The organism is Streptomyces sp. EDA2-14, assembly GCF_054963755.1.
This window is the reverse complement of sequence record NZ_JBUEGE010000001.1, coordinates 514,732-572,402: the sequence shown is the minus strand read 5'-3', so window position 1 is coordinate 572,402 and position 57,671 is coordinate 514,732. Positions and strand designations below refer to the sequence as shown.

47 protein-coding genes and 1 pseudogene (2 of these 48 only partly in view) are annotated in these 57,671 nt (G+C 71.7%); 17 read left to right on the top strand and 31 right to left on the bottom strand.

The window, feature by feature from the left end; translation table 11 throughout:
• The 4 genes from ACY34M_RS02480 to ACY34M_RS02465 form a co-directional block, all read left to right on the top strand.
• A protein-coding gene (locus ACY34M_RS02480) for a M4 family metallopeptidase (protein ID WP_462717358.1) crosses the window boundary here: on the top strand, positions 1 to 877 show its 3' portion. 209 nt of this gene lie to the left of the window's left edge; 877 of the gene's 1,086 nt are visible here — the last part of the coding sequence; the start codon falls outside the window, past its left edge; its stop codon occupies positions 875 to 877.
• Positions 878 to 909: 32 nt separating this feature from the next.
• A complete protein-coding gene (locus ACY34M_RS02475) occupies positions 910 to 1,176 on the top strand; it encodes a protealysin inhibitor emfourin (protein WP_462717357.1) in 267 nt (88 codons plus the stop codon).
• 83 nt (positions 1,177 to 1,259) lie between these two features.
• Positions 1,260 to 2,591: a GH1 family beta-glucosidase gene (locus ACY34M_RS02470; RefSeq protein WP_462717356.1), complete on the top strand. Its 1,332-nt coding sequence runs from the start codon at positions 1,260 to 1,262 to the stop codon at positions 2,589 to 2,591.
• Positions 2,588 to 3,829 (top strand): MFS transporter, encoded by a 1,242-nt coding sequence (locus tag ACY34M_RS02465; RefSeq protein WP_462717355.1) that lies wholly within the window; start codon positions 2,588 to 2,590, stop codon positions 3,827 to 3,829. Before ACY34M_RS02470 ends, ACY34M_RS02465 begins: the two co-directional genes overlap by 4 nt.
• A 22-nt stretch (positions 3,830 to 3,851) precedes the next feature.
• Here the strand turns inward: ACY34M_RS02465 and ACY34M_RS02460 are convergent, their stop codons facing one another.
• Complete coding sequence (locus tag ACY34M_RS02460; protein WP_462717712.1) at positions 3,852 to 4,706, bottom strand: NAD-dependent epimerase/dehydratase family protein; 855 nt, start codon at positions 4,704 to 4,706, stop codon at positions 3,852 to 3,854.
• A gap of 151 nt (positions 4,707 to 4,857) precedes the next feature.
• Between ACY34M_RS02460 and ACY34M_RS02455 the strand changes: the two genes are divergently transcribed.
• Positions 4,858 to 5,691, top strand: coding sequence for a helix-turn-helix transcriptional regulator (locus ACY34M_RS02455; RefSeq protein ID WP_462717354.1), 834 nt, complete (start codon positions 4,858 to 4,860; stop codon positions 5,689 to 5,691).
• 5 nt (positions 5,692 to 5,696) lie between these two features.
• Here ACY34M_RS02455 and era read toward each other — a convergent pair whose 3' ends face one another.
• The gene (era, locus tag ACY34M_RS02450) at positions 5,697 to 6,665 is read right to left on the bottom strand and encodes a GTPase Era (RefSeq protein WP_462717353.1); all 969 of its coding nucleotides are present in this window, start codon (positions 6,663 to 6,665) and stop codon (positions 5,697 to 5,699) included.
• Positions 6,666 to 6,785: 120 nt separating this feature from the next.
• Here era and ACY34M_RS02445 point away from each other — a divergent pair, with 120 nt between their 5' ends.
• Positions 6,786 to 8,087 carry an ammonium transporter gene (locus ACY34M_RS02445; protein WP_462717352.1) on the top strand — a complete coding sequence of 434 codons (1,302 nt, stop codon included), beginning with the start codon at positions 6,786 to 6,788 and terminating at the stop codon, positions 8,085 to 8,087.
• Positions 8,084 to 8,422, top strand: coding sequence for a P-II family nitrogen regulator (locus ACY34M_RS02440; RefSeq protein ID WP_462717351.1), 339 nt, complete (start codon positions 8,084 to 8,086; stop codon positions 8,420 to 8,422). The genes ACY34M_RS02445 and ACY34M_RS02440 overlap by 4 nt, the downstream gene beginning before the upstream one ends.
• Positions 8,423 to 8,615: 193 nt before the next feature.
• On the opposite strand, the gene ACY34M_RS02435 is transcribed toward ACY34M_RS02440, so the two are convergent.
• The 3 genes from ACY34M_RS02435 to ACY34M_RS02425 form a co-directional block, all read right to left on the bottom strand.
• Positions 8,616 to 8,999, bottom strand: coding sequence for a transglycosylase family protein (locus ACY34M_RS02435; protein ID WP_462717350.1), 384 nt, complete (start codon positions 8,997 to 8,999; stop codon positions 8,616 to 8,618).
• 300 nt (positions 9,000 to 9,299) lie between these two features.
• The gene (locus ACY34M_RS02430; protein ID WP_462717349.1) at positions 9,300 to 9,653 is read right to left on the bottom strand and encodes a cytidine deaminase; all 354 of its coding nucleotides are present in this window, start codon (positions 9,651 to 9,653) and stop codon (positions 9,300 to 9,302) included.
• Between the two features lie 34 nt (positions 9,654 to 9,687).
• A complete protein-coding gene (locus ACY34M_RS02425) occupies positions 9,688 to 10,608 on the bottom strand; it encodes a helix-turn-helix transcriptional regulator (RefSeq protein WP_462717348.1) in 921 nt (306 codons plus the stop codon).
• A 47-nt stretch (positions 10,609 to 10,655) separates the two neighbouring features.
• Between ACY34M_RS02425 and ACY34M_RS02420 the strand changes: the two genes are divergently transcribed.
• On the top strand, positions 10,656 to 12,071 hold the full coding sequence (locus tag ACY34M_RS02420) for an MFS transporter (protein WP_462717347.1): 1,416 nt from the start codon (positions 10,656 to 10,658) through the stop codon (positions 12,069 to 12,071).
• 20 nt (positions 12,072 to 12,091) lie between these two features.
• On the opposite strand, the gene ACY34M_RS02415 is transcribed toward ACY34M_RS02420, so the two are convergent.
• From ACY34M_RS02415 to ACY34M_RS02395, 5 genes are all read right to left on the bottom strand, one after another.
• Complete coding sequence (locus ACY34M_RS02415; protein WP_462717346.1) at positions 12,092 to 12,457, bottom strand: MmcQ/YjbR family DNA-binding protein; 366 nt, start codon at positions 12,455 to 12,457, stop codon at positions 12,092 to 12,094.
• Entirely contained in the window at positions 12,454 to 13,746 is a 1,293-nt protein-coding gene (locus tag ACY34M_RS02410; protein WP_462717345.1) for a hemolysin family protein, read from the bottom strand. The genes ACY34M_RS02415 and ACY34M_RS02410 overlap by 4 nt, the downstream gene beginning before the upstream one ends.
• Entirely contained in the window at positions 13,743 to 14,240 is a 498-nt protein-coding gene (ybeY, locus tag ACY34M_RS02405; RefSeq protein WP_462717344.1) for an rRNA maturation RNase YbeY, read from the bottom strand. The genes ACY34M_RS02410 and ybeY overlap by 4 nt, the downstream gene beginning before the upstream one ends.
• A 12-nt stretch (positions 14,241 to 14,252) precedes the next feature.
• Positions 14,253 to 15,278 carry a PhoH family protein gene (locus tag ACY34M_RS02400; RefSeq protein WP_462717343.1) on the bottom strand — a complete coding sequence of 342 codons (1,026 nt, stop codon included), beginning with the start codon at positions 15,276 to 15,278 and terminating at the stop codon, positions 14,253 to 14,255.
• Positions 15,279 to 15,456: 178 nt separating this feature from the next.
• Positions 15,457 to 16,545, bottom strand: coding sequence for a carbohydrate kinase family protein (locus ACY34M_RS02395; protein WP_462717342.1), 1,089 nt, complete (start codon positions 16,543 to 16,545; stop codon positions 15,457 to 15,459).
• A 116-nt stretch (positions 16,546 to 16,661) separates the two neighbouring features.
• Here ACY34M_RS02395 and ACY34M_RS02390 point away from each other — a divergent pair.
• Both ACY34M_RS02390 and ACY34M_RS02385 read left to right on the top strand, forming a co-directional pair.
• Positions 16,662 to 17,093, top strand: a pseudogene (locus ACY34M_RS02390) (helix-turn-helix domain-containing protein); the annotation flags it as partial.
• Between the two features lie 304 nt (positions 17,094 to 17,397).
• Complete coding sequence (locus tag ACY34M_RS02385) at positions 17,398 to 18,807, top strand: MFS transporter (RefSeq protein WP_462717341.1); 1,410 nt, start codon at positions 17,398 to 17,400, stop codon at positions 18,805 to 18,807.
• On the opposite strand, the gene ACY34M_RS02380 is transcribed toward ACY34M_RS02385, so the two are convergent.
• From ACY34M_RS02380 to hrcA, 9 genes are all read right to left on the bottom strand, one after another.
• Complete coding sequence (locus ACY34M_RS02380) at positions 18,759 to 19,781, bottom strand: adenosine deaminase (RefSeq protein ID WP_462717340.1); 1,023 nt, start codon at positions 19,779 to 19,781, stop codon at positions 18,759 to 18,761. The two genes, ACY34M_RS02385 and ACY34M_RS02380, sit on opposite strands and share 49 nt — an antisense overlap.
• Before the next feature lie 34 nt (positions 19,782 to 19,815).
• Positions 19,816 to 20,724, bottom strand: coding sequence for a ribonuclease Z (locus ACY34M_RS02375; protein WP_462717339.1), 909 nt, complete (start codon positions 20,722 to 20,724; stop codon positions 19,816 to 19,818).
• A 3-nt stretch (positions 20,725 to 20,727) separates the two neighbouring features.
• Entirely contained in the window at positions 20,728 to 21,066 is a 339-nt protein-coding gene (locus tag ACY34M_RS02370) for a histidine triad nucleotide-binding protein (RefSeq protein ID WP_462717338.1), read from the bottom strand.
• Positions 21,067 to 21,238: 172 nt separating this feature from the next.
• Positions 21,239 to 24,541, bottom strand: coding sequence for a S41 family peptidase (locus tag ACY34M_RS02365; RefSeq protein ID WP_462717337.1), 3,303 nt, complete (start codon positions 24,539 to 24,541; stop codon positions 21,239 to 21,241).
• Between the two features lie 45 nt (positions 24,542 to 24,586).
• Positions 24,587 to 25,222 (bottom strand): hypothetical protein, encoded by a 636-nt coding sequence (locus ACY34M_RS02360; protein WP_462717336.1) that lies wholly within the window; start codon positions 25,220 to 25,222, stop codon positions 24,587 to 24,589.
• Between the two features lie 85 nt (positions 25,223 to 25,307).
• Positions 25,308 to 26,054, bottom strand: coding sequence for a 16S rRNA (uracil(1498)-N(3))-methyltransferase (locus ACY34M_RS02355; RefSeq protein ID WP_462717335.1), 747 nt, complete (start codon positions 26,052 to 26,054; stop codon positions 25,308 to 25,310).
• On the bottom strand, positions 26,051 to 27,127 hold the full coding sequence (locus ACY34M_RS02350) for a nitronate monooxygenase (protein ID WP_462717334.1): 1,077 nt from the start codon (positions 27,125 to 27,127) through the stop codon (positions 26,051 to 26,053). The genes ACY34M_RS02355 and ACY34M_RS02350 overlap by 4 nt, the downstream gene beginning before the upstream one ends.
• Positions 27,128 to 27,361: 234 nt before the next feature.
• The gene (gene dnaJ, locus ACY34M_RS02345) at positions 27,362 to 28,501 is read right to left on the bottom strand and encodes a molecular chaperone DnaJ (RefSeq protein ID WP_462717333.1); all 1,140 of its coding nucleotides are present in this window, start codon (positions 28,499 to 28,501) and stop codon (positions 27,362 to 27,364) included.
• A complete protein-coding gene (hrcA, locus tag ACY34M_RS02340) occupies positions 28,502 to 29,518 on the bottom strand; it encodes a heat-inducible transcriptional repressor HrcA (protein ID WP_462717332.1) in 1,017 nt (338 codons plus the stop codon).
• 130 nt (positions 29,519 to 29,648) lie between these two features.
• Between hrcA and ACY34M_RS02335 the strand changes: the two genes are divergently transcribed.
• Together ACY34M_RS02335 and ACY34M_RS02330 are read left to right on the top strand one after the other, a co-directional pair.
• A complete protein-coding gene (locus ACY34M_RS02335) occupies positions 29,649 to 30,398 on the top strand; it encodes an MBL fold metallo-hydrolase (protein ID WP_462717331.1) in 750 nt (249 codons plus the stop codon).
• 34 nt (positions 30,399 to 30,432) lie between these two features.
• The gene (locus ACY34M_RS02330; protein WP_462717330.1) at positions 30,433 to 31,257 is read left to right on the top strand and encodes a DUF3097 domain-containing protein; all 825 of its coding nucleotides are present in this window, start codon (positions 30,433 to 30,435) and stop codon (positions 31,255 to 31,257) included.
• Positions 31,258 to 31,474: 217 nt separating this feature from the next.
• Here the strand turns inward: ACY34M_RS02330 and hemW are convergent, their stop codons facing one another.
• Positions 31,475 to 32,707 carry a radical SAM family heme chaperone HemW gene (gene hemW / locus ACY34M_RS02325; protein WP_462717329.1) on the bottom strand — a complete coding sequence of 411 codons (1,233 nt, stop codon included), beginning with the start codon at positions 32,705 to 32,707 and terminating at the stop codon, positions 31,475 to 31,477.
• Positions 32,708 to 32,759: 52 nt separating this feature from the next.
• Complete coding sequence (locus ACY34M_RS02320) at positions 32,760 to 34,715, bottom strand: SpoIIE family protein phosphatase (protein ID WP_462717328.1); 1,956 nt, start codon at positions 34,713 to 34,715, stop codon at positions 32,760 to 32,762.
• A 192-nt stretch (positions 34,716 to 34,907) separates the two neighbouring features.
• Between ACY34M_RS02320 and ACY34M_RS02315 the strand changes: the two genes are divergently transcribed.
• Together ACY34M_RS02315 and ACY34M_RS02310 are read left to right on the top strand one after the other, a co-directional pair.
• A complete protein-coding gene (locus ACY34M_RS02315; protein ID WP_462717327.1) occupies positions 34,908 to 38,996 on the top strand; it encodes a HAMP domain-containing protein in 4,089 nt (1,362 codons plus the stop codon).
• Positions 38,997 to 39,008: 12 nt separating this feature from the next.
• Positions 39,009 to 39,587, top strand: a complete 579-nt coding sequence (locus ACY34M_RS02310) for a response regulator (protein ID WP_462717326.1) — start codon at positions 39,009 to 39,011, stop codon at positions 39,585 to 39,587.
• Positions 39,588 to 39,644: 57 nt separating this feature from the next.
• Here the strand turns inward: ACY34M_RS02310 and ACY34M_RS02305 are convergent, their stop codons facing one another.
• Both ACY34M_RS02305 and lepA read right to left on the bottom strand, forming a co-directional pair.
• Positions 39,645 to 41,534 carry an AMP-dependent synthetase/ligase gene (locus ACY34M_RS02305; protein WP_462717325.1) on the bottom strand — a complete coding sequence of 630 codons (1,890 nt, stop codon included), beginning with the start codon at positions 41,532 to 41,534 and terminating at the stop codon, positions 39,645 to 39,647.
• Positions 41,535 to 41,801: 267 nt separating this feature from the next.
• A complete protein-coding gene (gene lepA / locus ACY34M_RS02300; RefSeq protein WP_462717324.1) occupies positions 41,802 to 43,673 on the bottom strand; it encodes a translation elongation factor 4 in 1,872 nt (623 codons plus the stop codon).
• Between the two features lie 233 nt (positions 43,674 to 43,906).
• On the opposite strand from lepA, the gene rpsT reads away from it, so the two are divergent.
• On the top strand, positions 43,907 to 44,173 hold the full coding sequence (gene rpsT / locus ACY34M_RS02295; protein ID WP_462717323.1) for a 30S ribosomal protein S20: 267 nt from the start codon (positions 43,907 to 43,909) through the stop codon (positions 44,171 to 44,173).
• A 182-nt stretch (positions 44,174 to 44,355) separates the two neighbouring features.
• Here the strand turns inward: rpsT and holA are convergent, their stop codons facing one another.
• The 8 genes from holA to leuS all read right to left on the bottom strand — a co-directional run bounded on the left by holA (position 44,356) and on the right by leuS (position 55,357).
• Positions 44,356 to 45,345 carry a DNA polymerase III subunit delta gene (gene holA / locus ACY34M_RS02290; protein WP_462717322.1) on the bottom strand — a complete coding sequence of 330 codons (990 nt, stop codon included), beginning with the start codon at positions 45,343 to 45,345 and terminating at the stop codon, positions 44,356 to 44,358.
• 178 nt (positions 45,346 to 45,523) lie between these two features.
• On the bottom strand, positions 45,524 to 45,769 hold the full coding sequence (locus tag ACY34M_RS02285) for a hypothetical protein (protein WP_462717321.1): 246 nt from the start codon (positions 45,767 to 45,769) through the stop codon (positions 45,524 to 45,526).
• Between the two features lie 42 nt (positions 45,770 to 45,811).
• On the bottom strand, positions 45,812 to 46,693 hold the full coding sequence (locus ACY34M_RS02280) for a YceI family protein (RefSeq protein ID WP_462717320.1): 882 nt from the start codon (positions 46,691 to 46,693) through the stop codon (positions 45,812 to 45,814).
• Between the two features lie 155 nt (positions 46,694 to 46,848).
• Positions 46,849 to 49,548, bottom strand: a complete 2,700-nt coding sequence (locus ACY34M_RS02275) for a ComEC/Rec2 family competence protein (protein ID WP_462717319.1) — start codon at positions 49,546 to 49,548, stop codon at positions 46,849 to 46,851.
• Positions 49,545 to 50,543, bottom strand: a complete 999-nt coding sequence (locus ACY34M_RS02270; RefSeq protein ID WP_462717318.1) for a helix-hairpin-helix domain-containing protein — start codon at positions 50,541 to 50,543, stop codon at positions 49,545 to 49,547. Before ACY34M_RS02270 ends, ACY34M_RS02275 begins: the two co-directional genes overlap by 4 nt.
• A gap of 140 nt (positions 50,544 to 50,683) precedes the next feature.
• Entirely contained in the window at positions 50,684 to 51,532 is an 849-nt protein-coding gene (locus tag ACY34M_RS02265) for a DegV family protein (RefSeq protein WP_462717317.1), read from the bottom strand.
• An 84-nt stretch (positions 51,533 to 51,616) separates the two neighbouring features.
• Positions 51,617 to 52,315, bottom strand: a complete 699-nt coding sequence (locus ACY34M_RS02260; protein ID WP_462717316.1) for a hypothetical protein — start codon at positions 52,313 to 52,315, stop codon at positions 51,617 to 51,619.
• 129 nt (positions 52,316 to 52,444) lie between these two features.
• On the bottom strand, positions 52,445 to 55,357 hold the full coding sequence (gene leuS, locus ACY34M_RS02255) for a leucine--tRNA ligase (protein ID WP_462717315.1): 2,913 nt from the start codon (positions 55,355 to 55,357) through the stop codon (positions 52,445 to 52,447).
• Positions 55,358 to 55,753: 396 nt separating this feature from the next.
• Here leuS and ACY34M_RS02250 point away from each other — a divergent pair, with 396 nt between their 5' ends.
• Together ACY34M_RS02250 and ACY34M_RS02245 are read left to right on the top strand one after the other, a co-directional pair.
• Positions 55,754 to 57,007: a cytochrome b/b6 domain-containing protein gene (locus ACY34M_RS02250; protein WP_462717314.1), complete on the top strand. Its 1,254-nt coding sequence runs from the start codon at positions 55,754 to 55,756 to the stop codon at positions 57,005 to 57,007.
• On the top strand, positions 57,004 to 57,671 hold the 5' end (the start) of the coding sequence (locus ACY34M_RS02245) for an NADH-ubiquinone oxidoreductase-F iron-sulfur binding region domain-containing protein (protein WP_462717313.1). The gene runs 910 nt beyond the window's last position; 668 of the gene's 1,578 nt are visible here — the first part of the coding sequence; the start codon lies at positions 57,004 to 57,006; its stop codon lies beyond the right edge, outside the window. Before ACY34M_RS02250 ends, ACY34M_RS02245 begins: the two co-directional genes overlap by 4 nt.

Here is a 57,671-nt window from a genome sequence, read left to right as displayed (position 1 = left end):
CGCCGAGGACCGGAAGCCGCACCGCACCCTCTACGACGCCAAGCACGGCACGAACCTGCCGGGCCGCAAGGTGCGCGGCGAGGGCGACAAGCCCGGCAAGGACGCGACCGTCAACCGCGCGTACGCGGGGCTCGGCGCGACGTTCGAGCTGTACCTGGAGAAGTTCTCCCGCCACTCGATCGACGGCAACGGCCTGCCGCTGAACGCGACGGTGCACTACGCCGAGGACTACAACAACGCCTTCTGGAACGGCGAGCAGATGGTGTTCGGCGACGGTGACGGCGAGATCTTCCTCGACTTCACCATCCCCGTCGACGTCATCGGCCACGAGCTGACCCACGGCGTCACGCAGTACACGGCGAACCTGACGTACTTCGGCCAGCCGGGTGCCCTGAACGAGTCGATGTCCGACGTCTTCGGTTCCCTGATCAAGCAGTACACGCTCGGCCAGACCGCCGCAGAGGCCGACTGGCTGATCGGCGCGGGGCTGCTCGCGCCGCGCGTCACGGGCGTCGCCCTGCGCTCCATGAAGGCGCCCGGCACGGCGTACGACGACGACGTGCTCGGCAAGGACCCGCAGCCCGCCGACATGGACCACTTCGTGAGGACGGGCCGGGACAACGGCGGGGTGCACATCAACTCCGGCATCCCCAACCACGCGTTCTACATCCTGGCCGAGTCGCTGGGCGGGTACGCGTGGGAGCGGGCGGGCCAGATCTGGTTCGACACGCTGACCGGCGGCGAGCTCAAGCAGGACTGCCTGTTCCCCGACTTCGCCAAGGCGACGGTGAAGGCGGCGCAGGCCCGCTACGGCGGCGGCGAGGAGTACCAGTCGGTGCTCAAGGCCTGGGAGCAGGTCGGGGTGCCCACGTCCTGACGGCGCACCGGTTTCGGAGTAGACAGGGACCCATGCGTATTCACGTCTCGCGCACGGGCGGATTCGCCGGCATCGACCGGCACGCCGAGGTCGACACGGCGGGCCGGTCCGATGCCCACGAGTGGCACACCCTGGCCGAAAAGGCCCTGGCCTCCGGCCGCAGCACGCCGCCGATAGGCGTCCCGGACGGCTTCAGCTACACGATCACGGTGGACGGGCAGACGGTGTACTGCGCGGATCCCCGTCTCACCGAGGAGCAGCGCAGGCTCATCACGCGGGTTCTGAAGGAAGGGGCGTAGGGAAGGGGCGCGGGGAAGGGGTGTAACAAGCCCCGGCCGCACGGGCGTTGACTTCCTACCGACGGGTACGGATGATCGCGCCCATGACCGCGACCGAGGCACCGCTTCCCGCTTTCCCGCCCGGTTTCCTGTGGGGCGTCTCCACATCGGCCCACCAGATCGAGGGCGCCGTCGAAGGACGTGCGCCCTCGATCTGGGACGCGTTCGGCGCCGAACCCGGCCGGATCAAGGACGGCTCGACGGCGGAGGTGGCCTGCGACCACGTGGCCCGCCACCGGGAGGACGTGGCGCTCGTCCGTGACCTGGGCGTGGACGCGTACCGCTTCTCCGTCTCGTGGCCCCGGGTGCTCGCGCCCGGCGGCCTGGACTTCTACGACCGGCTCGTCGACGAGCTGTGCGCGCAGGGCGTGCGCCCCGTCCCCACGCTCTTCCACTGGGACCTGCCACTGTCCCTTCAAGAGGCGGGTGGCTGGCTGGAGCGGGACACGGCGTCCCGGTTCGCCGAGTACACGGCGACGGTCGCGGGCCGCCTCGGCGACCGCGTCGACAAGTGGATCACTCTCAACGAACCCGCTGAGCACACCCTGCTGGGGCACGCGCTCGGCGAGCACGCCCCCGGCAAGAAGCTGCTCTTCGACGCGCTGCCCGTGGCCCACCACCAGCTCCTCGCCCACGGTCTCGCGGCGCGGGCGCTGCGCGCGGCGGGCGCCCGCGACATCGGGATCGCCAACTCGCACGGCCCGACCTGGCCCGCCTCCGCCGACCCCGCCGACACCGGGGCCGCCGACCTGTACGACGTGATCCTCAACCGGCTCTTCTCCGACCCGCTGCTGCTGGGCCGGTACCCGGACGGATTCGGGGAGCTGATGCCCGGCGCCGACGTGGCCGCCGACCTGAAGGTGATCTCCGAGGACACGCTCGACTGGTACGGGATCAACTTCTACCAGCCGACGAAGGTGGGCGCGCCCGGCGCCGCCGACGTGGACTTCTCCGGCATCACCCTCCCCGCCGAACTCCCCTTCTCCGTCAAGGAGATCGAGGGGTACCCGACGACGGACTTCGGCTGGCCGGTGGTGCCCGACGCGCTCACCGAACTCCTCGTGGGCTTCCGCGAGCGCTACGGCGACCGGCTGCCGCCGCTCGTCATCACGGAGAACGGCTGCGCGTACGAGGGGCTCGACGACCAGGAGCGCATCGCGTACCTGGACGGCCACATCCGGGCGGTGCACCGGGCCGTCACGGCAGGCGTCGACGTGCGCGGCTACTTCGTCTGGTCGCTGCTGGACAACTTCGAATGGGCGGAGGGCTACACGAAGCGCTTCGGCCTCGTGCACGTCGACTACGCGACGCAGCAGCGCACCCCGAAGGCGTCGTACGGCTGGCTGCAAGGCGCGCTGCGGGCCCGCCGGGCATGACGGACCTCGCCCTTCAGGAGCCCTCCGAGCGGGTCGGTCGCGGCTGGACTGCGGCGCTGTCGCTGGCCAACGGGGCGATCTGGGTGGGCTGGTACGGGCCGCTGCAGATCCTGCTCGCCCGGCAGTCCGAGCATTTCGCGCCGGGCACGGGCCTGTCGAAGGAGTCGCTGCTCGCGTGGGTGACGGGCGTCGGGGCGGTGGTGTCCCTGGCGGCGAATCCGCTCTTCGGCGCCCTCTCGGACCGCACGGTGTCGCGGTACGGGCGGCGCACGCCGTGGATCGTGGCGGGCGCGGCGGGCGGCGCCCTGTCGCTGCTGCTGCTCGGGGGCGCGGGCACGGTGTGGGTGCTGTTCGCCGGCTGGTGCCTGGTGCAGCTGGCCCTGAACGCGGCGTTCGCGGCGGTCACGGCGGCCGTCCCCGACCGGGTGCCGCGGCGTCAGCGGGGCGCGGTGGGCGGCTGGCTGGGGGCGGCGCAGATCCTCGGCGTGGTCGTCGGCACGGGGCTCGCGACGGTGGCGGGCGGGGTGGGCGCCGGGTATGCGGCGTGCGCCGCGTTCACGCTCCTCGGCGTGGCGCCGTACGTGCTGCGCCACCCGGACCTGCGGCTCGCGGCGGCCGACCGTCCGGCGTGGTCGTGGCGCCGGTTCGCCGCGGGGTTCCGGCTGAGCCCGCGGCGGTACCCGGACCTCGGCTGGGCGTGGCTGACCCGCTTCCTGATCAACCTGGGAAACGCGCTGGTCCTGCTCTACCTCTACTACTACCTGCGCGACCGGCTGCACCTCGACGACCCGGACGCGGGGGTCCTCGTGCTGACCGCGGTGAACGGTGTGACGCTGCTCGCCACCGTCGTGGTGGGCGGCGCCTGGTCCGACCGGGTGGGGCGGCGCAAGCCGTTCGTGCTGTGGTCGGGCGTGCTGATGGCGGCGGCGACCGGGATGCTCGCCGGGTGGCAGACCTGGCCGGGCGCGATCGTCGCGGCGGCCGTCCTCGGCGTCGGCTTCGGCGTGTTCACCTCGGTCGACTTCGCGCTGATGACCGACGTCCTGCCGAAGGCGCTCGACCGCGGCAAGGACCTCGGTGTCATCAACATCGCCAACTCCCTCCCCCAGGTCGCCGCCCCCGCGCTCGCCGCTCCGCTGGTGAACCAGTTGGGCGGGTACCGGGTGCTGTACCTGGTGGCGGCGGGGGTGGGGCTCGCGGGGGCGCTGCTGGTGCGGCGGATCAAGGGAGTGGCCTGACGCGCCGCACCGGGAGCCGCGCCTACATCACCCCGGCGTCCCGTGCCGTCCACGCCGACGGGTAGATCGGGCGGAAGCCCAGCTCGTGCCGGATACGGCCCGTCGACATCACGGAGTGCCACGGGTCCGGGGCCTCCTTCTCGTACACCTCCGGAGGCACCGGCAGCCCGCCCAGCTGGAAGAGGTCGACCGTGGTCACCGGGGCGTCGTCGGCGATGTTGTAGACCCCGGACGCCCCGGCCGCGTACAGCAGACGCCGCAGGCCCTGCGCCACATCGGCGTGGTGGCCCATGTGGAGGCGCTGCATGGCGGGCCAGGACGGCGCCCACTCGAGCGCGTTGTCGATGTGCGGGTCGCCGTCGCCGTACACGAAGGGCAGCCGCCCGATCCGCAGGTCGTCGAGCCCGTCCAGGGCGCCGAGGGCCCGCTCCGCCTCCCACTTGGACTGCGGGTAGGCGCCCCACAGGTGCCCGCCCGGCCGCGTCTCGTCGTCCTCGACCAGCGGCCTGCCGCGCCCCGCCCCGTACACGAGGCCGGTGCTGACCTGCACGAACCGCCGCACGCCCGAGGCCACAGCGGCCCGCCCAAGCTCGATCGCGGCGTCCCGGTTGACCGCCTGCGCCTCCTCGTCCGGCACCCCGCGGAAGGCCGCGGCCACATTCAGCACGGAGTCCGCACCGGCCGTCGCCTTGCCCAGCGCGTCCACGTCCCGCAGATCGCCGACGACGACCTCGGCGCCGAGCTCCGCGAAGCGCTCGCCGCGCGCCTCGTCCCGTACGAGCACCCGCACCCGGTCGCCCTGCGGCGCGCCCTGGATCAGTCGCGGCACGAACCGCCGCCCGACCTGTCCCGTCGCACCCGTCACCAGTGTCAGCATGGCCGCCTCCTTGTCGCCGTGGCCCGTTGTCGTAGCCATGCCTGAAGCCTGTGGCAGCGACCGCCGCGGCGGGAGAGACGCGTTCATCCAGGGACCGGCACTCCCTGGATACGCACTGGATAGCGGCCCCGTACCGGGCGATCCTGAAGAGGTGAACCGAACCGAGCTCGCCGACTTCCTGCGCCGCTGCCGCACCCGGCTGAACCCGTCCGACGTCGGCATGACCGCGGGACCGCGGCGCCGCACGCCGGGGCTGCGCCGCGAGGAGGTGGCCCAGCTCGCCGGGATGTCCACGGACTACTACACGCGCCTGGAGCAGCGCCGCGGCTCGCACCCCTCGCGGCAGATGCTGACCGCGCTGGCCCGCGCGCTGCGCCTCACCGACGCCGAGCGCGACCACCTGTTCCATCTGGCGGGCGAGGAGCCGCCGCGGCCGGGCGGTTCGTCGGTGCACGTGCGGCCGGGGCTGCTGCTGATCCTGGACCGGCTGCACGATCTGCCGGCGAGCGTGATGAGCGACTGGGGCGAGATGCTCGCGCAGAACGCGATGTCGGTGGCGCTGACCGGCGACCACACGGGGACCAATCTGATCCGCCGCTGGTTCACCGACCCGGCGGGCCGCACCCTGGCACCGCCCGAGAAGCACGAGGAGCACAGCCGGGCCCACGTGGCGAGCCTGCGGGCGGTCAGCGCGGCCCGTCCGAAGGATCCGGGTCCTGCCGCGCTCGTGGCCGAGCTGCGGGCCGCGTCGAAGGAGTTCGAGGAGCTGTGGGCCTCGCACGAGGTGGTGGTGCGCCGCCCGTCACCGAAGCGGTTCCTGCACCCCGTGGTCGGCGCCCTCGACCTGGACTGCGAGGTCCTGGTCGGCGACGGGCACAGCCAGCAGCTCGTCGTGCACTCGGCGCGGCCGGGCACGGAGACGTACGAACGGCTTGAGCTGCTGCGGGTGGTCGGCCTTCAGGACCTGGCGCCGAGCGGTCCTTAACGGGATCAGAAGCCGAGCTTGCGGAGCTGGCGCGGGTCGCGCTGCCAGTCCTTCGCCACCTTGACGTGCAGGTCGAGGTAGACCGGCGTGCCGAGCAGCGCCTCGATCTGCTTGCGGGACTTGATGCCGACGTCCTTCAGGCGCTTGCCCTTCGGGCCGATGATGATGCCCTTCTGGCTGGGCCGCTCGATGTAGACGAACGCGTGGATGTCGAGGAGCGGCTTGTCCTTGGGCCGGTCCTCGCGCGGCAGCATCTCCTCGACCACGACGGCGATGGAGTGCGGCAGCTCGTCCCGTACGCCTTCGAGCGCGGCCTCGCGGATCAGCTCCGCGACCATGACCTGCTCGGGCTCGTCGGTGAGGTCGCCCTCGGGGTAGAGCATCGGCCCTTCGGGCAGCATCGGGATCAGCAGATCGGCCAGCAGGTCGACCTGCTTCTCGCCGACGGCCGAGACCGGCACGATCTCCGCCCACTCGATGCCCAGCTCCTTGCCGAGCTGGTCGATGGCGATGAGCTGCTCGGCGAGGGTCTTGCTGTCGACGAGGTCCGTCTTGGTGACGATGGCGACCTTCGGCGTCTTCTTGATCGACGCGAGTTCCTTGGCGATGAACTTGTCGCCGGGGCCGAGCTTCTGGTCGGCGGGCAGGCAGAAGCCGATGACGTCGACCTCGGCCCACGTGGTGCGCACGACGTCGTTGAGCCGCTCGCCCAGCAGCGTGCGCGGCTTGTGCAGGCCGGGGGTGTCCACCAGGATCAGCTGCGCGTCGTCGCGGTGCACGATGCCGCGCACGGTGTGCCGCGTGGTCTGCGGCTGGTCGGCGGTGATGGCCACCTTCTTGCCGACCAGAGCGTTCGTGAGGGTGGACTTGCCCGCGTTGGGGCGGCCGACGAAGCAGGCGAAGCCGGCGCGGTGCGCGGGCTCCGGGGAATTCGACGACTGGGACTGCTGGGTACGAGCGCTCATGGCGCCCATTGTCCCCGATGGCGGGGGTGCCGCAGCACAGTGAGGTACCGGTAACCGCCCGGCAACAAGAAACACGGCGGAAACCCGAGCGTGCGGTTCCGGAAACGCGGACCCATGACGCTGATCGGCATGCCTCCCACGACCGTCCCCCTCGCGGCCCCCGCTCTCGACACCGGCGACACCGCCTGGCTGCTCGCCGCCACCGCCCTCGTCCTGCTCATGACGCCGGGACTCGCCCTCTTCTACGGCGGCATGGTCCGCACGAAGAGCGTCTTGAACATGCTGATGATGAGCTTCGTGTCGATCGCCCTGGTGACGGTGGTGTGGCTGGTCGCGGGGTACTCGCTGGCCTTCGGCGACGACGCCTTCGCGGGGCTTATCGGCGGCCTGGAGCACGCGGGCATGGTCGGCATCGGCCCGTCCGACGTGACCGGCACGGTGCCCACCTTCCTCTTCACGACCTTCCAGCTGACCTTCGCGATCCTCACGGCGGCGCTGATCAGCGGGGCGGTCGCGGACCGTACGAAGTTCGGGGCGTGGCTCGTCTTCGTACCGGTGTGGGCACTGCTCGTATACGTTCCCGTGGCGCACTGGGTGTGGGGGCCCGGAGGGTGGATCGCCGAGCGTCTGGGGGCGCTGGACTTCGCGGGCGGACTGGTCGTCGAGATCGCCTCGGGCGCGTCGGGCCTGGCGCTCTGTCTCGTCCTCGGCCCGCGCATCGGCTTCAAGAAGGAGGCGATGCGCCCGCACAACCTGCCGATGGTGATCATGGGTGCGGGGCTGCTGTGGTTCGGCTGGCTGGGCTTCAACGGCGGTTCGGCGCTCGGGGCGAACGGGGTCGCCGCGGCCTCCCTCTTCAACACCCTGATCGCGGGCTGCACGGGGCTGCTGGGCTGGTTGTTCGTGGAGCAGAAGCGGGACGGGCACCCGACGACGTTCGGCGCGGCGTCCGGCGCGGTGGCGGGCCTGGTCGCGATCACCCCGGCCTGCGGTGTCGTGGGAGTGCCGGGCGCGGCGGTGGTCGGACTCGCGGCCGGTGTCGTCTGCTCGTACGCGGTCGCCTGGAAACTGCGCTTCCACTACGACGACTCGCTGGACGTCGTGGGCGTGCACTTCATCGGCGGCGTGGTGGGCACGGTCCTCATCGGCCTGTTCGCGACCTCGGCGATGACCGGCTCCGCGGCCAAGGAGGGCCTGTTCTACGGCGGCGGCTTCGCCCAACTGGGCAAGCAGCTGCTGGCGGTGCTTGTGGTGGCGGCCTACACGTTCCTCGTCACCTACGGCATCGGAAAGGCCATCGACAAGGTCATGGGCTTCCGGGCGGCGGCGGAGGAGGAACTGACCGGCCTCGACCAGACGGCCCACGCGGAGAGTGCGTACGATCACGGCGTCCTGAGTGCCGCCCCCGTCTCCCGAAAGGTCGCGCCATGAAGCTGATCACCGCGGTCGTGAAGCCGTTCCGCCTCGACGAGGTCAAGACCGCGCTGCGGGAGCTGGGCGTGGACGGCCTGACCGTCACCGAGGCCAGCGGCTACGGCCGCCAGCGCGGCCACACCGAGGTCTACCGGGGCGCCGAGTACCAGGTCGACCTGGTCCCGAAGGCGCGCATCGAGGTGGTCGTCGAGGACGCCGACCTGGAGCCCGCGATGGAAGCGATCGTCCGAGCGGCCCGCACCGGCAAGATCGGCGACGGCAAGGTGTGGGCAACCCCAGTGGACACGATCATCCGCGTCCGCACGGGCGAACGCGGCCCGGATGCCATCTGACCCGTTCCAAGCCCCGCGCCGTTGAGCGCGCGGCACCGCACGGGGCCCTGCCCCGGACCCCGCGCCTCAATCGCCGGCGGGGCTTGATTCGGCTCAACCATGCCTGTCGGGTGCGGCTCGGTAATTCAAGCCCCTGCGGCGATTGAGCAGCGGGGTCCGGGGCGGAGCCCCGCGGCCGCAACCACGGTTCCGGTCACAGCCCCGCCTTGGCGCCGCACACCGGCCACGCCCCCGGCCCCTGTTCGGCCAGAACCTTGTCGGCGACCGCCATCTGCTGATCCGGCGTCGCCTGCCCCGCAGACGCCGCATACTGCGTACCGCCATACGCCGCCCACGTCGACGGAGTGAACTGCAGCCCACCCGAGAACCCGTTCCCGGTGTTCGCAGCCCAGTCCCCACTGGCCTCGCACTGGGCAACGGCCTGCCACTGGGACGCGGAGGCCCCGGTCGCCGCCGAGGCACTGCCGGTCCCCGCGAGCACCAGCACCCCACCGGCACCGGCCAGCACGGCGGCGGTGCCCAGACGACGGACGCGGGACATACGGGCGGCGGGACGACGAAGAGCAGCGGTGAACACGGAACAGAACCTTTGCTTGGGGGAGGTGGTGGGTCACCCGGTGCGGCTGCCGGTCGGTCGGCTGCCGCAGCGGGCGACCACTCCACCGTGAGCCACGCGAAGCCGCCGCCCCATGGGTCGCCCGACCCACCGCCCCACCCTTCGGTCCCCGCCGGGACCTCCGCCCCGCCGGGCCCCGCGACCCGGGCCGAAGGTCCCCGCGACCGCCCACCGCGCCCCGGCCCCCGAACGCACGACGTCCGCCGCACCGGGCCGTCGGGCCCGGACGTACGGCGGACGTGAGCGTACTCACAGCAGGGGTCAGCCGGCCTGCAGCGTCTCCTTCACCGCACCGTCGCCCCCGGCGAGGAACACCGGCGTACCGGCCCCGCCCAGGTCACGTACGGCGGCGAGGTCCTCGGCCGGAAGCTGCTCGACGGCGGAGACGACGGCCGCCGCCTCCAGGGACTGCGCGCCGGACGCCACCGCCATGGCGACGGCCGTCTGCAGCGCGGTCAGCTTCAGGGAGTCGAGGGCGACGGTGCCCGCGACGTAGGTGCGCCCCGTCTCGTCGCGCACGGCCGCCCCCTCGGGCACGCCGTTGCGGGCCCGCGCGGAGCGGGCCAGGGTGACGATCTTGCGGTCCTCGGGGCCGAGGTCGGTGCTCTCAGTCATGGGGTGAGCATAGGGAAGACGTACGACGGGGCACTCACCCGGCCACCGGATACATCGCGCCGCGCCGTCCCTCCGGCGAGGCCAGCCACTCCAGCTTGGCCGCCGTGTCCGCCTCGGCCAGCGGCGTGTGCAGCACGACGGTGAGGTCGGGCCGCGCGGGGATCTTCATGGCGGTCGACTCCAGGTGCAGCAGCCCGGCCACGGGATGCGTGAGCTCCTTGCGGACCTGCCCCTGCGCCTTGATGTCACGGCGCTCCCACAGCTCCACGAACTCCGGGCTCACCGCCTTCAGTTCGGCGACGACCTCCTGGAACCCCTCGTCGTCGGGGCACTCGGAGCAGGCGGCGCGGAACTGGGCGACGACCGTCGCCGCGTTCTGCTCCCAGCTCTCGCTGCGGGAGCGGTAGAGGGAGTCGGTGAAGAAGTCGATGACGCAGTTCTGCCGGTTCTCCGGGCGCATCGCGAGGACGATCGCCGCCGCGTCGTTGTACATCACGCAGTTGTAGTAGACGTCCATGATGTGCGCCGGGTACGGCATCCAGGCGTCGATGAGCCGCTGCAGCCCGTCGCACATCTGCTGGTCGCCGGCCTCCACCTCGTACGCGGGCGGGTTGAGCCCCGCGAGCACGTACAGATGGCGCCGCTCCGCGCTGGTCAGTTTCAGGACGCGGGCCACCGAGTCGAGCACCTGCGGCGACACGGAGATGTCCCGCCCCTGCTCCAGCCACTGGTACCAGGAGGCACCGACGCCCGCGAGCACGGCGACCTCCTCGCGGCGCAGTCCCGGCGTCCGCCTGCGGGCACCACCGTCGGGCAGCCCCGCCTCGGTGGGCGAGACCCGCGCCCGCCGGCTCATCAGGAACTCCCGCAACTCGCCGAGCCGGTGCTTCTTGAGCGCTGCGCTCTCGGCCACGTACAACTCCCCCCGGTTGTCTGGTGGTGCGACCACCAGCATAAGTTCCCACTCTCCACGGTTATTCCGGTCGTACGAAGCTCATGGCCATGGCGATCGACACCGCATCCACCGAGACCTCCCGGGTCCAACCACCCACTCCCGCGCCCCGCCTCTCGGGCCGCGACAAGCTCGTCCTCTTCGTCCTGTGCGCCGCCCAGTTCATGGTGGCGCTCGACTTCTCCGTACTGAACGTGGCGCTGCCGGTGCTCGGTCCCGACCTCGGCATGAGCGCGTCCGCGCTGCAGTGGGCGGTGACCGCCTTCGCCCTTCCGTCCGGCGGTTTCCTGCTCCTCTTCGGCCGGATCGGCGACCTGTTCGGGCGGCGCCGGATCTTCCTGTCCGGGCTCGCCCTGTTCGGCGCGGCCTCGCTGCTCGCGACGTTCGCGTGGGACCCGGCGTCGTTCCTGACGGGCCGTGCGCTCCAGGGCATGGGCGCGGCGGCGATCGTGCCGACCGGCATGTCGCTGCTGACGACGACGTTCCCCGAGGGCCCGCGGCGCGACAAGGCACTCGGCATCTCCGGCACCCTGATGTCCCTCGGCTTCACCGTCGGCATGGTGGCCGGCGGTGTCCTCACCGACGCCCTCGGCTGGCGCTCCACGATGGGTCTGCTGACGGTCTTCGCCGTGCTGGTGCTGCCGCTGGCCCCCGGTCTGCTGCCCGAGTCCCGCACCCCGGACCGCCCGCGCCTCGACGTCCCCGGCGCCGTCACGGTCACCGGCGGACTGCTCGCCCTGATCTACGCGCTGTCCACGGCGGCGGAGGCCGGCTTCGGCCGCGCCGACGTCCTCGTCACGCTCGTCGCGGGCCTCGCCCTGCTGGCCGCGTTCGGCTACGTCGAGTCCCGCAGCGCCCAGCCGCTGGTGTCGCTGCCGATGCTGCGCCGCCGCACCATCGCCTGGGGCAACGTGGGCGGCCTGGTCACCTTCTCGATGATGTCGACGATCGTCTTCGTGCTGACCCTGTACTTGCAGGAGGTGCTGCGCCTGTCGGCCTTCCAGACCGGCCTCGTCTTCGGCGTCCAGGGCGTCCTGTCGGTGATCGCGGGCACGTACACGCCGAAGGTCGTCGGCCGCTTCGGCGCCCGCCGCACCCTGGTCGCCTCGCTCGCCGGACAGGGCGTGCTCATCGCCTCGCTCCTGGAAATCGGCACGGGCGGCGCCTCGGTCTGGCTCGCGACCGCCGGGGTCTCACTGGCCAGCGCCTTCCACCTCGGCGCGATCATCTCGTACGGCCTCACGGTCACCTCGGGCGTCCCGAACGAGGAGCAGGGCCTGGCCACCGGCCTGGTCACCTCGACCCAGCAGGTCGGCATCACGGTCGGCATCCCCCTCCTCGGCGTCCTCGCGACGACCTCGACGGACCTGCTGACCGGTGTGCACACGGTGATCGCCCTGGACGCGGCGATCGTCCTGGTGGCGGCGGCCCTGGTGGGGCTGGGCCTGCGGACGCGGCGGGACTAGACGGCCGGGGCGGTGCGGGACTACGCCCGGTCGAGCCGCAGGCGGTCGGCGCGCGGCAGGCCCGCCACCACGAGGTCGTACGAGTCCTCGACGAGCTCCCGGACCACCCGGTCGGGGAGCTCGTCGGGCCGGTCGACGGTCACCGTGTTCCAGTGCCGCTTGTTCATGTGCCAGCCGGGCACGATGACACCCTCGTACTCGGCGCGCAGCCGCAGCGCGTCCTCCGGGTCGCACTTCAGGTTGACGGTCAGCGGGCTGCCGTCGAGGTGCGAGAGCGCGAACATCTTGCCGAGCACCTTGAAGACCGAGGTCTCCGGGTTGAACGGGAAGTCCTCCACCGCCGCGTTGAACGACAGGCAGAACGCTCGCAGCTCCTGAGGTGTCACCCGGCGCTCTCCTCCAGGTCGCCGACCGGCTCCGAGAGCACGGTCACGATCTTGTTCCGGCGGCCCGCCGCGGCCTCCGCGGTCAGCCGCAGCTCCCGCCCGTCGGGCAGCGTCACCACGGACGAGGCACCGGCGATCGGGACCCGGCCGAGGGCCTTCGCGAGCAGCCCGCCCACCGTCTCCACGTCCTCGTCGTCGAACTCGTCCAGGCCGTACAGCTCGCCGAGGTCGCCGATGTCGAGCCGGGCGGTGACCCGGAACCGGTCGTCGCCCAGCTCCTCCACGGAGGACACCTCACGGTCGTACTCGTCGGTGATCTCGCCGACGATCTCCTCGAGGATGTCCTCGATGGTGACGATGCCCGCCGTGCCGCCGTACTCGTCGATGACGACGGCGACGTGCGTGCGCAGCTGCTGCATCTCGCGGAGCAGATCGCCCGCGTTCTTGGTGTCGGGCACGAAGGTCGCGGGCCGCATGGCGGTGGACACCAGCTCGGCCTCGGCGTCGCGGTTGATGTGCGTCTTGCGCGAGAGGTCCTTCAGGTAGACGACGCCGACGACGTCGTCCTCGCTCTCGCCGACCACGGGGATCCGGGAGAACCCGGAGCGCAGGGCGAGGGTGAGGGCCTGCCGGATGGTCTTGTACCGCTCGATGACGACGAGGTCGGTGCGCGGCACCATGACCTCGCGCACCAGGGTGTCGCCCAGCTCGAAGACGGAGTGCACCATACGGCGCTCCTCGTCCTCGATCAGGGACTCCTTCTCGGCGAGGTCGACCATGGCCCGCAGCTCCGCCTCGGAGGCGAAGGGGCCACGGCGGAAGCCCTTGCCGGGGGTGAGCGCGTTGCCGATGAGGATCAGGAGCGGCGGGATCGGGCCCATGATCCTGGCGAGCGGCAGCAGCACGTACGCGGCGGCGGTGGCGGTGTTCAGCGGGTGCTGGCGGCCGATGGTGCGCGGGGACACGCCCACGGCCACGTACGACACGAGGACCATCACGCCGATGGCGACGAGCAGCGCCTGCCAGGTCTCCCGGAACTCCTCCAGGCACGCGTACGTGACGAGCGCGGCGGCGGCCATCTCGCACGCGACGCGCACGAGGAGCGCCACGTTCAGATAGCGGGTGGGGTCGGCGGCCACCTGGGCGAGCTTGGCGCTGCCGCGCCGCCCGGACCGGACGGACTCCTCGGCGCGGAAGCTCGACACGCGGGCGAGGCCGGCCTCGGCGCAGGCGGCGAGCCAGGCGACCACGACCAGCGCGAGGGCCCCGGCGATCAGCGAAAAGCTCATGACACGGTCGGCGCCGGCGACGGCCCCGTCAGTCCCTTCTCCGCACGCCAGCCGTCCACGATGCCCGCCTGGAGGCCGAACATCTCGGCCTTCTCGTCGGGCTCCTCGTGGTCGTACCCGAGCAGGTGCAGCACTCCGTGCACGGTGAGGAGCTGGAGCTCCTCGTTCATGGAGTGCTGCGTGGGCGCGTCCTCACCCTGCTTCTTGGCGACCTCCGGGCACAGCACGATGTCGCCGAGGAGGCCCTGCGGGGTCTCGTCGTCGTCCTTCATCGGCGGCCGCAGCTCGTCCATGGGGAACGACATGACGTCCGTCGGCCCCGGCAGGTCCATCCACTGCACGTGCAGCTGCTCCATGGCGTCGGAGTCCACGACGATCACGGACAGCTCGGACAGGGGGTGGATCCGCATCCGGCCGAGCGCGTAGCGGGCGATGTCGAGGATCGCCTGCTCATCGACCTCGGTTCCGGACTCGTTGTTGACGTCGATCGACATGGCGCTGTTGTTCTACTTCCCTCTGGGGCGGCTCTTGTGCGAGCCGTTCTCCGTACCGTGCTCGGTGTCGTACTTCTCGTACGCGTCGACGATACGGCCGACGAGCTTGTGCCGGACGACATCCTGCGAGCTGAGCCGCGAGAAGTGCACGTCGTCGACGCCAGCGAGGATGTCCTGCACCTGCTTGAGGCCGCTCTTGGTGCCGCCCGGCAGGTCGACCTGCGTCACGTCACCGGTGATCACGATCTTCGATTCGAAGCCGAGCCGGGTGAGGAACATCTTCATCTGCTCGGGCGAGGTGTTCTGCGCCTCGTCGAGAATGATGAACGCGTCGTTGAGCGTGCGGCCGCGCATGTACGCGAGCGGCGCCACCTCGATCGTCCCCGCCGCCATTAGCCGCGGGATCGAGTCCGGGTCGAGCATGTCGTGCAGTGCGTCGTACAGCGGCCGAAGGTAGGGGTCGATCTTCTCGTAGAGCGTCCCCGGCAGGAATCCGAGCCGCTCGCCCGCCTCCACGGCGGGCCGGGTCAGGATGATCCGGTTGACCTGCTTGGACTGCAGGGCCTGCACGGCCTTGGCCATCGCCAGGTAGGTCTTGCCGGTACCGGCGGGCCCGATCCCGAAGACGACGGTGTGCTTGTCGATCGCGTCGACGTACCGCTTCTGGTTCAGCGTCTTCGGGCGGATGGTGCGGCCCCGCGACGAGAGGATGTTCTGCGTGAGCACCTCGGCGGGCGACTCCTGTCCGCCGCTCCCGTCCGCCTTCAGCATGGCGATGGAACGCTCCACGGCGTCCTCCGTCATCGGTGCCCCCGTCCTCAGTACCAGCATCATCTCGTCGAACAGACGCTGGATGAGGGCGACTTCGCCCGGCTCCCCCGTCGCGCTGATCTCATTGCCCCGGACGTGGATGTCGGCCTCCGGGAAGGCCTGCTCGATCACTCGCAGCAGCGCGTCCCCCGATCCGAGCACCTCGACCATGGGGTGCTTCGGCGGAACGGTGAACTGCGCGCGGGCGCTGGATGGTGTCTGCGTCATGAGCCGGGCCTGTGGCCCTTGCTTCCTCCCCGTACGGGACTCTCTGCGGTGGTGTTCTGCGGTGTTGTACTGCACCGCCAAGGGTACGGCGCGGGTACGACAACGCCGAGCGGGTTTCGGGCACGACCGGAAGGGCGGCCGCCGGGCCGTGCCGTCCGGGGCCCTTTCGAACCGGTGGTCACGCCGAGCGGCCGAAGCCGATGGTCGGGACCGCGCGCCTGAGCGGCCACGCCCTCGACGTCTCCGGGAGGACCGGGCCGAGGAAGTCGTAGCGGTCCAGGGCGCAGCGGTTCTGGTGTTCGTTCGAGCGGACCTCCTTCCACCAGGCCGCGATCTCCGACCAGCCGGGGGCCGAGAGCGAGCCGCCGAACTCCTGGACCGAGAGGGCCGCGGTGAGGCCCGCGAAGGCGAGGCGGTCGGCGAGCGGCCAGCCCGCCAGGGTCGCGGTGACGAAGCCCGCGACGAAGACGTCCCCGGCGCCGGTCGGGTCGAGGGCCTCGACCTCGATGGCCGGTACGGACGCGGTCTCGCCGGTCCGCCCGTCCACCGCGTACGCGCCCTCCGCCCCGAGCGTCACCACGGCGACCGGCACATGCTCGGTCAGTGCGTGCGCGGCGGCCCGCGGGCAGGAGGTGCGGGTGTAGCGCATGGCCTCCTCGGCGTTCGGCAGGAACGCCTCGCAGTGCCCGAGGCCGGGCAGCGCCGCCAGGTCCCAGCGGCCGGTGTCGTCCCAGCCCACGTCGCCGAAGATCAGCGTCCCGGAGCGCGCGGCCGTCGCGACCCACGGCTCCTCGGCGCCCGGCACCAGCGAGGCGACGGCGGCCCTGGCGTGCGGCGGACAGTCAGGCGCGGGCTCCACGGGCGGCGGCTCGTGCCCGTGGCTGACCATCGTGCGTTCGCCCTCGTACGCCATGGACACGGTGACGGGCGAGTGCCAGCCCGGCACGGTGCGCGCGTAGCTCAGGTCGATGCCCTCGCCGTGTTCGAGGGCGTCCCAGCAGTACTCCCCGTAGTGGTCGTCGCCGAAGGCCGCGGCGAGCGAGGTGCGCAGGCCGAGCCGGGCGAGCGCCGTCGCCATGTTCGCGATTCCGCCGGGGCTGGACCCCATGCCGCGCGCCCACGACTCCGTACCCCGCACGGGCGCGCTGTCGAGGCCGGTGAAGATGATGTCGAGGAAGACCGTGCCGGTGAGATACACGTCGTAGGGCGGATCGGCCGTCGTGCGCAGCGCCGCGAGGGGGTCCGTTCTCGGTCGTGTGGAGGTCACGTCGCGCTCCCTGGGTGGTACGGGTCCGGTCAGTGTGCACGACCGGCTCCCGTACGACGGCGGGCGACATCAACCTGTCACGAAGCGGCGGCCCCGGCCGGAGCTACGATCGCCGCATGCCCGACAGCGCCAGCAGCGAGCCGCGGCGCGGAGTGCGCGAGGTGAAGTCGGCCGCCCGTACCGTCGACCTGCTCGACGTGCTCGCCTCGCGCGGCGACCGGCCGGCCCGCCTCCAGGAGCTCGCGGACGAACTGAGGGTGCCGCGCAGCTCCATGTACGCGCTGTTGCAGACGCTCATCGCGCGCGGCTGGGTGCGCACGGACGCGACGGGCTCGCTGTACGGGATCGGTATCCGCGCCCTGCTGACCGGGACCAGCTATCTGCGCACCATCAGTCGCGTGGGCCGCAGGCTGCCCGCGCACGTCGGCGCCCTGGGCAAGGCCCTGCTCGCCGAGCGCCCGGACGACGAACTGCCGCCGGGCCCGTACGTGCGGCACACCGCGCGCACCCACGCCACCCGCGCGAAGATCGAGGCGACGGCCCACCGCGGCACTTCGGGCATTCCGGACTGGCGCTGACGGCCGCCTACCAGCGCTGACACACCGTCAGATCCTGCTCCACCCCACGAAAAAGGGCTCTTCTGCCCGACCGAACCACACCCAAACCAAATGTGTCACGCGTCACAGCCCCCGGCTTATGTGCACACCCCACGGGCTTGATACAAATTGGCCGCGCCCCAACGTCCCCGGTTCGGTCCCGTTCGCAAAGACGAGGCGCTCCCAACTTCCCTGCCTTACCACCCCCTTGCCCAAAACAGCGTCCAAGGCGAGGGGCCCGTCCTCAGGAACGCCCGTGTCCTCGCGTACGTCCCGGCCCGCGCTCGTCGCCCTCTTCACCGCCGGTTACCTCGCCGCCTATCTCCTGCCCACCGTTGTCGGCCGCGTCGCCGACAGCCTGCGACTCTCCCCCACCCAGGCCGGTCTCGTCGGCAGTGCGCTGCTGCTCAGTTCGGCCACCGCGGGGTTCACCCTCGCGGCCCGTGTCGAGCGGGTCGGAGCCCGCCGCGCGGCCCGCACCGGACTGCTCCTCGCCGCCGTCGGCTACGCCACCGCCGCCCTCGCCGCCACCACCCCGCTGGTCGTCGCGGGTGCGATGGTCGGCGGCTTCGGCTCCGGCACCGCGACCGCCGTCGCGGCCACCGGGATCGCCGCCCAGAAGGACCCGCACCGGGCCTCCACGTTCGGGCTGCTGACCGTCTCGGCGCTCGCGGGCGCCCTCTACCTGACCATTCCCCGGATCAGCGAGGGTCACGGACTGCCGTTCGCCGCGCTCGCCGCCACGGCGCTCGCCGTGTGGCCCGCGACGAGCCGCCTCGACGGACCGGCCACCCCGGACAACTGCGCCGCCCCGGCCCCCAAGTCCCCGCTCCCCCACGCCCGTTCGGGCCTGCTCCTCGCCGCGACGCTCGTGTGCTGGTCGATGGCGCAGAACGCGCTGTGGGGTGTCAGCAGCCGCATCGGCACCGAACAGGCCGGCCTCTCCGAGGTCACGGTCGGCTCGATCTTCGCGGTGGCGCTCGGCGTCGGACTGCTCGGCGTGATCGGCGCGGGCGCGGTCGGCGTCCGCCTCGGCCGCGCGCTGCCCATCGGGATCGGCACGGTGGCGATCGCCGCTTGTGTCGTGGTCAGCTCCCGCGCGGACGGCCTCGGCTCCTTCGCAGGCGGCGAGATCGGCTGGAACACCCTGTACCCGGTGGTCCTGTCGTACGTGCTCGGCCTCGCGGCGTCGCTCGACCCGCGCGGCCGCTGGGCGGTCCTCATCGGCTCGGCGTCCTCGCTGGGCACCGCGTGCGGGCCGCTGGCCGGCAGCGCCCTGGCCCAGTCGACGGGCTTCCCCGTCATGGGCTCGGTGCTCGCCGTGGCCCTGCTGCTGCTCGCGGTGCCGCTGACGGCGGTGGCCGTGCACACCGGTGGCCGTCCGCTGTTCGCGGGCGCGGCACGACGCCACAGCGGCGCCCCGGTCGGCGCGATCGTGCCGCCGTCCGGTGTGCTGGAGCAGCCGGTGGTCGAGCTGTTCGACCTCGAGGCGACCACCGGGACGACGGCGTACGCGCCGTTCACGGCGGTGGGCCCCGACGGCGTCGAACCGGATTACCGGCCCGAGTACCGGCCGGAGCCCCAGCCGTCGGAGCAGCAGTCGGAGCAGGCTTCGGTTCAGCCGGAGATGTCGTCCAGCTCGTACGCCTCGACCTCGGCGATGTAGCGCGCCCTGCGCTCCTCGTCGTCGTCGAGGAACGACGCCACGAACGAGTTGCGGGCCAGTTCCCGCACTCGGTCGTGGTCGATGCCGAGGGCCTCGTGGACGGCGTGGAAGGTGTCTCCGACGTAGCCGCCGAAGTAGGACGGGTCGTCGGAGTTCACCGTGCACAGCAGCCCGGCGTCCATCATCTTCACCAGAGGGTGGTCCTCCAGTACGTCGATGGTGCGCAGCCGCACGTTCGACAGCGGGCACAGCGTCAGCGGGATCCGGTCCCGCACGAGCCGCTCCACCAGCTCCGGGTCCTCCAGGGACCGCAGCCCGTGGTCGACGCGCTCGACCCCGAGGATGTCCAGGGCCTCCCACACGTACGACGGGTCGCCCTCCTCGCCCGCGTGCGCGACCTTGCGCAGGCCGAGCGCGTCGGCGGCCTCGTACACCTCGCGGAACTTGGCGGCCGGGTTGCCGACCTCGGCGGAGTCGAGGCCGACGCCGACGATGCGGTCGAGGTACGGCTTCGCGGCCTCCAGCGTCTCCATCGCCGACTCGACGGGCTGGTCGCGCAGGAAGCACAGGATGAGCTTCGTGGAGATCCCGTGCCGCTCCTCGCTGCGCGCGAGCGCCCGGTGCAGCCCCTCCACGACGGTCCCCATCGCCACGCCCCGCGCCGCGTGCGCCTGCGGGTCGAAGAAGATCTCGGCGTGCCGCACGCCCTGCTCGGCGGCGCGCGCCAGATACGCGTCGGCGAGCGCCTCGAAGTCGTCCTCGGTGACGAGGACCGCCATCAGCGAGTAGTAGAGATCGAGGAAGGACTGCAGATCGGCGAAGAGGTACGCCTTGCGCAGCTCCTCGGTGTCCGCGTACGGCAGCGTGATGCCGTTGCGGTCGGCGAGCTCGAAGGCCAGCTCGGGTTCGAGGGTGCCTTCGATGTGCAGGTGGAGTTCGGCCTTGGGAATGCGGGCGAGTGGTGCGAGGGACATCCGAGCATCGTAACCACGGATGGGACCGCACGATTCAGCCGCGCTTGGGCACGCTCACCCGGTCCAGGTCGCGGGCGACCGTCAGCTCCCCGTCGAACCCGGCGGCCCGCGCCTGCCGCGCGAACTCCTCCGGGTCGGTGTAGCGCTGGCTGAAGTGCGTGAGGACGAGGTGGCGCACACCGGCGTCCCGGGCCACACGCGCGGCCTGCGAGGCGGTCAAGTGCCCGTGGTCGGTGGCGAGTCGCACGTCCTCGTCGAGGAACGTCGACTCGATGACCAGCAGATCGCACCCCTCGGCGAGGGCGTCGACGCCTTCGCACAGCCGGGTGTCCATCACGAACGCCACGCGCTGCCCGCGCCGCACCTCGCTCACCTCGTCGAGCGTGACGCCCCGCAGCGAGCCCTCCTTCTGCAGCCGCCCCACGTCGGGCCCCTTGATGCCGTGCGCGGCCAGCCGCTCGGGCAGCATGCGGCGCCCGTCGGGCTCGACGAGACGGTAGCCGTACGACTCGACGGGGTGCGAGAGCCGGCGGGCCTCCAGCCGGTACGAGGGGGTGTCCGCGAGCACCGCGCCCTCCCCGGCCACCGGCTCCTCCGCGATGTCGACGGTCTCCCGGTACGCGGTGGAGTACCGCAGCCGGTCGAAGAACCGCTGCCCGGAAGCCGGGTAGTGGGCGGTCACCGGGTGCGGAACCCGGTCGAGGTTGATCCGCTGGATGACACCCGCGAGACCGAGGGAGTGGTCGCCGTGGAAGTGCGTGACGCAGATCCGGTTGATGTCGTGCGCGGCCACACCGGCGCGCAGCATCTGCCGCTGGGTGCCCTCCCCGGGGTCGAAGAGGATGCCCTCGCTGTCCCAGCGGAGCAGGTAGCCGTTGTGGTTGCGGTGTCGGGTCGGCACCTGGCTGGCGGTGCCGAGCACGACGAATTCGCGTACGGACACGGGTTATCCGGGGGGCCACTGCATGCCACGGCCGCCGAGGACGTGGGCGTGCGCGTGGAAGACGGTCTGGCCGACGCCGCTGCCGGTGTTGAACACGACCCGGTAGCTGTCCAGCTTCTCGTCCTTGGCGACCTCGCCGGCCTCGCGCAGCACGTCGGCGGCGATGGCCGGTTCGGCGGTGGCGAGGGAGGCGGCGTCCGGGTGGTGGACGCGCGGGATGACCAGCACGTGGGTGGGTGCCTGGGGGTTGATGTCCCGGAAGGCCACGGTGGTCTCGGTCTCACGGACCAGTGTGGCGGGTACGTCTCCCGCGACAATCTTGCAGAACAGGCAGTCGTCCATGTGGGTCCCCTCGGCGGTGGTCGTCGGTATGGCCGCATCGTATCGATCACGCCCCACAGGGTTGCGCCCGCGGGGCTCCGCCCCGGACCCCGGTCCTCAATCGCCGGACGGGCTTGATTTGGCTGCGGCGATTGAGCAGCGGGGTCCGGGGCAGAGCCCCGAGCCGCAACCACTACTCCGCCGAAGCCCGCGGCAGCGTGGGCGCGGACCTGGCCGGGTTCTCCGCAAGCGCCGCCAGCGCGATGCGGATCGCCTCGTCCAGCTGCGGGTCACGGCCGGCCGCCGCGTCCTGCGGGGTCAGAACCACCTCCACGTCGGGATCCACCCCGTGGTTCTCCAGGCCCCACCCGTAACCCTCCATCCAGGTCGCGTACTTGGGCTGCGTGACCAGCGTCCCGTCCACCAGCCGGTACCGGCTGTCGATGCCGATGACGCCGCCCCACGTCCGTACGCCGACCACAGGACCGATCCCGAGCGCCTTGATCGCCGCGTTGACGATGTCGCCGTCCGAACCGGAGAACTCGTTCGCCACGGCGACCACGGGACCACGCGGCGCGTCCATCGGATACGAGAAGGCACGGCTGTCGCGCGGCAGGTCCCAACCCACCACGCGCCGCGCCAACTTCTCGACGACGAGCTGCGACGTGTGCCCGCCCCGGTTCTCCCGGACGTCGACGACCAGGCCCTCCCGCGCGACCTCCACGCTCAGGTCGCGGTGGATCTGCGCCCAGCCGGGCGCCTGCATGTCGGGGACGTGGAGGTAGCCGAGCCGCCCGCCCGACTGCTCGTGGACGTAACCCCGCCGGTCGGCGACCCACGCGTGGTACCGCAGCGGTTCCTCGTCGTCGAGCGGTACGACGATCACGTGCCGGGGATCGCCGCCCCCGGCCGGCGAGACCGTCAGCTCGACCGGCTTGTCGGCGGTGCCGACGAGCAGCGGCGCGGGCCCGGTCAGCGGGTCGACGGGCCGCCCGCCCACCGCGACGATCGCGTCGCCCGCCCGGACGGCGACACCGGGCGCGGTGAGCGGAGAGCGGGCGCGCGGGTCGGAGGTCTCGGACGGCAGCACCCGGTCGACGCGCCACCGCGCGGCCCCCTGCGGGCCGTCGTCGTGGCGGGAGATGTCGGCGCCGAGCAGCCCCTGAAGGCGCCGTCCTGAACCCCCGCCGCCTCGCGGCATCACATACGCGTGCGAGGTCCCCAGCTCGCCCTGCACCTCCCACAGCAGGTCGACGAGGTCGTCGTGCGTGGCGACCCGGTCGAGCACCGGCCGGTACCGCTCCAGCACGCCGTCCCAGTCGACGCCGTTCATGTCGGCGCGCCAGAAGTTGTCCCGCATCAGGCGCCCGGTCTCGTCGTACATCTGCCGCCACTCGGCCGCCGGATCGACGCTCTGGCTGATCCGGGACAGGTCGACGGTGATGTTCGTGTCGCTGTCGTCGTCGTGCGCGGGCCGCCGGTCGCTCGGCACGACCTTCAGCGCCTCGCCGGTCCACAGCAGCACCCGCTTGCCGTCGCCGGAGACCTCGAAGTGGTCGGCGTCGGCGCCGATCTCCTCGATCCGCTGCTGGACCAGGTCGTACCGTTCGAGCCGGGTCTTCGGATCGGGGGCGTCCAGGCCGGCCCCGGAGTGGCCCAGTACTCCGCGCACCGGGTGCCGCAGCCACAGCACGCCGTCCTTGGCCGTGCGCAGCGTCGAGTAGCGGGCGGCCTCCACGGGGAACGGCACGATGCGGTCGAGCAGCCCCTCCAGGTCGACGCGGGTGGCGGGCGCGCCCTCGCTGTCGGGAGTCTCGGCGCCGGGGGCGTCGGGGGTGTCGAAGGGGCGGCCGTGCCGCTGCGGTCCGAACGGCGACGGGGTCGTCGCGGCCAGCGTGATCAGGTGCGGCCGCGAGCCGCTGACGAACGCGAGGTCGAAGGCGTGCTCGTCGTAGACCGGGTCGAAGGAGCGCGCCGAAAGGAACGCCAGGTGCTTGCCGTCGAGCGTGAACGCGGGCGCCCAGTCCCGGAACCGCAGCGGCGTCGCCTCGCTGACGGACAGGTCGGTGGTGTTGGCGAGCTTCAGCTGGCGCAGGTCGTGCGGGCCGGGGTGCGACCAGGCGAGCCACGTCGAGTCCGGCGAGAACGCGAGCCCGTTCGCGTTCCCGTCCTCGCTGCGGTCCACCTCCCGTACGTCGCCGCTGTCCCGCTCGACGAGCAGCACCCGGCCGTCGTGCGAGGCCACGGCGGCCCGGCCGCCGTCGGGCGCCACGGCGAGGCCGAGGACCCGGCCGAGCCGTCCGGCGCCGATCCTGCGCGGTGTGGCGCCGGGCGCGGCGCCGGTGGCGGGCGCGAACTCCAGGGCGTCGTCGCCCTCGGCGTCCGTCACCCACACCACGTGCTCCTCGCCGTCCACGCGGAAGGTGTGCGGGAGCCGGGCCCGTACGCCCGGTTCGGCGGCGAGGGCGCGGGCGGGGCCCGCGCGGTGGGTCACCCAGTGCACGGCGCCGCGCACGTTGACGGCGCTGCCGCGCCCGGTGTGGTCGGGGGACCCGGCGCCGAACCAGCGGGCGGCGTCGACGGGCCGCGGCTGGAGGTCCACACGCTGCCCGCCGAGGCGGATGTCGAGCCTGCGCGGCTCCACCCCCTCGTCGAGACTCTCGACGAGCCACAGCTCACCGGCGCTCGCGTAGACGATCCGCTCGCCGTCGGTGGTGGCATGCCGCGCGTAAAAGCCGTCCACGGATGTGTGCCGCCGCAGTCCGGAGCCGTCCGGGAGGGAGGAGTAGAGCGCGCCGACACCCTCGTGGTCGGAGAGGAACGCGACGCGCTCCCCCACCCACATCGGGCTCTCGATGTTCCCGTCGAGTTCGGCGTGCAGGCGTACGAAGTCGCCCTCGCCGCCCCCGTCTTCGTCGCCTCGGTCGATCCACAGCTTGCCCGCCGTGCCGCCCCGGTACCGCTTCCACCAGGCGGCCTCCCGGCCCATCGGCGCGGACAGCAGCAGTATGCCCGCCCGTCGCCCACCACCGCCCTTCTGAGGAAGCGCTTCGCGCCCTTCTTGACTCGGCGGGCCGAACGCGACGCCGCCCACGGGCCCGTACGGCAGGGTCTCGGCGGGTCCGCCGTCCAGCGGTACGGCCCACGCCCAGCTGCGGCGCAGCGAGGCCTGTCCGTACGTGGTGGTGGCGAGGACCCGCCCGTCGGGCATCCAGCCGCGCACGCCGGTCGGCCAACTGCCCCAGTGCGTCAGGCGCTTGGCGGGGCCGCCGGCGACCGGGGCGATGTGCACCTCCGGCGCTCCGTCGCGGCGCGAGGTCCAGGCGACCGTCTCGCCGTCCGGGGAGAGCCGGGGGTTCGAGACGGGCATGTTGTCGGCGCTGACCCGCCAGGCACGGCTGCCGTCGAGGGGCGCGGCCCACACGTCGTCCTCGGCGGTGAAGACCACCAACTCGCCGTGCAGGTGCGGAAACCGGAGGTACGCAGGAGTCGTCACCCGGCCAGCCTAAATTTCGGCCGTGTCCCACGTCAGCCCCTCTGATCACTTCCCATGGGATGTGGGCGCGGGCGCCGTCACCGTGACGGTCTCGGTCACCGTGCTCGTGGCACCGGGCTGCGGCTCCTCGTGGGGCGGGGGGTCCTCGGACGGCTGAGGGTCCTCAGAAGGCTGCGGGTCCTCAGAAGGCTGCGGGTCCTCGGAGGGCTGCGGCTCCCAGGAGGACTGGGAGTCCTGGGAGTCCTGCGAGGGCGCCGGCTGCTGGTCCTGCGGGCTCGAAGACTCCTCGGTGGCCGAGCAGTCGCCGAGCACGCTGGTGGTGAACCACACCTTGCCCTCGACGCGCGCGGTGATCTTCCCGCGCACGCACTGGCCGTTGACGACCTCGTACACCCACCCGTTGACCTTGATGTCCTTGTCGTCCTTGGTCTTGCCCTGGCAGTCGACCTTCACCTCGCCCGCCGTGACGACACCCGACGGGGAGCGGCTGCTGTACGAACCGCTGCAGCTGAGCCAGGCGACATTGGCGTGCTGCCGGTTCAGCTCGGCGGTGGCCACCTTGTCGGTGGTGATCGCAACCGTCGACACATTGAGGTCACTGTCGACCGGCTGACAGGCGACGCCGCCGGCGACAGCGGCAGCGACGAGCAGTACCCCACCGAACACCCTCGATCCCCGCATGCACGGCAGAATGCCAGCGCCCGCGCGGGGGTGGTAGTCCGATTGCGGCCACTATGGGGGCAGTTGGCGGGAGTACGACCAGGGCCTAGCCCCAGCGTCCCGTACGCCCCAGCAGCAACGCCACCGCCGCCGTACCGGCCGTGGACGTACGCAGAACGCTGCGCCCGAGCCTCATCGGCCGCGCCCCGGCCTCCTCGAACACCGTCAGCTCCTCGGGGGAGACGCCCCCTTCGGGTCCGACGACGAGCACGATCTCGCCACTGTCCGGGAGTTCGGCGGAGGCCAGTGCCCCGCTCGGGGCGTCCCGGTCCTCGTGCAGCACGGCGGCGAAGTCGGCCCCGGCGAGCAGCGCGGCGACCTCCTTCGTCGTCGCGGCGTCCTCGACGACCGGGAACCGCACCCGCCGCGACTGCTTCCCGGCCTCCCGTGCGGTGGCCCGCCACTTGCCGAGCGCCTTGAGGCCGCGCTCGCCGCGCCACTGGGTGATGCACCGGGACGCGGACCACGGCACGATCGCGTCGACACCGGTCTCGGTCATGGTCTCCACGGCGAGCTCGCCCCGGTCGCCCTTCGGCAGCGCCTGTACGACGGTGATCCGCGGCGCCTCTGCGGGCTCGACCCGGGCGGGGCCCGCGTCGACGAAGAGCCGGTCCTTGCCCTCGCTGCCGGTGACGACGGCCTCGCACCACGAGCCGAGCCCGTCGGTGAGGGTGACCGTCTCCCCGGCCCGCAGCCGCTTCACGGAGACGGCATGCCGCCCCTCGGGCCCGTCGAGCACATACGCGCGGTCACCGGGAACAGCCCCGTCGACCACGAAAACCGGAGCGGTCATCGGACGGCACCCCGCTGCGCCAACGCGGCCTTCGCGGAGTCGAGTTCGGCGGCGAGCACCTCCACGAGCTGCCCGGCCGGCAGCTCCCGCGCCAGCCGGTGCCCCTGCCCCGCCCACAGCGCCATGCCCTGCGGGTCACCGGCCTTGGCGGCGGCCTTGCGCAGCGGCGACGTCATGTGGTGGACCTGCGGGTACGCGGCCGGGGCGTACGGTCCGTGCTCGCGCATGAACCGGTTGACGAGGCCGCGCGCGGGCCGCCCGGAGAAGGCCCTGGTCAGTTCGGTCCGGGTGAACAGCGGATCGGTCATGGCCTGCTTGTGCAGCTCCGGCGCCCCGGACTCGGGGGTGACCAGGAACGCGGTGCCGAGCTGCGCGAGATCGGCGCCCGCGGCGAGCACGGCGGCGATCTGCGCGCCCCGCATGATCCCGCCCGCGGCGACGATCGGCAGCTGGACGGCCTCGCGCACCTGCGCGATCAGCGAAAGAAGACCGATCCCGCTCCCGTCGGCCTCGGGGTTGTCCCGGTGGGTCCCCTGGTGGCCACCGGCCTCGATCCCCTGGACGCACACCATGTCGGCGCCGGCCTCCTGCGCGGCCTGCGCCTCCTCCACGGTCGTGACGGTGACACCGACCCGTGTCCCGACGCGCTGGAGCGCCTGGACGACCTCGCGCCGGGGGCAGCCGAAGGTGAAGGTGACCAGTGCCACCGGCTCGTCGGCGAGGACCGCGAGCTTGGCGTCGTAGCCGTCGTCGCTGCAGCTGTCGGTCTCGCCGAGCGGCGTCGCGTACCAGGTGGCCTCACCGGCGAGCTGGTGGCGGTAGACGTCGACGGTCGCCGGGTCCACGTGCTCGGTCTGCGGCATGAAGAGGTTGACGCCGAAGGGCCTGCCGGTCAGCGCCCGCACCTGTTTGATCTCCTGGTACATCCCGTCGGCCGTCTTGTACCCGGCGGCGAGGAAGCCGAGCCCACCCGCCTCGGCCACGGCGGCAACCAGCGCGGGTTGCGAAGCGCCACCCGCCATGGGGGCCTGCACGATCGGAAGGGGGCAGAGATCGGTCAGTGCGGAGGACATGACCGCATCGTGCCACGTCCCCTCCGGGGGGCCGAATCGACCCGGCCCCCGTCCCCCCACGCCACGGGGCTCCGCCCCGGGCCCCGCTGCTCAATCGCCGCAGGGGCTTGAAATACCGAGCACCTCGGGGCTGGATCCATCAGTCGCCGGCGGGGCTTGATTTATCAAGCCCCGCCGGCGATTGAGGCGCGGGGTCCGGGGCGGAGCCCCGAGGCCGTAACGCCGGTGCGGCGATCAGCGGCCGTTGAACGCGTCCTTCAGGCGGGAGAAGAGGCCCTGCTGGCCCGGCTGGAACTGCCCCGTGGGCCGCTCCTCGCCGCGCAGCTTGGCCAGCTCCCGCAGCACCCGCTCCTGCTCCGGGTCCAGCTTCTGCGGCGTCGTGACCTCGACGTGCACGATGAGGTCGCCACGGCCGCCGCCCCGCAGATGCGTGACGCCGCGCCCGTGCAGCGGAACCGACTGACCGGACTGCGTGCCCGGCCGGATGTCGATCTCCTCCATGCCGTCGAGCGTCTCCAGCGGCACCTTCGTGCCGAGCGCCGCCGCCGTCATCGGGATCGTCACCGTGCAGTGCAGATCGTCGCCGCGCCGCTGGAACGTCGGGTGCGGCAGCTCGTGGATCTCCACGTACAGGTCACCGGCGGGGCCGCCGCCGGGGCCGACCTCGCCCTCGCCCGCGAGCTGGATCCGCGTGCCGTTGTCCACACCGGCCGGGATCTTCACCGTGAGCGTGCGGCGCGACCGGATACGGCCGTCGCCCGCGCACTCGGGGCACGGCGTCGGCACGACCGTGCCGAAGCCCTGGCACTGCGGGCAGGGCCGCGAGGTCATGACCTGGCCGAGGAACGACCGCGTGACCTGCGAGACCTCACCGCGACCGCGACACATGTCACAGGTCTGGGCCGAGGTCCCCGGCGCGGCACCCTCGCCGCTGCAGGTCGTGCACACCACGGCGGTGTCGACCTGGATGTCCTTGGTGGTGCCGAAGGCCGCCTCGTTCAGCTCGACCTCGAGCCGGATCATGGCGTCCTGGCCACGGCGCGTACGGGACCGGGGTCCGCGCTGCGACGCCGTGCCGAAGAAGGCATCCATGATGTCCGAGAAGTTCCCGAACCCGCCAGCGCCGAAGCCACCGGCCCCGCCGCCTCCGCCGGCCTGCGACAGGGGGTCGCCCCCGAGGTCGTAGACCTGCTTCTTCTGCGGGTCGGAGAGCACCTCGTAGGCGGCGTTGATCTCCTTGAAGCGCTCCTGAGTCTTCGGGTCCGGATTCACATCCGGGTGAAGCTCACGCGCCAGCCTTCGGAAGGCCTTCTTGATTTCGTCCTGGGAAGCGTCGCGGCGCACGCCGAGTACGGCGTAGTAGTCCGTGGCCACTTACGACTCCGCCAGGATCTGTCCGACGTAACGTGCCACTGCGCGTACTGCTCCCATCGTTCCCGGGTAATCCATGCGTGTCGGTCCGACGACACCCAGCTTGGCGACTGCCTCGCCGCCCGAACCGTAGCCCACGGAGACGACGGACGTGGAGTTGAGTCCTTCATGGGCGTTCTCGTGACCGATCCGTACGGCCATGCCCGAATCTCCCACCTCACCAAGCAACTTGAGGAGCACGACCTGCTCCTCAAGGGCTTCGAGTACCGGACGAATGGTGAGGGGAAAGTCATGTCCGAAGCGGGTGAGATTGGCGGTACCGCCGATCATCAACCGCTCCTCCGTCTCCTCCACGAGTGTCTCCAGCAGAGTGGAGAGCACCGTGGAGACCGTACCCCGGTCCTCCTGCTCGAAAGCCTCCGGCAGGTCCTGCACCAGCTGCGGCACGTCGGCGAACCGGCGGCCCGCGACCCGGCTGTTCAGCCGGGCCCGCAGATCCGCCAGTGACGATTCGCCGAACGGCGCCGGGCAGTCGATCATCCGCTGCTCCACGCGCCCGGTGTCCGTGATCAGCACGAGCATCAGACGGGCGGGCGCGAGCGACAGCAGCTCGACATGGCGCACGGTGGACCGGGTCAGGGACGGGTACTGGACGATCGCCACCTGCCGCGTCAGCTGCGCGAGCAGCCGCACGGTGCGGCCGACGACGTCGTCGAGATCGACGGCGCCGTCCAGGAAGTTCTGGATGGCGCGCCGCTCCGGCGCGGCCATCGGCTTCACCGCGGTGAGCTTGTCGACGAACAGGCGGTAGCCCTTGTCGGTGGGGATGCGCCCGGCACTGGTGTGCGGCTGGGCGATGAATCCCTCTTCCTCCAGGACAGCCATGTCGTTACGGACGGTGGCCGGCGAGACACCGAGCTTGTGCCGCTCGGTGAGCGCCTTGGAGCCGACCGGCTCCTCGGTGCCGACATAGTCCTGGACGATGGCGCGCAGCACTTCGAGCCTGCGTTCACTGAGCATCGGCGCGCACCTCCAGAAACAGCCGTTGCGATCTTCCTGCTTTGGCACTCCCTGTGGGCGAGTGCCAATCGTCCCCGGCTCAGTGTACGGCCGGTGGGTACGGGCCCGGCAAGGGCGCTAGCGTCGAGGTATGGAGTTCGCGCAGCGTATCGACTGGGCCGCGAGAGGCTGGGAGCGCCTCGCGCCGAACGTGGGGCGGGTGCGGCTGCCCGGATGGGACTGCACGACCGGCCTCGTGGTCGGTGAAGAAGCGGCGCTCTTGATCGACACCGGATCCTCACTGGGTGAAGGCGCCGGGCTGCGCGCCGACACCCGTGCGCTCCTCGGGCCACACCGGAGAGTGACGCATGTCGCTCTGACCCACCCGCACTTCGACCATGTGCTGGGCACCGCCGCGTTCGCGGGTGTCGAGGTGTACGGGGCGGTGGGCATCGACGTCCTCTTCGAGCACGGCGCCGAGGCGCTGCGCGCCGACGCCGTGAAGCACGGCCTCGCCCCGGACGCGGCGGCCGAGTCGGTCGACCTCCTGGTCACCCCGCCGCACCGGGTGTGCGGCGAGTGGACGCTCGATCTGGGCGGCGGGCTCACGGTGCTGCTCGCGAACATCGGTCCGGCGCACAGTGGCCACGATCTGGCGGTGCTCGTCCCCGGCGGCCCCTCCGCCCCGGAGATCGTCTTCTGCGGCGATCTGGTGGAGGAGTCCGGCGACCCCCAGGCGGGCCCGGACGCGGCGCCGCACCACTGGCCCGCGGCGCTCGACCGGCTGCTCGACCTCGGGGGCGAGGACGCGGTGTACGTCCCGGGGCACGGTTCGACGGTGAATGCCCAGTTCGTCCGCGCGCAACGCGCCACATTGGCGACGTGTTTCGGCGTGTCGTAGTCCTGGCCTGCGCTGTTCTCTTATCGTCTTGCGGATGCGCCAGTACTCCCCCGACCTGACCCCTCCGTGGAAGCGGAACAAGCCGGCCGCCGAGGTCCCGGCCGAACCGGACCTCGTCGTCGAGGAGGTCACCACGGGCTTCTGCGGGGCCGTGATCCGGGTGGAGAAGACGGCGCAGGGGCCGACCGTGACCTTGGAGGACCGCTTCGGCAAGCACCGGGTGTTCCCGATGGAACCCCGCGGCTTCATGATCGACGGCAAGGTCGTCACCCTCGTACGACCCTCGGGCCCGGCCGGTCCCGTCCGGCCCACCCGTACCGCGTCCGGCTCGGTGGCGGTGCCCGGCGCCCGCGCCCGGGTGGCGCGCGCGGGGCGCATCTACGTGGAGGGCAAGCACGACGCCGAGCTCATCGAGCGGGTCTGGGGCGACGACCTGCGCATCGAGGGCGTCGCGGTGGAGTTCCTTGAGGGCGTGGACGACCTCCCGGCGATCGTCTCCGAGTTCGCGCCCGGAGCGGACGCCCGCCTCGGGGTTCTGGTCGACCACCTCGTGCCGGGCTCGAAGGAATGGCGCATCGCCCAGTCGGTGACCAGCGAGCACGCCCTGGTGGTGGGCCACCCCTACATCGACATCTGGGAGGCGGTGAAGCCGTCCTCCGTGGGCATCGAAGCGTGGCCCCGCGTCCCGCGCGGCCAGGACTGGAAGACGGGCGTGTGCCGGGCGCTGGGCTGGCGCGTGGCGAACACGGGTGAGGCGTGGCAGCACATCCTGTCGCGGGTCCGCACCTACAAAGACCTGGAGCCGGAACTCCTCGGCCGCGTGGAGGAACTCATCGACTTCGTCACAGCCCCCGAGTAACGCCCCCTGCACCGTGGTCGCACCCTCGGGGCTCCGCCCCGACCCCCGCTGCTCAATCGCCGCAGGGGCTTGAAATACCTAGCCTTGGGCAATCTGCCGCCTTGGGCGGCAGGGTGGGCAAGGCGGCACCCCGGTGCCGCGGAACGGAAACGGTGGGCGTCGGCCACGGTGCAGGCAGAGCAGCCCGGTGCCGCGCTGCGGGGAGCGCGGCGTGGCCTCAGTCGACCAGGTCGCGGACGACCGCGTCGGCGAGGAGGCGGCCGCGCAGGGTCAGGACCGCGCGGCCGGACGTGAACGGCTCCGGTTCCAGCAGGCCGTCCGTCAATGCTTTCTTCGCCGCCGCGAGGCCGTCCGGCTTGAGCAGCTCCAGCGGGCAACCGTCACGGAGCCGCAGCTCCAGCAGAATCCGCTCGACCCGCCGGTCCTCCTCCGCCAGGATCTCGCGCCCGGCCCCCGGCGACCGCCCACCCGCGAGCGCCGCCGCGTACGCCCCCGGATGCTTGACGTTCCACCACCGCACCCCGCCCACGTGGGAGTGCGCACCGGGCCCGGCCCCCCACCAGTCGGCCCCGCGCCAGTACAGCTCGTTGTGCAGACAGCGCCCGGCCTCCGAGGTCGCCCAGTTCGACACCTCGTACCAGTCGAACCCGGCCGCCCCCAACACCTCGTCGGCGATCAGATACCGGTCCGCGTGCACGTCGTCGTCGGTCATCGGCACCTCGCCGCGCCGGATCCGCCGCGCGAGCTGCGTACCCTCCTCGACGATCAGCGCGTAGGCGGAGACATGGTCGGGCCCGGCCCCGAGCGCCGCCTCGAGCGAGGCCCGCCAGTCGTCGTCGGTCTCGCCGGGCGTGCCATAGATGAGGTCGAGGTTGACGTGGTCGAAGCCCGCCGCCCGCGCCTCCGCGACACAGGCCTCGGGCCGCCCCGGCGTATGCGTACGGTCGAGCACCTTCAGCACGTGCTGCCGGGCGCTCTGCATCCCGAACGAGATCCGGTTGAAGCCACCGGCCCGCAGCTCGGCGAGGTACGCCGGGTCGACCGACTCCGGGTTCGCCTCGGTGGTGACCTCCGCGTCGTCCGCGAGCCCGAACTCGTCGCGGATCGACCCCAGCATCCGTACGAGATCGGCGGCCGGCAGCAGCGTCGGCGTACCGCCCCCGACGAACACGGTCCGCACGGGACGCGGGTCGTCGCCGAGCACCTTCCGCGCGAGGCGCACCTCCTCGACGAGCGTCTCCGCGTAGTTGTCACGGGACGCGAGCACGCCGCCGGTGCCGCGCAGCTCGGTCGCCGTGTACGTGTTGAAGTCGCAGTAGCCGCAGCGCGTGGCGCAGTACGGGACGTGCAGATAGAAGCCGAGGGGTCGGGAGCAGGACCCGGCGAGGGCGGACGCGGGCAGCGAGCCGTCGTCGGGCACGGGCTCGCCGTCGGGAAGTGCGGAAGGCATGACCCCATTGTCCCGCCTCGCGGAATCTTCCGGAGCGCACCCGTCGTCGGGCTCACTGCGCCTGGAGCACCAGCAGCGCCAGATCGTCGTCGGGCGGGCTGTCGGCGAAGGCGTGCACGAGCCGCCGGATCCGCTCCGCGAGCAGCGGCGCCGTGAGCCCCGAGCACCCGGCGAGCGCCTGCGCGAGCCCGTCGCCGTCGTCGAACTGGAGGGCCCCGCGGCGGCGCTCCGTCACCCCGTCCGTGACGCACAGGAGCGTGTCCCCGGTGCCCATCACGAACGTTTCGCTTGAGTAGTCCGGGTCGTCGACGACCCCGAGCAGCATCTGTGGTGTGGCCGCGGCGACGATCTCCCCGCCGGGCCGCATGAGCAGCGGCAGCGGGTGCCCGGCGGAGGCGATGGTGCAGAGCACGCCGTCCTCGGTGGGGGTCAGCTCGCCGTAGAGGAGGGACAGGAAGCGGGAGGTGGAGCCCTCGGGCGGCACACCGCGGCCGTCGGCGGCGGCGATCGCGCGGGCCGCCGCGTCGGAGGCCTCGGTGGCATCGTCGAGGAGCAGCCGGTTGAGCCGGTCGAGGACCTGCGAGACCTGGTACTCCTCGCGGGCGAGCAGCCGCAGCCAGGGCCGGACGAGCCCGATGACGACGGCGGCCTCCGGCCCCTTTCCCTGTACGTCGCCGAGCGCGAAGCACCAGCGTCCGGCGCCGGCCGGGAACACGTCGTAGAAGTCGCCGCCGGGCCCGCCCGCCTCCTTCGGCTCGTAGACGAGGGCGGTCTTCACGCCGGGGATCTCGGCCATGGACGTGGGCAGCAGGCCGCTCTGCAGGATGCGGCTGATGGTGGCCTGCCGGGTGAACCTGCGGGCCGCGCTGACGGCGAGGGCGACGCGCCGGCTGAAGTCCTCGACGAGCCCGGTGACCTCGTCGGGGAAGCGGTGCAGCCCGGCCCGCCCGATCAGCAGGATGCCGAGCGCACGGCCGCCTGCGGAGAGCCGGTAGGCGAGCGCCGAGCCGGCGTCCTCCGCGCCGGGGCCGCCCTGCGGGTCGAAGGGCCAGGGCACCGGTACGGCGCCGAGGTTGCGGTCGGGCAGCCGCGGCGGTTCCTTCTCCAGCAGTCCGCGCAGCTCCTCGATGCGGTGCTCGTGGGTGTGCCAGACGCGGGCGAGCCGGGGCAGCGGCATCGAACCCGCGCCCAGTACATCGTGCTCGACGACGCCCGGCAGTCCGCGCCCCTCCTCCTCGTAGAACCAGATGGCGCACCAGTCGGCGAGCCGCGGTACGAGGAGCTGGCCGACGAGCGCGGCGACCATGTCCTCGTCGAGCTGTCCGGCGAGCAGGTCGGAGGCCTCGGCGAGGAAGGAGAGCGCGCCGCGGTTGATCCAGTCCTGGTCCTGGTGCTCGCGCGGGGCCGCGGGCGCAAGCAGCTCGGCGGCGCGCGGTCCGCGGGCGCGCGCCGAACCGTCGGGGAGTTCGGCGGCGGGCGCCGGAGTGTCGGCGGGGATCCGGGCCCAGACGGTCTTGGTGCCGTGACCGTATGTAATGCCCCACAACTCGGCGAGGGAGGAGACGAGTTGGAGTCCGCGCCCGTACTCGGGGGTCTCCGGAGAGCGGGACGGCCGGTCGTTGCGGACGGCGCGGGCCGGGTGCCGGTCGGTGACCTCGACGACGAGTCCCGCGGCGACGCTGCCGTCGGCGGCGGCGCCCTCCAGGCGGCACAGGAGGTCGACTTCGGTGCCGGCGTGCACGACGGCGTTGGTGACGAGTTCGCTCAGTACGACGGTCGCGTCGTCCATGAGTTGTCCGTCGATGGTCAGGGGTACGGACAGTTCGGGAAGTTCGGTCCAGTCGTCGAACGCGGCTCGCAGGAAACGGCGGGAGGCCGCGGGCGCCAGCGTGTTCCCCGGCAGCGACGTGCGCGCGACGACGCCCGGCTCGACGGTCGGCCGGCCCGCCGCGTCGGGCGGGTCCGTGGCGCTGAAAGCACCTTCCCGCTGGATCGGAATGGAACCCACGTTTCGGCTCCTGAGTAGTTGTGGCAAAGACGTCTCAGGCGACACCGTCAGAGTGACAGACTGGCCCCGCCCATAAGCGCGGAGTTACCTAAGTAGGCCGCTATGAGTGAGAACAGTGGTATGCGTGCACCTCAGAAGGGCTACGGTGACGAAGCCATTCGCCCCGGCGATCTCCGGCCGCTACTGGCCGCGATGACAGCCGCCCGCGACGGCACGTTCGCACATGTGGCCACAACGGCCGACGGAATCGTCGGCGAGCTCGGTGCCGCGTTCAATCAGCTCGTGGACCGCAGTGTGCAGTTCAATTCCGAACTCGCGCGCGTGCGCAGGGAAATCACCCGGCACGGACGGCTCGACGAGCGTCTGGAGGCCAGTCCGGGGCAGGGTGCCTGGGTGACCCGCGTCGGCGACGTGAACACCATCGTCGACGCGCTCGTCGCGCCGACCGCGAACGCCACGCGGGTGCTCGAAGCGGTGGCGGGCGGCGATCTGACCCAGCGCGTCGATCTGCACGACGGCACCCGCCAACTCCGTGGCGACCTCAGACGGCTGGGGCGTTCGGTCAACAAGATGGTGGACCAGCTCTCCCTGTTCACCGACGAGGTGACCCGGGTGGCCCGCGAGGTGGGCACCGAGGGCCGGCTCGGCGGACGCGCCAAGGTGGCGGGCCTGTCGGGGAGTTGGCGCGCGGTGACCGAGGCGGTCAACACCATGGCGTCGCGGCTCACGGCGCAGGTGCGCGACATCGCGCTGGTGACGACGGCGGTGGCGCAGGGGGACCTGACGCGTACGGTCACGATCGAGGCGACGGGCGAGCTGCTCGAACTGAAGCTGACCGTGAACACGATGGTCGACCAGCTCTCCGCGTTCGCCGACGAGGTCACCCGCGTGGCGCGCGAGGTCGGCACCGAGGGCCAGCTCGGCGGACGCGCCCAGGTGCGCGGCGTGTCCGGGGTCTGGAAGGACCTCACCGACAACGTCAACTTCATGGCGTCGAACCTCACCTCTCAGGTCCGCAACATCGCGCAGGTCACGACGGCCGTGGCCGACGGCGACCTGAGCCAGAAGATCACCGTCGACGCCCAGGGCGAGATCCTCGAACTCAAGTCGACGATCAACACGATGGTCGACCAGCTCAGCGCCTTCGCCGACGAGGTCACCCGCGTGGCGCGCGAGGTCGGCACCGAGGGCCAGCTCGGCGGACGCGCCCAGGTGCGCGGCGTATCGGGCGTCTGGAAGGACCTCACCGACAACGTCAACTTCATGGCCGACAACCTCACCTCGCAGGTGCGCAACATCGCGCTCGTGTCGACGGCGGTGGCCCAGGGCGACCTCGGCAAGAAGATCACCGTCGAGGCGAAGGGCGAGATCCTCGAACTCAAGTCGACGATCAACACGATGGTCGACCAGCTCTCCGCCTTCGCCGACGAGGTCACCCGCGTGGCCCGTGAGGTCGGCACGGAGGGCAACCTCGGCGGTCAGGCGCAGGTGCGCGGCGTGTCCGGGGTCTGGAAGGACCTCACCGACAACGTCAACTTCATGGCGTCGAACCTCACCTCTCAGGTCCGCAACATCGCGCAGGTCACGACGGCCGTGGCCCAGGGCGACCTGTCGAAGAAGATCTCCGTCGACGCGCGCGGCGAGATCCTGGAGCTGAAGGACACCGTCAACACGATGGTGGAGCAGCTGCGCGGATTCGCCGACGAGGTGACCCGCGTGGCCCGCGAGGTCGGCACCGACGGCCGGCTCGGCGGGCGGGCGACCGTGCACGGGGTGTCGGGCGTCTGGAAGGACCTCACCGACAACGTCAACTACATGGCGGACAACCTCACCTCGCAGGTCCGCAACATCGCGCAGGTGGCCACGGCAGTGGCCCAGGGCGACCTCTCCAAGAAGATCGACGTCGACGCGCGCGGCGAGATCCTCGAACTGAAGACGACCATCAACACGATGGTCGACACGCTCTCCTCGTTCTCCTCCGAGGTGACCCGCGTGGCCCGCGAGGTGGGCTCCCAGGGGCAGTTGGGCGGCCAGGCACGGGTCGAGGGCGTGTACGGCACGTGGAAGCGCCTGACGACGAACGTGAACGAGCTGGCGCTGAACCTGACCACGCAGGTCCGCGCCATCGCCGAGGTCGCCTCCGCGGTGACCCAGGGCAACATGTCGCGCTCGATCACGGTCGACGCGCAGGGCGAGGTCGCCGAGCTCAAGGACAACATCAACCTGATGGTGGCCAACCTCCGCGAGACGACCCGCGCGAAGGACTGGCTGGAGTCGAACCTGGCGCGGCTCGCCGCCCTGATGCAGGGCCACCGCGACCTGATCGAGGTCGCCGACCTGATCCTGCGCGAGCTGACGCCGCTGGTGAACGCCCAGTACGGCGCCTTCTTCCTGGCGGAGCAGGACGACGACGGCGCCCGGCCGCGCTCCCTCAACCCCACCAAGGGCCTCGCCTACATCGCGGGCTACGGATCGGCGTCCGCCTCGGTCATCGACACGGGCGGCATGCCGGTCCACGGCCTCGTACGGCAGGCGGCCCTGGAGCGGAAGCGGATCCTGGTGGAGGAGGTGCCACCGGACTACATCAACATCAACAGCGGTCTGGGCGAGGCGGCGCCCGCGTCGGTCGTGATCATCCCGATCCTCTTCGAGGACAAGCTCCTCGGCGTGATCGAGCTCGCCTCCTTCTCCCGCTTCTCCGACGTCCACCTGGCGTTCTTCGACCAGTTCGTGAACACCATCGGCGTCGCCATCAACACCATCATCGCCAACTCCCGTACGGAGTCGCTGCTCGGCGAGTCCCAGCGACTGGCCATCCAGCTCCAGGAACGCTCGAACGAACTGCAGCGCCAGCAGGCCGAGTTGCAGCGCTCGAACGCGCAACTGGAGGAGAAGGCGGCGCTGCTGGCGACCTCCTCGCAGTACAAGTCGGAGTTCCTGGCGAACATGTCGCACGAGCTGCGCACCCCGCTGAACTCCCTGCTCATCCTGGCCCGGCTGCTCTCCGACAACCCGGACGGCCATCTCAACGACCAGGAGGTCCAGTTCGCGTCGACGATCCACCGCTCGGGCTCCGACCTGCTCCAGCTCATCAACGACATCCTCGACCTGTCGAAGATCGAGGCCGGCCGGATGGACGTACGGCCCAAGCGGCTCCCCCTCATCAAGCTCCTCGACTACGTGCACGCGACCTTCCGGCCCATCACCCTCGACCGCGGCCTCGCCTTCGAGGTGTCGGTCGGCGAGGACGTGCCGCGCGAGATGTTCTCCGACGAGCAGCGGCTCCAGCAGATCCTGCGCAACCTCCTGTCGAACGCGATCAAGTTCACCGCGCAGGGCCGGGTCGAGCTGCGGGTCAACCGGGTCGCGGGGCCGGACGGCGTACAGCCGGGCGAGGGCGACGACATGCTCGCCTTCGCCGTCACCGACACCGGGATCGGCATCCCGCGCGACAAGCTCGCCGTCGTCTTCGAGGCGTTCCAGCAGGCCGACGGCACGACGAACCGCAAGTACGGCGGCACGGGCCTCGGCCTGTCCATCAGCCGGGAGATCTCCGCGCTGCTCGGCGGCCACATCGTCGCCGAGAGCGAGCCGGGCGAGGGCTCCACGTTCACGCTGCACGTCCCCGTGCGCTGCCCGGGCCACGAGTCGCTCCCGGCGCGCGAGCTGCCCGCTCCCCTGCCCGGCATGGCCGCCGTACCGTCGCAGAGCGGGCCCGCGGAGACGTACGCGCCGCCGCAGCGCCCGGGCGTCCCGGACCCCCTGGAGCTCCCGGAGCTGTCGGAGGCGGAGGACAACTGGCCGGCGCCGACCAAGCTCGAACAGTGGAAGACGGGCAGGGCGGGGGCGGTCCTGCCGGGCCGCCGCGTCCTGATCGTCGACGACGACATCCGCAATGTCTTCGCGCTCACCCATGTACTCGGCCGCGTCGGCATGCCGGTCCTGTACGCGGAGAACGGGCGCGAGGGCATCGAGACCCTGGAGAGCCACCCGGACGTCGAGCTGGTCCTGATGGACATCATGATGCCCGAGATGGACGGCTACGAGACCATTTCCGTCATCCGCGGTACGCCGAGGTGGGCCGGGCTGCCCATCGTGGCGCTCACCGCCAAGGCCATGCCCGGCGACCGCGAGAAGTCGATCGCCAAGGGCGCGAACGACTACGTACCGAAACCGGTGGACGTCGACCAGCTGCTGACCGTCGTGTGCGAGCTGCTGTCATCCGAGGGGGCGGAGCTGTCCGCACCCGAGGCATCCGGTTCCCCGGCGACCCCTGAGTGAGGCACCGTCACCATGACCACTGCAGAGTCCACTTCAGCGGATCGGGCCAGCATCCTCCTCGTTGACGACATGGAGGACAACCTGACCGCCCTCGAAGCCGTCCTCGGCCCGCTCAACGAGCCGCTGGTCCGGGCCCGTTCGGGCGAGGAGGCGATGAAGGCGCTGCTGCGCAGGCAGTTCGCCGTCGTCCTCCTCGACATCCGGATGCCCGGCATGGACGGCTTCGAGACGGCGACGAACATCAAGCGTCTCGACCAGACGAAAGACGTCCCGATCATCTTCCTGACGGGCACGGAGGCCGACACCGGCTACGCCTTCCGCGGCTACGCGACCGGCGCCGCGGACTACCTGACCAAGCCGTTCGACCCGTGGGTGCTGCGCGCGAAGGTCACCGTCTTCCTCGACCTGCACCGCAAGAACCGCCAGTTGCAGCGCCTCCTGGCCCGCGAGCACCGGCAGCTGGACGACCTCGCGTCCCGCATGGCGTCGCTGGAGCGCCGCCTGGCCGAGGGAGACACCCCCGACATCCGGGAACTGCGCCACGACATAGGAGAGATGAAGGAGACGCTGCGGATGATGCGCCGGGGCTGACGTCCGTCCGCCCCGGCGCGTGTTCTCCTGTTCTCCGCAGCGTTCTCGCCGGGGCCGTCAGCCCTCGCGGCTCCCGGAGTACATCTCGTCGAGCAGCTCCTTGTACTGACGCTCGACGACCGGGCGCTTCAGCTTCAGGCTGGGCGTCAGCTCGCCGTGCTCGATGTCGAGGTCACGCGGCAGGAGCTTGAACTTCTTGATGGTCTGCCAGCGCTGCAGGCCCTCGTTCAGCTCCTTCACGTAGCCCTCGACGAGCGCGACCGTCGCGGGCGCCGCGACGACCTCCGCGTAGGAGGCGCCGCTCAGGCCGTTCTCCTTCGCCCATTCCAGGATCGACGGCTCGTCGAGCGAGATGAGCGCCGTGCAGAAGTTCCGGTCGGCGCCGTGCACCAGGATGTTCGAGACGTACGGGCAGACGGCCTTGAACTGGCCCTCGACCTCGGCCGGCGCGATGTACTTGCCGCCGGACGTCTTGATCAAGTCCTTCTTGCGGTCGGTGATCCGCAGGTAGCCGTCGTTGGACAGCTCGCCGATGTCGCCCGTGTGGAACCAGCCGTCCGACTCCAGGACCTCGGCGGTCTTCTCGGGCAGGCCGTGGTAGCCCTCCATGATGCCGGGGCCGCGCAGCAGGATCTCGCCGTCGTCCGCGATCCGCACCTCGGTGCCGGGCAGCGGCTTGCCGACCGTGCCGGTGCGGTAGGCCTCACCGGGGTTCACGAACGAGGCGGCGGAGGACTCGGTCAGCCCGTAGCCCTCCAGGATGTGCACCCCGGCACCGGCGAAGAAGTAGCCGATCTCGGGAGCCAGCGCGGCCGAGCCGGACACGCATGCCCGCAGCCGCCCGCCGAAGGCCTCCCGCAGCTTGCCGTAGACAAGGCGGTCCGCGGCCTTGTGCTTCGAGGCGAGCTTGAACGGAACGGAGGCGACACCGGTGCGGCGGAAGTTGTCCTGGCTGACCTTCGCGTACTCGCGCGCGACCCCGGCCGCCCACTGGAAGATCTTGTACTTGGCGCTGCCACCGGCCCGCGCCTTCGCGGCGACGCCGTTGTAGACCTTCTCGAAGATGCGCGGCACGGCCGCCATGTACGTCGGCTGCACGACCGGCAGATTCTCGATGATCTTGTCCACGCGGCCGTCGACCGCGGTGACGTGCCCGACCTCGATCTGGCCGCTGGTCAGCACCTTGCCGAAGACGTGCGCGAGCGGCAGCCACAGGTACTGCACGTCGTCGCCGCTGACGAGCCCGGTCGCCGCGATGGCCTTCGCCATGTACGACCAGTTGTCGTGCGGGAGCCGGACGCCCTTGGGCCGGCCGGTGGTGCCGGAGGTGTAGATGAGCGTGGCGAGCTGGTCCTTCTGGATCGCCCCGACCCGTTCGGTGACGACGTCCGGGTTCTTCTCCAGGTACGCGGCGCCGCGCGCCTCCAGGTCCTCAAGGGTGAGCACCCAGCCGTCGGGGTCGCCCGCGTCGGGCTGCACACCGGTCGCGTCGACCACCACGACGTGCCGCAGCTCGGGCAGCTCGGAGCGGCGCGCCCGCGCCTTGGCGAGCTGCGCGGCGTCCTCCGCGACCATGACCTTGGACTCGGAGTCGGACAGGATGAACGCCGACTCGTCCTCGTTGGTCTGCGGGTACACCGTCGTGGTCGCCGCGCCCGCGCACATGATGCCGAGGTCCGCGAGTATCCACTCGACACGGGTCGAGGAGGCGAGCGCCACCCGCTCCTGCGGGCCCACACCCAGCTCGACCAGGCCCGCGGCGATGGCGTACACCCGCTGCGCGGCCTGCGCCCAGCTCAGCGACTTCCAGTCGTCGGGGCCCGTGCCGGAGGCCGAGGGCACCGGATAGCGGTAGGCCTCGGCGTCCGGTGTCGCCGCCACGCGCTCCAGGAAGAGGTTCGCCACGGAGGGCGGACGGTTCTCGATCAGGGTCTGTGTGTCGCTCACGACGTCCTCCGGGGCCCGCGACAGTGCGGCTTGTTCAGACAGTGCGGCTTATTGATAGGTGGCTTGATACGCGGCTGGAAACCCAGCTTGTTTAACTGGCGAGTAACCATTGGGCAGTGATCAGGGTAAGGGTCACCCGGCCGCCACGTAAGGGGCTCCGGCCTTCGACTTCACCGGACTGCCTCCTTCGTCCTCACCCCTCACACGGCTCACACAAAAGCGGGGCCCGGCAGGCGTGAACGCCTGCCGGGCCCCGCTCGGGGTGGCTCACTTCTTGTTCTTGGAGCCGCCGCCGTCGTCACTCGAAAGAACCGCGATGAAGGCTTCCTGCGGCACCTCGACGGAGCCGACCATCTTCATGCGCTTCTTGCCCTCCTTCTGCTTCTCGAGGAGCTTGCGCTTACGCGAAATGTCACCGCCGTAGCACTTGGCGAGGACGTCCTTGCGGATGGCGCGGATGGTCTCGCGGGCGATGACCCGCGAACCGATCGCCGCCTGCACCGGCACCTCGAACGCCTGGCGCGGGATCAGCTCCCGGAGCTTGGCGACGAGCCGCACGCCGTACTGGTACGCCTGGTCCTTGTGCGTGATGGCGGAGAAGGCGTCGACCTTGTCGCCGTGCAACAGGATGTCGACCTTGACGAGCTGGGCGGTCTGCTCGCCGGTGGGCTCGTAGTCGAGCGAGGCGTAGCCGCGGGTCTTGGACTTCAGCTGGTCGAAGAAGTCGAAGACGATCTCGGCGAGCGGCAGCGTGTACCGGATCTCGACCCGGTCCTCGGAGAGGTAGTCCATGCCGAGCAGCACGCCGCGCCGGCCCTGGCACAGCTCCATGATCGAGCCGATGAACTCGGACGGGGCCAGGACGGTGGCGCGCACGACCGGCTCGTGCACCTCGGCGATCTTCCCTTCCGGGAACTCGCTCGGGTTCGTGACCGTGTGCTCCTCGCCGTCCTCCATGGTCACGCGGTAGACCACGTTGGGGGCGGTGGCGATCAGGTCGAGGCCGAACTCGCGCTCCAGGCGCTCGCGGATCACGTCGAGGTGCAGCAGGCCCAGGAAGCCGACGCGGAAACCGAAGCCGAGGGCGGCCGAGGTCTCCGGCTCGTACACCAGCGCGGCGTCGTTGAGCTGCAGCTTGTCGAGCGCGTCGCGCAGCTCGGGGTAGTCGGAGCCGTCCAGCGGATACAGACCCGAGAAGACCATCGGCTTCGGGTCCTTGTAGCCGCCGAGCGGCTCCTCCGCGCCCTTGTTCAGCTGGGTGATCGTGTCACCCACCTTGGACTGGCGGACGTCCTTCACGCCGGTGATCAGGTAGCCCACCTCGCCGACGCCGAGCCCGTCGGCGGGCAGCATCTCCGGCGAGTTCGTCCCGATCTCGAGCAGCTCGTGCGTCGCGCCCGTCGACATCATCCGGATCCGCTCACGCTTGCTGAGCTGACCGTCGACGACACGGACGTACGTGACGACACCGCGGTACGAGTCGTAGACCGAGTCGAAGATCATCGCGCGGGCGGGGGCGTCCTTGACGCCGACCGGGGCCGGGATGTCGCGGACGACCTTGTCGAGCAGCGCCTCGACACCCATGCCGGTCTTGGCGGAGACCTTCAGCACGTCGTCGGGCTCGCAGCCGATGAGGTTGGCCAGCTCCTCGCTGAACTTCTCGGGCTGCGCGGCCGGCAGGTCGATCTTGTTGAGGACAGGAATGATCTGGAGGTCGTTCTCCATCGCCAGGTACAGGTTGGCGAGGGTCTGGGCCTCGATGCCCTGGGCGGCGTCGACGAGCAGGATCGTGCCCTCGCACGCGGCGAGCGAGCGCGAGACCTCGTACGTGAAGTCCACATGGCCCGGCGTGTCGATCATGTTCAGGATGTGGGTACTGCCCTCGTCCGGCCCCTCCGTGGGGGCCCAGGGCAGACGCACCGCCTGGGACTTGATCGTGATGCCGCGCTCTCGCTCGATGTCCATCCGGTCGAGGTACTGAGCACGCATCTGCCGCTGCTCGACGACACCGGTCAGCTGGAGCATGCGGTCGGCGAGCGTGGACTTGCCGTGGTCGATGTGCGCGATGATGCAGAAGTTGCGAATCAGAGCCGGGTCGGTGCGGCTCGGCTCGGGCACATTTTTAGGGATCGCGGGCACGCAGGGTCCTGTCTCTTGAGGCCTTCTGCCTCGGGTCGGCCTCGGTTGGGATCAATACGTAGCCTCCATCGTCCCATGCGCGGGGGACTGCGGTCGGTTTGGGCCGCTCGGGCGACGGCTGATACCGTGGGCAGCTGTGTCTCATGCCCTCTCAGCGCGAGGCACTACTCAGTGAAAATCATCGGTACGGGACCTTCACCGGCCCCGTGCCTGAACCTGAAAAGGCTCAATTCGTGGCGAACATCAAGTCCCAGATGAAGCGGATCAAGACCAACGAGAAGGCGCGCCTGCGCAACAAGTCGGTCAAGTCCTCCCTGAAGACCGCGATCCGCAAGGCCCGTGAGGCCGCTGCCGCGGGTGACGTCGAGAAGGCCGTCGTTGCTCAGCGCGCTGCCGCGCGTGAGCTCGACAAGGCCGTCTCCAAGGGCGTCATCCACAAGAACCAGGCCGCCAACAAGAAGTCGGCGCTTGCTTCGAAGGTCGCCTCCATCCAGGCCTGAACCTGACCTGATACGACCGTCGGTGGGACCCGGGCGGGCCCTCTCTCATCCGCCCCCGACCGACACCCAGAGCCCGCACGCGGCCTGCGTTCGCCACGCGGGTGCGGGCTCATCACACGCATAACCCGAGGCCCCGCCCTTCCCCAGGGCGGGGCCTCGGTGTGTGTTCGGTCCTACCCGCGCTACCCGCGCCCACGCGACCGCGCGGCCCGGGCAACGGTCACCACGGCCTTCTCCAACGCATACTCGGGATCGTCCCCGGCCCCCTTCACCCCGGCGTCCGCCTCGGCAACCGCCCGCAGCGCGACCGCCACCCCGTCCGGCGACCAGCCCCGCATCTGCTGCCGCACCCGGTCGATCTTCCAGGGCGGCATCCCCAGCTCCCGCGCCAGATCCGCCGGCCGCCCGCCCCGGGCGGACGACAGCTTCCCGATCGCCCGCACCCCCTGGGCCAGCGCACTGGTGATCATCACCGGCGCCACCCCGGTCGACAGCGACCACCGCAAGGCCTCCAGCGCCTCGGCCGCCCGCCCCTCCACGGCCCGGTCGGCCACGGTGAAGCTGGACGCCTCGGCCCGCCCCGTGTAGTACCGGCCGACGACGGCCTCGTCGATGGTCCCCTCGACGTCGGCGGCGAGCTGCGACACGGCGGACGCCAGCTCCCGCAGATCACTGCCGATGGCGTCGACGAGCGCCTGGGACGCCTCGGGTGTCGCGGACCGCCCGATAGCGCGGAACTCGCTGCGCACGAAGGCCAGCCGGTCCGCGGGCTTGGTCATCTTGGGGCAGGCGACCTCCCTGGCCCCGGCCTTGCGCGCCGCGTCCAGCAGGCCCTTGCCCTTGGCGCCACCGGCATGCAGCAGCACCAGCGTGATCTCCTCGGCGGGCGAGCCGATGTACGCCTTGACGTCCTTGACCGTGTCCGCGGACAGGTCCTGCGCATTGCGTACGACGACGACCTTGCGCTCGGCGAACAGCGAGGGGCTGGTCAGCTCGGCCAACGTCCCCGGCTGCAGCTGATCGGGGGTGAGGTCCCGCACGTCGGTGTCCGCGTCCGCGGCGCGCGCCGCCGCCACGACCTGCTGCACCGCGCGGTCGAGCAGCAGATCCTCCTGGCCCACCGCGACGGTGAGGGGAGCGAGCGGATCGTCGTTTGCAGTCTTCCTGGCCATCGCGCCAAGCATCCCACGCGCCACTGACAACAACGGCCCGTCCGCAGCAGAACCGGAAAGCCCACCCGGCCCCGGACACCGGGCCGCGCCCCAGGGCGCCGGGCACCGGGCCGCGCCCTCACGGCGCCGGGCGCCAAACCCACCCGGCCGGGGCGCGAGCCCTACAGGTCCTCGCGCCCTACGGTTCCTCGCGCCAGCCGTCCCACTCGGCCGCGAACTCGTCCAGTTCCTCGGCGGCCAGCCGGTCGGCCGCGTCCTCGACGACCACCAGCCACTGCGCGTCCTCGGCGTCGTCCTCGCCGGCCAAGGCGTCGCGTACGAGCTGGGGCTCCTCGGTCACCCCGAAGCGCTCCCGCAGCGCCTCCGCGACCTCCTCCGCGGCGTCGCGGTCGGGCAGCACCAGTACGTGTCTCACATCGCTCACGCCACCATCTTCCGGCACGTGAGCGATGCCGCCCCGACGGGGTCAGCCCTTCGGCACGACCTGTATGTCGAGATCGATCCGGACGCTGGAACCGACGACGGCGATGCCCTTGGCCAGCATGGTCTGCCAGCTCACGGTGAAGTCGTCGCGGTGCAGCTCCGTGGTCGCCCGGCAGGCGGCACGGGTCTCGCCCTCCATGCCGGTGCCCAGGCCCAGGTACTCGGCGTCCAGCGTGACCGTCCGGGTCACGCCGTGCAGCGTGAGCGCCCCGGTGATCGCCCAGCGGCTGCCGCCCTTGTGCACGAAGCGGTCGCTGTAGAACTCCAGCGTCGGAAAGCGCTCGACGTCGAGGAAGTCGGCGGACCTGAGGTGGTCGTCGCGCATCGCGACGTTCGTGTCGATGGACGCGGCGTCGATGACGACGTGCATCGCGGAGTCCTCGGCCCGCTCGGCCACGCGCAGCACCCCCGCGAACGTGTTGAACCGCCCGTAGACCCGAGCCATCCCGATGTGCCGCGCCGTGAACCCGACCGAGGAGTGCGTCGGCTCGACCTCCCAGTCCCCCGGCGTCGGCAGCGGCGGCGGCGCCGAGACCTGGAGCGTCACGTCACCGAGCGCCGCGTACCCGCCCTCCGCCACGGTCGCCCCACCACGGAACGGCGTGTACCCCTCGGCCGACACCGCGAGCCGGTAGTCCCCCGCGGGCACGGTCGCCACGAACGAGCCGAACGGGTCGACGCCCCCGCTCACCACCTTGCGCCCCATCGCATCGCTCACCGAGAACTCGGCTCCCCGCACCGGCTCGCTCACGGCATCGATGACCCTGCCGCTGAGCACCCCCGCCCCCGGCGGCACCGTCATCCCTGCAAGGGAACTCATATCTACTGACCGGTTAGTACGGTTTCTCCGCCAGCGGCCGAACATGTCCTACCCACCCCAGAACGCCTGAACAACTGCCTGATCTGCTGTATTCGACAAGTATTCGATCATCGCGCCCGGTTTCGAGGCAAGATGCGCCCACATGGCAAGAACCCCGACCGGCGTCATGACACCCCTCCTCCCGGCACCCACCGACCGCGCTACGGGAGCACCCTCAGCGCCCCTCCACCCCCTCCCACCACCGCGACCGCCCCGTCCCGGTCCGTCCTGAGCACGGCCGAACCACGCGCCCGCAGCGCCGCCAGCGTGCTCGGCGCCGGATGTCCGTACGGGTTGTCACGCCCCACCGAGATCAGCGCGACGCGCGGCGCGGCCCTGCGCAGCAGCTCCGGATCCTGGTACGCCGAGCCGTGATGGGCGACCTTGAGCACGTCGACCGGCGACAGCCCGGCCCCGGCGGGCGTCCTCAACAGGGCGCGCTGCGCCGGTGGTTCCAGGTCGCCGAGGAGCAGCAGGGTCAGCCCCGCGACGCGGACGAGCAGGGTCACGCTCGCGTCGTTCGGCCCGTCCGGCGCCGGGGCCCGGCCCGGCGGGGGCCACAGCACCTGCCAGTCGAGCGGGCCCGCTCTGCGCCGCTCCCCCGCCGCCGCGCGCACCACCGGGACCGCGTACCGGGCCGCCTCCCTCCGCACGGCGGCCACCTGGTCCGCCGGCTCCTCGAACCCGGTCGTCTCGATCTGTCCGACGCTCCTCCCCCGCAACACCCCGTCGAGCCCGGCCACATGGTCCGCGTGAAAGTGCGTGAGCACCACGGCCGGGATCCGGGTGACACCCAGCGAACGCAGGCACCGGTCGACGCGCAGCGGGTCGGGGCCCGCGTCCACCACCACCCCGCTCCCCGCCCCCGCCGCGAGAACCAGCGCGTCGCCCTGCCCCACGTCGCACATGACCAGGCGCCAGTCGGCCGGCGGCCACCCGGTGACGCCCCGTACAAGCGGCGCGGGCCGTACGACCACCAGAACCAGCAGCAGCGCACAGGCCCCGCAGATCCACGGCGACGTGAGCGCCCTACGCCCCGCGAGGACGAGGACCACCGTGCCGAGCGCGAGCAGCGCCCCGCCGCGCCAGCCACCCGGCCAGTCCACCCCGCTGCCGGGCAGCGCCGCCCCGGCCCGCGCGATGTCCGCGATCCACCCCGCGGGCCAACCGGCGCACCAGGCGAGCGACTTCGCGACCGGCATCGCCACCGGCGCCGTCGCCAGCGCGGCGAATCCGAGCACGGTCGCGGGCGCGACCGCGAACTCCGCGAGCAGATTGCACGGCACCGCCACCAGGCTCACCCGTGCCGCAAGCACGGCGACGACCGGAGCGCACACCGCCTGCGCGGCAGCGGCGGCCCCCAACGCCTCGGCGAGCCGCGCGGGCACCCCGCGCCCGCGCAGCGCCGCGCTCCACCGCGGAGCCAGCGTCAGCAGCGCGCCCGTGGCGAGCACCGACAGCAGGAACCCGTAACTCCGCGCCAGCCACGGGTCGTACAGGACGAGCAGCAGCACGGCCGTGGCAAGCGCCGGGATCAGGGATCTGCGGCGCCCGGTCGCGACGGCGAGCAGCGCGATCAGCCCGCACGACGCCGCCCGCAGCACGCTCGGCCCGGGCCTGCACACCACGACGAAGCCAAGTGTGAGGGCGCCGCCGAGCACCGCCGTGGTCCGCAACGGCAGCCCGATCCTGGGCGCGAGACCACGCCGCTCGACACGGTGCGCCGTGCCGGGCGGGCCGATCAACAGGGCCAGCAAAATCGTGAAGTTGGCCCCGCTCACCGCCATCAGGTGCAGCAGGTCCGTCTCCTCGAAGACGGCGTGCAACTCCGGTGTCACGCGTGCCGTGTCGCCCACGACCAACCCCGGCAGCAGAGCGCGTGCGTCGGCGTCGAGCCCGCCCGTGGCCTCGCGCAGCCCCGCCCGCAGCGCCCCGGCCACCCGCTGCGACCGGCTCGGCGCCCCCACGACCCGCGCCCGCTCCCCCGGCCCGACCCGCAGCACCGCCGCGATCCGGTCCCCGGCCACCATCGGCGGCGCGAGACTCCCCCGCACCCGCAGCCGGGCACTCGGCAGCACGGACAGCCATGAACTGCCACTGACAGGAGACCACTTGGCGGGCGCGGGGTCGGGACCGGCGGCTGCGCGAGCGGCACCGCCACCTCCGGCACCCGTGTATCCGGCGCCCGCGGCACCTCCGTGTCCGGCAGCCTCGGCACCTCCATGTCCGGCACCCCCGGCACCCCTGTGTCCGGCACCCCCGTAACCGCCGCTCACCACGACCAACACCGGCGCCCGCGTCCGCGCCGTCGCCCCGTCGGGACCCTTCACCCGCACCACGTCCGCCTCCACCAGCACCGACGTCGGCGCCGCGTGGTCCCCGCTGATCCTCGGCCGGGTGAGCCGGGCATCGGACGTCACCTCCAACTCGGCCTCCACGCGGGCGAACCGGTCCCCGAGCACCGGCACGGGACCACGCCGCAGGTCCGCCCCGTGCAGCCCGGCGGAGGCCGCCGCCGCGGCAGTGCACAGGAGCAGCGCCGCCGACGAAGGACGCCGCCAGGACCGCGCCGCACGCCCGGCCCCCGCTCGCCGCCCCAGTACCAACAGCCCCGCCCCGGCGACCGCACAGACCACCGCCACGAACCCCGCCCACCACGGCGAACCGGTCACCGTCAGCGCCGCCGTGCCCCACGCCGCGAGCGCGGGCGGCACCAGCCGCAGGTCCAGCGGCCCCTCTTGGCGCGGATGCGCGTCACCGAGCCGCCCCGCCGGGGGCGACTGCGCGTCACCGAGCCCCGCCGCGGTCGACGCCTCCCGGTCACCGCTCACGTCCGGGCGGTTCATGGTCGTCCGGCTCATGGCCGTACGAGGTTCTGAAGGTCCTCGAAGCGGCGATCGCCGATGCCGTTGACCTCGCGCAGTTCGTCGACGGAGCGGAAACCGCCGTGCTCCGTGCGGTAGTCGACGATGTGCTGCGCCAGGACGGGGCCGACACCGGGCAGGGTGTCGAGCTGTTCCAGCGTGGCCGTGTTGAGGCCGACCGGGCCGGCGGGCGGCGCCGCTCCGGCCCCTCCCGCCGGTCCGCCCGGCGACGCGGCGGCGGCCGCCGTCGGTGACGCGCCCACCACGACCTGCTCACCGTCCGCGAGGAGCCGCGCCCGGTTGATCCCGGCGGGGTCCGTGCCGGGGCGCAGACCGCCCGCCGCCCGCAGCGCGTCCGCGACGCGGGCCCCGGCGGGCAGCCGGTGGATCCCCGGCCGTCGCACCTTTCCGCTGACGTCCACAACGATCCCGGCGGCCCCGGTCGAGGCGACGGCACCGGCCCCGGCCGACCCCGAAGCTCCGGGCGGGGCGCCGACCTCCGGGGGTTCCACCGCGCGCGGCGCCGCCGCCCGCACCGTCACCGGCGCCCGCACCGGCTGCGTGCGCCCGGCCCAGAAGTGCTGCACGGCGAAGAGCCCCACCACGCCGACGAGCACGGCCAGCGCCACGGCACCGCGCCGCTCGACCCCGCACCGCGTCCGCACCCACAGCGGCAACCGGTCCCGCACCGCGCTCGCGGTGCGCTCCCGCCACGAGGGCGCCGGGGGCGGTGGTGGAGGCGGTGGAAGCGGCTCGGCCGAGGGCTCGGGCTCACGCGCCCACGACGGAACAGGGGCAGCCCGCGCCGGCTCCGGTGGCGCGAACAACGCCTCTGCCCGCAGCCGCGTCCGCTCCGCCTCGACGTGCCTGCGCCGCGCGCGGAGCCGCGCCGTGTGCCGCTGCCGGGCGCGGCTGTCGGACGCGGGTCCGCGCCCCGGCCCGCTGGATCCGTGTGCTCCGTGTGCTGTCCGTGTCAGTGATCGAAGTGCCATGCCACGAGACGGTAGGCACCGCGCCACCAAGCAGTGGATCTTGCTCAATTTCCGGGGACAACCCAGCAGTTGTGGATAACTCGGCCACCCACAGGCACCTCACACACGGCGGCGGACGGCGCCGACACCGCCCTCCCCCTCTACTCCCGAGGCGAGACCACAGCCCCCAGCAACCCCGGCCCCGTGTGCGCCCCGATCACCGCGCCCACCTCGCTGACATGCAGCTCGGCAAGGCCCGGCACCCGCTCGCGGAGCCATTCCGCGATCGCGTCCGCCCGCTCCGGCGCGGCCAGATGGTGCACGGCGATGTCCACCTGACCGCTGCCCGCCCGCTCGGCCACGATCTCCTGCAGCCGCGCGATCGCTTTCGACGACGTACGGACTTTCTCCAGGGGTTCGATGCGGCCGCCGTCGAGCTGGAGCAGCGGCTTGACCGCGAGCGCGGAGCCGAACAGCGCCTGCGCCGTGCCGATCCGGCCGCCCCTGCGCAGATAGTCCAGCGTGTCGACGTAGAAGTAGGCCGAGGTGCCCGAGGCCCGCTTCTCCGCCGCGTTGACCGCCTCGTCGACGGTGCCGCCCGCGTCGGCCGTCTCCGCCGCCGCGAGTGCGCAGAAGCCGAGCGCCATGGCCACCATCCCGGTGTCCACGACGCGCACCGGGACCGGTGCCTCGCGCGCGGCCAGCACCGCGGCGTCGTACGTCCCGGAGATCTCGGCGGACAGGTGCAGCGAGACGATGGCATCGGCGCCGGACTCGGCGACCTTGCGGTAGGTCTCGGCGAACTGCTCCGGGCTCGGTCTCGACGTCGTCACCGACCGCCGCTTCTGCAGGGCCTCCGCGACCGAGCGGGCGGAGATCTCCGTACCCTCCTCGAGCGCCCGGTCACCCAGGACCACGGTCAACGGCACCGCCGTGATGCCGTGGCGCTCCATCGTCCGCTGCGGCAGGTAGGCCGTTGAATCGGTGACGATCGCGACATGGCGGGACATGCACCGGAGATTACCTGCCGCGGTCGCCCGACGGCAGCCCGGCCCCTTTCTGTCGGCCAACGTCCGACACCGGTCGCCGAGCGATCAAGTCGTGCTCTCCGGACGGGGTTTCTTCTCCCACGGATACGCGGGCCGTACACCTGGCGGAGTGATCGCGGCGCGGTTCCGCGCCCGGTCGGGTCCCTGTCCGGCTTCTGCCCCGGACTCCGGCGCGGTCCCCGGCCCGGTGGCCCCCTGCTCGGTCGTCCAGTGCCGCAGCGCCCCGGCCTCCACGTCGATCTGCGCGCTCAGCGCGTCCAGATCGTCGCTCGCGAACCGGCTGGCCCGGTCGCGGGCCGCGTGCCGCAGCGCGTCGGCGGACGACGTGATCCGCTCGGTGAGCGTCCGCAGCTCCGGCAGCGCCCGCGCCACCTGCCCCTTGTCGGGCTCGCTCTCCAGGCGCTTGAGCTCGGCGTCCACCTCGTGCCCGTGCGCGCTCAGGCGCTCGAAGAGGCCGAGGGACTCCTTGAGGGACTCGTCCTCGGCCACGCGCGCGTGCAGCGCGTCCTGTGTGGCGCGCATGGAGGTGCGCAGCCTCAGGCGCAGCTGCGCCACCTCGGCCGCCGCGCCGGGCTGCGCGTAGCTCCTGGCGCGCAGCGTGGTGTCCTCGACCGCCCGCCGTGCCTGCTCGACCTTGCGGTCGACGCCGCGCTTGGCCGCGCCGACCGCCTTCACGGTCACGTAGCCCCCGAACGCCAGGAAGGCGACGAAGATCAGCGCGATGATGAGTAGTACGGCTTCCACAGCGCTCTCTCCTCCAGGTCGCCCCGCCCAACCGTTCTCTCCACCGTAAACGGAGCGGGCAGGCCGAGGGTTCCAGCGGAACCCCCAACCTGCCCGTAGGGAACAACCCTGAGCGCCGTGCGCGACGAACTACGCGGGGACGATGTTCACCAGCTTCGGCGCCCGCACGATGACCTTGCGGATGCCGGCGCCGTCCAGCGCGGCGACGACCTTCTCGTCGGCCAGGGCGAACTTCTCCAGCTCCTCGTCGGAGATCGACGGGGAGACCTCCAGGCGCGCCTTGACCTTGCCCTTGATCTGCACGACGCAGGTCACGGTCTCGTCGACCAGGTACTCCGGGTCGGCGACCGGGAAGTCCTGGTGGACGACGGAGTCGCTGTGGCCCAGCTTGCGCCACAGTTCCTCGGCGACGTGCGGGGCCAGCGACGCGACCAGCAGCACCAGGCGCTCGGCCACGGAGCGCGGCAGCGAGCCACCCGCGTACGACTTCACCAGGTGGTTGTTCAGCTCGGTGACCTTGGCGATGGCGGTGTTGAACCGCATGCCCTCCAGGTCGCCGCGCACGCCGTCGATCGCCTTGTGCAAGGCGCGCAGCGTGGCCACGTCGATGTCCGCCTCGGGCACGTCCACGACGGTGACCTCACCGGTCGCCTCGTCGACGACGTTGCGCCACAGGCGCTGCAGCAGCCGGAACTGGCCGACGACCGCGCGCGTGTCCCAGGGTCGGGAGACGTCCAGCGGGCCCATCGCCATCTCGTACAGACGCAGGGTGTCCGCGCCGTACTCGGCGCAGATCTCGTCCGGCGTGACGGCGTTCTTCAGGGACTTGCCCATCTTGCCCAGCAGGCGGGAGACCTTCTCGCCCTGGTAGTAGTACGCGCCGTCGCGCTCCTCCACCTCGGCGGCCGGTACGGCGATCCCGCGCGCGTCACGGTAGACGTACGCCTGGATCATGCCCTGGTTGTACAGCTTGTGGAACGGCTCGGCCGACGAGATGTGGCCCAGGTCGAACAGCACCTTCGACCAGAAGCGCGCGTACAGCAGGTGCAGCACGGCGTGCTCGGCGCCGCCCACGTACAGGTCGACACCGCCGGTGGGGATGCCCTCGCGGGGGCCCATCCAGTACTGCTCGATCTCCGGGTCGACCAGCTTCTCGCTGTTGCGCGGGTCCAGGTAGCGCAGCTCGTACCAGCAGGAGCCCGCCCAGTTGGGCATCGTGTTGGTCTCGCGGCGGAAGCGGCGCGGGCCGCGGCCGTCGCCCAGGTCCAGCGTGACGTTGACCCAGTCCTCGTTGCGCGACAGCGGCGTCTCGGGCTGCGTGTCGGCGTCGTCCGGGTCGAAGGTGCGCGGGCTGTAGTCCTCGACCTCGGGCAGCTCCAGCGGCAGCATCGACTCGGGCAGCGCGTGGGCGATGCCGTCCTCGTCGTAGGCGATCGGGAAGGGCTCGCCCCAGTAGCGCTGGCGGCTGAACAGCCAGTCGCGCAGCCGGAAGTTGACCGTGCCGTGGCCGATGCCCTTGCGCTCCAGCCACTCGGTCATCCGTGCCTTGGCGTCGGCGACGTTCAGGCCGTCCAGGGAGACGTCGTCGCCGCTGGAGTTGACCAGCTTCGCGTCGCCCGAGACGAACGCGTCGTCCCAGGTCGCCGGGTCGGTGCCGCGGTCGTCCGACGGCTCGACCACGCAGCGCATCGGCAGCTCGAAGGCGCGCGCGAAGGCGAAGTCACGGCTGTCGTGCGCCGGGACGGCCATGATCGCGCCGGTGCCGTAGCCCATCAGCACGTAGTCGGCGATGAAGACCGGGACCTGCTCGCCGCTGACCGGGTTGGTCGCGTACGCGCCCGTGAAGACGCCGGTCTTGTCCTTGGCCTCGGCCTGGCGCTCGACGTCGGACTTCGACGCGGCCTGCTTGCGGTAGGCGGCGACCGCGTCGGCGGGGGTCGCGTGACCGCCCGTCCACACGTCGTGCGTGCCCTCCGGCCAGGCGGCCGGGACGATCTTCTCGACCAGGTCGTGCTCGGGGGCCAGCACCATGTAGGTGGCGCCGAACAGGGTGTCCTGGCGGGTCGAGAAGACGGTGATCTTCTCCTCGCCGGAGCCGTCGGCGTCCGGCACCGCGAAGTCGATGCGCGCGCCCTCGGAGCGGCCGATCCAGTTGCGCTGCTGCAGCTTGATCGCCTCGGGCCAGTCCAGGCCGTCCAGGTCCTCCAGCAGGCGGTCCGCGTAGGCGGTGATGCGCATGTTCCACTGGCGCAGCTTGGCCTTGAAGACCGGGAAGTTGCCGCGCTCGGAGCGACCGTCGGCGGTGACCTCCTCGTTGGCCAGGACGGTGCCCAGGCCCGGCGCCCAGTTCACGGGCGCGTCGGAGGCGTACGCCAGGCGGTACTCGCCCAGGACGTCGGCGCGCTCGGCCTCGGTCAGCTCGTTCCAGGAGCCGCCGCCGGGGACGGCGCGCTCACCGGTCTCGAACTGCTTGACCAGGTCGGCGATGGGCCGCGCCCTGTTCAGCTCGGTGTCGTACCAGGAGTTGAAGATCTGCAGGAAGATCCACTGCGTCCACTTGTAGTACTCCGGGTCGATCGTGGCGAACGACCGGCGCATGTCGTGGCCCAGGCCCAGGCGGCGCAGCTGCGCCTTCATGTTCTCCATGTTGGCCTCGGTCGACGTGCGCGGGTGGGTGCCCGTCTGCACGGCGTACTGCTCGGCCGGCAGGCCGAACGCGTCGAAGCCCAGGGTGTGCAGCACGTTGTGGCCCGTCATGCGCTGGAAGCGCGCGAAGACGTCCGTGGCGATGTAGCCCAGCGGGTGGCCGACGTGCAGGCCCGCACCGGAGGGGTACGGGAACATGTCCATGATGAACTTCTTGGGCCGCGCCGCGACCTGCGGGTCGCCCGCCAGGTCGCCGCTCGGGTTGGGCGCCTCGTACGTGCCGTCCTCGGCCCAGAAGTCCTGCCAGCGTGCCTCGATGTCGGCGGCCATGGCCGCCGTGTAGCGGTGCGGCGCGACCGCCGCCTCGGAAGCGGCGGCGGTGTTCGTCTCGCTCATGATCCTCAAAGCTCCATCGATCGTCTCTGCCAGCAGCCCAGCGCTTAGGAAATGAAAAAGCCCCTCGCACAGGAGGGGACGCCGCGCCGATTCCGACCACTCACCTCTGGGGCGGGTCGGGACTGATCAGCGCGGCTCGCTAAGCAGAAGGCGTACGGCACGCATGGCGTCAGGGTACCGCAGCCCTCGCTCGGCCCGCGACGGGCTTCCTTCCGCCCCGCCGAACCCACGGGTTACTCGGCGTACCGACCGCTATCGGGACAACACCAAGACGTCACGTCTACTGACGAGTCCTAGATAACAGCGAGATAACTCAAACCTCGTACTGCCCGGTATGCATCGACCTAGAGTGCGGGCTGTGGGACCACCGTGCCGAACCATTTCGGAGTCGCACCCATGAACCCTCGAACCCCTCACGCCCTGAACTCCCCTCGTAACAGCCGGAGTTCACGCACCCCCGGCATCAGTCGCAGGACGAGAACAGGGCTGCTCATCGCGGGAGTCGTCCTCCTGCTGCCCGTGCTCGTGGTCACCGGGAGCGACGCCGTGCGGACGACGCTCGACTTCGGCGCGGGCGTGCTCTCCCTGGTCTCCCTGACCTCGTCCGTCGTCTGGGGCCTGGTCGCGTCCGACCGGGTCTTCCTCACCTCGCGGCAGCGGCTGCTCGCCCAGGCCGTGCACCGGATCACGGCCGTCGCCTCGCTCGTCTTCCTGCTGCTGCACATCAGCGTGAAGCTCGCGCTCTCGCACGTCACCCTGCTCGGCGCGCTGATCCCGTTCTCCGGCGGCTTCAGCGGCAGCGCGGGCCTGGTCGGCCTGGGCGTGAGCGCCGGAATCCTGATGGTCACCACGGGCGTCACGGGCGCGCTGCGCAGCTCCATGGCCTCCCCCGCCCTGCTCGCCGCCCGCTGGCGCGCCACCCACATGCTCGCCTACCCGGCCTGGTGCTTCGCCCTCATGCACGGCCTCTACGCGGGTCGGCCCGCGAAGGCGTACGTGACGGTCCTGTACTGCCTGGCCCTGGCCGCGGTCGCCGGCGCGGTCGCACTGCGGGCGGCGCCGCAGGCCGTGCGGCGCAAGGTGGCGGTGCGCATCCTGGAGTTCCTGGACGCGGGCCCGCGCGCGAGCGGCGCGAGGCGGGCCGGGTCGCCCCTCCAGCAGCGCCCGCAGCCCTTCCAACAGCCCCCGCAGCCCCGCCAGGAGCCCGCGCCCACCCCGCAGCCCGCCTTCGTCCCCGCTCCCCCGGCCTTCGAGCCGACACCCCCGGCACCGGCCGACATCGGCTTCGCGGCCGCCTACCGCGCGGTGTCCGCCGTCCCCCGCTCGGAGCTGCCCACACAGTCGGTCCCGTATCCGCAGCAGTACGCGGCGGACCCCGCACCCACCGAGCGCTGGCCCTCCCCCTCGCCGCCCCCACCGGCCGAGGCCCCGCCCTCCCTGTACGACCCGGCGTACGACACCCCCTACGCAGGCGTGCCCGGCTATCCCGCCGCCTACGGGGACGGCACGAACAGCGGCGCCCACGAAGACCTCTACAGGCAGGCGCCCGACCACGAAGAGGCACCCGATCCCACCGAACCGCTCCCCGGCCCCTACCAAGCACCCGCTTCCGGCGAGCCCTGGACCACGCCCTACGGAGGCACGCAGTGAACACGGCACTGCCCGACGTCCCGGAGGTCCGGGTCGTCGGTCTTCCCCAGCTCACCTCGGGGTTCGACCTCGTGGAGCGGCTCGACCTCGACATGCACCTGAAGGTGCACGGACCACTGGAGCCCATGGCGGGCGAACAGCTCGCACAACTGGCACAGGCGATATCCCTGCGCGGCCGGGGCGGCGCGGGCTTCCCCTTCGCCAAGAAGCTGCGCGCGGTCGCGGAGTCGGCGATCCGGCGCGGCGTACGCCCGGTGGTCGTCGTCAACGGCAGCGAGGACGAACCCGCCTGCCGCAAGGACACCGTGCTGATCAACCGGGCGCCGCACCTGATCCTGGACGGCGCCCTGCTCGTCGCGGAGGCGATCGGCGCACGCACCCTCGTCGTCGGCGTGACCCGCGACAGCACCGAGGCGTCGATGCAGGCGGCACTCGCCGAGCGGGGTCTGACGAACCGCAGGGGCGCACCGCTCCGCGCGCGCGTGCAGCGCAATCCGGTGCGCATGGTCACCGGGGAGTCCTCGGCCCTGATCCGCTCGGCCGACGGCGGCCCGCCGATGCCGCCGGGCCGCAAGGTCCGCGCCTCCGACTCCGGCGTCGGCGGCGCCCCCACGCTCCTGTCGAACGCGGAGACCTTCGCCCAACTCGCCATCGCCTGCCGCAC

Coding starts and splice junctions, on each gene's coding strand:
- ACY34M_RS02430 (WP_462717349.1), bottom strand. CDS start 9,653: ATGACTGAGAGCACCGACCTCGGCCCCGAGGACCGCAAGATCGTCACC.
- ACY34M_RS02360 (WP_462717336.1), bottom strand. CDS start 25,222: ATGCGGGGATCGAGGGTGTTCGGTGGGGTACTGCTCGTCGCTGCCGCT.
- ACY34M_RS02335 (WP_462717331.1), top strand. CDS start 29,649: ATGGAGTTCGCGCAGCGTATCGACTGGGCCGCGAGAGGCTGGGAGCGC.
- ACY34M_RS02440 (WP_462717351.1), top strand. CDS start 8,084: ATGAAGCTGATCACCGCGGTCGTGAAGCCGTTCCGCCTCGACGAGGTC.
- era (WP_462717353.1), bottom strand. CDS start 6,665: ATGGGCGCCATGAGCGCTCGTACCCAGCAGTCCCAGTCGTCGAATTCC.
- leuS (WP_462717315.1), bottom strand. CDS start 55,357: ATGAGCGAGACGAACACCGCCGCCGCTTCCGAGGCGGCGGTCGCGCCG.
- ACY34M_RS02350 (WP_462717334.1), bottom strand. CDS start 27,127: ATGTCCTCCGCACTGACCGATCTCTGCCCCCTTCCGATCGTGCAGGCC.
- ACY34M_RS02330 (WP_462717330.1), top strand. CDS start 30,433: ATGCGCCAGTACTCCCCCGACCTGACCCCTCCGTGGAAGCGGAACAAG.
- ACY34M_RS02250 (WP_462717314.1), top strand. CDS start 55,754: ATGAACCCTCGAACCCCTCACGCCCTGAACTCCCCTCGTAACAGCCGG.
- ACY34M_RS02470 (WP_462717356.1), top strand. CDS start 1,260: ATGACCGCGACCGAGGCACCGCTTCCCGCTTTCCCGCCCGGTTTCCTG.
- ACY34M_RS02315 (WP_462717327.1), top strand. CDS start 34,908: ATGACAGCCGCCCGCGACGGCACGTTCGCACATGTGGCCACAACGGCC.
- ACY34M_RS02370 (WP_462717338.1), bottom strand. CDS start 21,066: ATGGACGACTGCCTGTTCTGCAAGATTGTCGCGGGAGACGTACCCGCC.
- ACY34M_RS02310 (WP_462717326.1), top strand. CDS start 39,009: ATGACCACTGCAGAGTCCACTTCAGCGGATCGGGCCAGCATCCTCCTC.
- ACY34M_RS02270 (WP_462717318.1), bottom strand. CDS start 50,543: ATGGCACTTCGATCACTGACACGGACAGCACACGGAGCACACGGATCC.
- ACY34M_RS02420 (WP_462717347.1), top strand. CDS start 10,656: ATGGCGATCGACACCGCATCCACCGAGACCTCCCGGGTCCAACCACCC.
- ACY34M_RS02425 (WP_462717348.1), bottom strand. CDS start 10,608: ATGCTGGTGGTCGCACCACCAGACAACCGGGGGGAGTTGTACGTGGCC.
- holA (WP_462717322.1), bottom strand. CDS start 45,345: ATGGCCAGGAAGACTGCAAACGACGATCCGCTCGCTCCCCTCACCGTC.
- ACY34M_RS02355 (WP_462717335.1), bottom strand. CDS start 26,054: ATGACCGCTCCGGTTTTCGTGGTCGACGGGGCTGTTCCCGGTGACCGC.
- ACY34M_RS02460 (WP_462717712.1), bottom strand. CDS start 4,706: ATGCTGACACTGGTGACGGGTGCGACGGGACAGGTCGGGCGGCGGTTC.
- ACY34M_RS02445 (WP_462717352.1), top strand. CDS start 6,786: ATGCCTCCCACGACCGTCCCCCTCGCGGCCCCCGCTCTCGACACCGGC.
- ACY34M_RS02410 (WP_462717345.1), bottom strand. CDS start 13,746: ATGAGCTTTTCGCTGATCGCCGGGGCCCTCGCGCTGGTCGTGGTCGCC.
- ACY34M_RS02275 (WP_462717319.1), bottom strand. CDS start 49,548: ATGAGCCGGACGACCATGAACCGCCCGGACGTGAGCGGTGACCGGGAG.
- hemW (WP_462717329.1), bottom strand. CDS start 32,707: ATGCCTTCCGCACTTCCCGACGGCGAGCCCGTGCCCGACGACGGCTCG.
- ACY34M_RS02380 (WP_462717340.1), bottom strand. CDS start 19,781: ATGTCCCTCGCACCACTCGCCCGCATTCCCAAGGCCGAACTCCACCTG.
- ACY34M_RS02265 (WP_462717317.1), bottom strand. CDS start 51,532: ATGTCCCGCCATGTCGCGATCGTCACCGATTCAACGGCCTACCTGCCG.
- ACY34M_RS02280 (WP_462717320.1), bottom strand. CDS start 46,693: ATGTTCGGCCGCTGGCGGAGAAACCGTACTAACCGGTCAGTAGATATG.
- ACY34M_RS02465 (WP_462717355.1), top strand. CDS start 2,588: ATGACGGACCTCGCCCTTCAGGAGCCCTCCGAGCGGGTCGGTCGCGGC.
- ybeY (WP_462717344.1), bottom strand. CDS start 14,240: ATGTCGATCGACGTCAACAACGAGTCCGGAACCGAGGTCGATGAGCAG.
- hrcA (WP_462717332.1), bottom strand. CDS start 29,518: ATGCTCAGTGAACGCAGGCTCGAAGTGCTGCGCGCCATCGTCCAGGAC.
- ACY34M_RS02475 (WP_462717357.1), top strand. CDS start 910: ATGCGTATTCACGTCTCGCGCACGGGCGGATTCGCCGGCATCGACCGG.
- ACY34M_RS02400 (WP_462717343.1), bottom strand. CDS start 15,278: ATGACGCAGACACCATCCAGCGCCCGCGCGCAGTTCACCGTTCCGCCG.